The following is a 53,822-nucleotide window of genomic DNA, read 5'->3' on the forward strand; positions in this document are numbered from 1 at the left end:
AAGAGACAGCCCCGGACCTGCGGTCCGACCCTCCCCCTCAAGGGGAGGGTGGCCGCTCCGCTCTGGAAAAAAGAACCGACCTCGTCCTCGTCGGCGAGTTCGGCCGCTCGCATGGCCTCAAAGGCGAAGTGCGGCTGAAATCCCATACGGGCGATCCGCAGGCGATTGCCGGTTACAAGCCGCTGATTGCGGCAAACAGCAAAACCTACATTCTCAAAAATGTCCGCCAGGCTCCCGGCGGCGAGGCCGATATTCTGATCGCACTCGTCGACGGCGTGACCACGCGCGAGGCTTCCGAGGCGCTCAATCGTGTGCAGCTCTATGTGGAGCGCGACAGGCTTCCGCCGCCTGACGACGAAGACGAATTCCTGCTCGCCGATCTCATCGGTCTGACCGTTCAGAACGAAGCGGGCGAGCCCATCGGCACCATCGTTAATGTCCCCAATTACGGCGGCGGCGATCTTCTCGAAATCACACCTGCGCAAAAAGGCCCAACCGCGCTTCTACCGTTCACGAAGGCTTTCGTCCCAACGGTCGACATCGCAGGAAAGCGCGTGATTGCCGCTGTGCCGGGCGACTTTTTCGATGTCGGCAAACCCGAGCCCGGCGAGGATCGCGCGTGAGCTTTTCCGCCACCATCCTCACGCTCTATCCCGAAATGTTTCCGGGCCCACTCGGCATTTCGCTCGCGGGCGATGCGCTGTCGCGTGGCGTGTGGTCATTAGAGGCGAGAAATATCCGCGATCATGGCCTTGGCCGCCATCGCACCGTGGACGATACGCCCGCAGGCGGCGGCCCCGGCATGGTGCTGCGCTGCGACGTGCTGGGCGCTGCCATCGACGCTGCCGCGCCCACCGACGATCCGCGTCCGAAACTCTTAATGAGCCCGCGCGGTAGGCCCCTCACTCAAAGCTACGCCCGCGAACTCGCGGCAGGCCCCGGCGTCATCATCGTCTGCGGCCGCTTCGAGGGCGTAGACGAGCGCGTGATCGAGGCGCGCGGCTTAACCGAGGTATCCATCGGCGATTATGTGCTCTCCGGCGGCGAGATGGCGGCGATGATCGTGCTCGACGCCTGCGTGCGCCTGCTCCCCGGCGTCATGGGCAAGGAGGCTTCCGGCACCGAGGAGAGCTTCGAGACGAGCCGCCTCGAATACCCGCACTACACGAGGCCGAGAGAGTGGGAGGGGAGAACGATCCCCGACGTGCTGCTCAACGGTAACCATGCCCATATCGAGCGTTGGCGGCGCGAGGAATCCGAGCGGATTACACGGGAGAGAAGGCCGGATTTATTGGAACGGTGACCTCAGGCGTCATCCCGGACGGTGAAGCCGATCCGGGATCGCTCTCAGGATAAGGTGCCATTCTCATCATGCGATCCCGGGTTCTACTCCGCAGCCCCGGGATGACGATTCGGCCTGGGACCGGCTCGACAACCCCCAAAATCTCCTGTATAGGCGCGGCCTTAACTTAAAACAGGACGCCGAAATCCAGCTGGCTCGGGCAACCGAGACCATGCAACGGCAGGAGTAGAACTCATGAACATCATTCAGCAGCTCGAGAAAGAGCAGATCGAGAAGCTCGGCAAGACCATTCCCGACTTCCAGCCCGGCGACACCGTCATCGTCAACGTGAAGGTCAAGGAAGGCGAGCGTAGCCGCGTGCAGGCTTATGAAGGCGTCTGCATTGCCCGTTCCGGCGGCGGCATCCAGGAGAGCTTCACGGTCCGCAAGATTTCCTACGGTGAGGGCGTGGAGCGCGTGTTCCCGGTCTACTCGCCGAACGTCGAGTCCATCAAGGTCGTGCGCCGCGGTGCCGTCCGCCGCGCCAAGCTGTACTACCTGCGCGACCGTCGCGGTAAGTCGGCCCGTATCGCTGAGCGCGCCGAGCGCCGCGACGCCCCGGCCGCTGCCGAGTAAGGCTTGCAGCCATCCCAGTTTCGAAAAGCGCGGCTTCGGCCGCGCTTTTTGTTTATGGCGATAAGCCTTGCTTGATACTCGAGGCGAAAGAATTTTATTGCGCATTTCGGGCAATCGGCTATGCGATCCTTTCAAAGCCCTGCGCGCTCGGACCACCTTTTCCTCGCGCGCAAGTGCCGTTAGAAAACGATTGAAGACCCTTTACTGTTGGAAGACACCCATGGCCAAAGCCCGTACCCTCTATGACAAGATCTGGGACGACCACGTCGTCGATCAGCAGGCTGACGGGACGTGCCTTCTCTACATCGACCGCCACCTCGTCCATGAGGTGACCTCGCCTCAGGCCTTCGAGGGCCTGCGCAATGCCGGCCGCAAGGTGCGCCAGCCGCACAAGACCCTGGCCGTGGTCGACCATAACGTGCCGACCACCGACCGCTCGCACGGCATCGAGGATCCTGAATCGGCGACCCAGGTGGCAACCCTTGCCATGAACGCCAAGGAATTCGGCGTCGAGTATTACAACGAGCTCGATACCCGCCAGGGCATCGTCCACGTGGTGGGCCCGGAGCAGGGCTTCACCCTGCCGGGCATGACCATCGTCTGCGGCGACAGCCACACCTCGACCCACGGCGCCTTCGGCTCCCTCGCCCACGGCATCGGCACCTCCGAGGTCGAGCATGTGCTCGCGACCCAGACGCTGATTCAGAAGAAGGCGAAGAACTTCCGCGTCACTGTCGACGGCAAGCTGCCCGCCGGCGTGACCGCCAAGGATATCATCCTGTCGATCATCGGCGAGACCGGTACCGCAGGCGGCACCGGCCACGTGATGGAATATGCGGGCGAGGCCATCCGCGCGCTGTCCATGGAAGGCCGCATGACGGTCTGCAACATGGCCATCGAAGGCGGCGCCCGCGCGGGCATGATCGCCCCCGACGAGAAGACCTATGCCTATCTGAAGGACCGCCCCAAATCGCCGAAGGGCGAGGCCTGGGACGCCGCCGTGCGTTACTGGGATTCGCTGCGCACGGACGAGGGCGCGTTCTTCGACACGGAAATCCGCCTCGATGCCGCCAACCTGCCTCCCATCGTCACCTGGGGCACGAGCCCTGAGGACGTGATCTCGGTGGCAGGCGCCGTTCCGAACCCGGACGATATTTCGGACGAGAACAAGCGCCTCTCCAAGTGGCGCGCACTCGAATATATGGGCCTCAAGCCCGGCCAGAAGATCACCGACATCACGCTCGATCGCGTGTTCATCGGCTCCTGCACCAACGGCCGCATCGAAGACCTGCGCGCCGTGGCGAAGGTGGTCGAGGGCCGGCAGGTGCATCAGGCGGTCAACGCCATGATCGTGCCCGGCTCCGGCATCGTGAAGATGCAGGCGGAGGCCGAAGGTCTCGACAAGATCTTCAAAGCTGCAGGCTTCGACTGGCGTGAGCCCGGCTGCTCCATGTGCTTGGCCATGAATGCGGATCGCCTCGCTCCCCAGGAGCGTTGCGCTTCCACCTCGAACCGCAACTTCGAGGGCCGTCAGGGCTTCAAGGGCCGCACGCACCTCGTCTCGCCCGCCATGGCGGCTGCGGCGGCGATTGCAGGCCGCTTCGTGGACATTCGCACATTCGGCTGATTGCCGTTTAGAACAAACGAAAAGGCGGCGGTTGATGAAAACCGCCGCCTTTTTCATGCCTGAAGACTTATATGCTTAGTCCACATAGACCCGGCGGCCGCCTGTCACCTGACGGCAGACTTCGACGGGACGGCGCACCACGACGCCGCTGGGACGCACGCGCTCGCGATATTCCGTGCGGCACACGGTGCGAGCCCGGGCGGGACGCACATAGCGGCGCTCGACAACACGCTCGCGGTAGACCGGACGGCTCTGTCCAACGCTCACGCCACCGGGGCCGATTCGAACATCGACACCTTGAGCCGAGGCTGTACCGGCGCCGAGGGCCGTCAGCCCAGCTACAGCCAGGATACCAAGAATCTTACGCATTGTTGCCTCATCAAAGGTTGGCTACTCGGGGCAGTTAACGGTTGGGCGGCGAAGGCGTTCCGTTGGCTCAAATCCAAATGGCGCTTATGGTTGAGCGAACGTTAGAACCCTTGAGGAGCCTTTCATGAACGAGCAGGAGCGTGAACGCGAGGCCCGCGAGGCCCTGGAGCGGGTCAGCCGCGACTCGGAGTCCCTCGGCTCTTCCGCGCTCGCGCGCATGAGCCGCCATGCCCAGGACCACTTTTCCGCGCGCGATGCTGTCGGGGCCGATGCGGACGGCGGCACGGATTCCATCGAGCTCTGGGGTCGGCGTATCGGGCGCGTGCTGTCGCTGATCGGCGTCCTCGTCCTCGGCCTGTGGCTTCTGGTCCAGCTTGGCATTATCTAAGAGCGCATGACCGATTGGGCTAAGTTACACGCTCCCACGCTCGCCGATTTCGAGGCTCTCGCCGAGGAGGCCTACGCGCGCCTGCCGGAGGAATTCCGTGCGCTCTGCGAGGGCGTTGTCATCCGTGTCGAGGATTTCCCGGATGACGAGACCCTGGAGGCGATGGAATGCGAGACGCCTTTCGATCTCCTGGGCCTCTTTCGCGGCATCGGCCTCGCCCAAGGCGGCGCGATGATGCAGACGGGCCAGTTCCCCAACATGGTCTGGCTCTATCGCCGCCCGATCCTGGATTACTGGGCTGAGCACGAGGAGAGCCTTGGGGCTCTCATCACCCACGTGCTGGTGCATGAGATCGGTCACCATTTCGGCCTGTCCGACGAGGACATGGAAGCTATCGAGGCGTCGTCGTCCTGATTCACATATTGCGCGAAGAGCTCAAATCTCGACAAATTCTTTGCCGGGCGCGACCATCCTGAGGCTAGTCGTTTCGCCAAGCCTTTGATATGAGCACCGTAACGACTGAAGGAAGTTTTGGACCATGGACAAGTTCACCGTGCTGGAAAGCGTCGCGGCGCCGCTGCGGATCATCAATATCGACACCGATATGATCATCCCCAAGCAGTACCTGAAGACCATCAAGCGCACCGGCTTGGGCAAGGGTCTGTTCTCCGAGATGCGCTATCGCGAGGACGGTTCGGAGAACCCGGATTTCGTGCTGAACCAGCCGGCCTACCGCAACGCCAAGATCCTGATCGCAGGCGACAATTTCGGCTGCGGCTCATCGCGTGAGCATGCGCCCTGGGCGCTGCTCGATTTCGGCATCCGCTGCGTGATCGCCACGAGCTTCGCGGACATCTTCTACAACAACTGCTTCCAGAACGGCATTCTGCCGATCAAGGTGAGCCCGGAAGACCTGGACAAGCTCTTCGACGATGCGAGCCGCGGCGCCAACGCCACGCTCACCATCGACCTGGAGAACCAGGAGATCCGCGGTCCCGACGGCGGCAAGATCACGTTCGACATCGACGCCTTCAAGAAGCACTGCATGCTCAACGGCCTCGACGGCATCGGCCTGACCATGGAAAAGGCCCCCGCCATCGACAGCTTCGAGAAGAAGCTCTCCGAGCGCGCCTGGGCTTAAAGGCATTCGGATCGACTTCGTCATGGCCGGGCTCGTCCCGGCCATTGTCGTTTCAAGGGCCGCATTGTTCCTGCTGAGGTGAATCATGACAGAGAAAAAGCCCCGCGTTCTCAACCGCGCCGATTGGTCGACAAATCCCGATCTCTTTTGGAAAGGCCATGTGGAAGGCCACACGCTGGGCACCGGCGCAACTGTTCTTTTCTATTCAACCGAACAAGTCGGCGGCGGGCCGAAATGGCATGTGCATCCCTATGACGAGATATTCATCGTCCGTCAGGGCAGGGCGCTTTTCACCGTTGGCGACGAGACATTCGAATGCGAGGCGGGCCAGGTCGTCTTCGGGCCGGCCAATGTGCCGCACAAATTCAAGAATCTCGGCCCGGGCATTCTTGAGACCACCGATATTCACGTCAGCGACCGCTGGATTCAAACGGATTTGCCCGACCCAGAACTCGGCTGAGGCGAAAGAGGTAGCCACAGGGCTTTAAACCTAACGAATCCGTGAGCACCGGCTCCGTTTCCATAAGATTAACCAAATTGCCTGCAAGGTCGCGGGCATGAAACGCATCCTTGTTCCCGCGCTCCTCAGCCTCTTTGCCCTTGCGGCGGCCCATCCTGCCTCCGCTCAGGGAGATTTCCGCTCCTGCCTGACGAGCCTTCGCTCCCAGGCGGCCGCCAAGGGCATTTCCGGCCAGGCTTTCGATGCTGCCACGCGCGGTATCGAGCCGGATCTGACGATCCTCGACCTCATGAGCAACCAGCCGGAGTTCAAGACGCCGATCTGGGACTACCTCGCGGCTCTGGTGGACGATGAGCGCGTGCAGGACGGCAAGACAGCCATGCGCCAATGGGGCCAGGCGCTGGCGGCGGCGGAAGCACGCTTCGGCGTCGACCGTCACGCGATTGCGGGCGTGTGGGGCGTGGAATCGAATTTCGGCAAGGATATCGGCGGACGGCCCCTGGTGCAGTCGCTCACGACCCTCGTCTGCTACGCGCCGCGCCGCAACGACTACTTCAAGGGCGAGCTGATGGCGACGCTCAAGATCGTGCAGGACGGGGACATCAATCCCGCGAACCTGCGCGGCTCCTGGGCCGGTGCCTTCGGCCACACGCAGTTCATGCCCTCCACCTTCCAGCGCCTCGCCGTTGATGGCGACGGCGATGGTCGCCGCGACATCATGAATTCCGTGCCCGACGCAGTTCACTCGACGGCGAACTTTTTGAAGAAAGCAGGCTGGGTGAACGGCCTGCCCTGGGGCTACGAGGTGCGCCTGCCCGCAGGCTTCAACGCGAACCTCGCGGGCCGCAAGAACAAGAAGCCATTGTCTACCTGGGCCGCCATGGGAGTGACGCGTCTCGACGGGCGGCCGTTGCAGGGCAATTACCCCGCCGGAATTCTCATCCCAGCCGGCCTCAACGGCCCGGCCTTCGTGGTGACCAAGAATTTCGATGCGGTCTATTCGTACAATGCCGCGGAATCCTACGGCCTCGCGATCGCGCTGCTCGGCGACCGTCTGAAGGGCCTGCCCGGCATCCGCACCGCATGGCCGACGGACGATCCGCCGCTGTCGCGCGCCCAGCGCCGCGAGCTGCAGCAGCTCCTCACGGCTCGCGGCTACGACGTGGGCGAGCCGGATGGCAAGGTCGGCGCGAAAACGCGCGAAGCGATCAAGGACGTGGAGCGCCGTATCGGCCTTGAGCCGCGCGGACGCCCCGGCGGCAAGGTGCTGGAAGCCTTACGCGGATAACTTGCGCGGATAATTCGTCATGACCTTGAGTGCGTTCCTGCTGTTCATCCCGGCGTGCTTTGCGCTCAACATGGCGTTCGGGCCCAACAACCTGCTCTCCCTGACTTACGGATTGCAGGAGGGAATCCGCACAGCCGTCATGGCCTCATCCGGCCGTCTCTTGGCCTTTGCCATCATGATCACGCTCACCGCGCTCGGCGTCGGCGCGGTGCTGGCGGCCTCTGAGATGGCCTTCACCATCCTCAAATGGCTGGGCGCGGCCTACTTGATCTGGCTCGGCATCAAGATCCTGCGCGGAGCCGCCGCCATCGACGCGCCTCAAGCTGCCAGCACGCATCGTCCCCTGAAGGCTCTCGCCCTGCAAGAATTCTGGACCGCCATCGGCAACCCGAAGGCGATCCTCATCTTCACAGCCTTCCTTCCGCAATTCGTCGAGCCGAACGCCTATTGGCTGAGTTTCGCCATCGTCGGCACGGCCTTCATCGCGCTCGAAGTCGTTGCGGTGTTTCTCTATGCGCTGCTCGGACAGCGCCTCAATCGCCTGAGCCGCAACAGAAATACGTTCGGGTGGCTGAACAAGCTATCCGGCATGACGATGATCGGTTTCGGCATCGCGCTGCTGTTGGCGCGGCGACCGACTTGAACAATAATCGCCGGCATCTGCGCATTCGCCAGTTGCGAGAGAGCCTCGTTAGGCGTTTATTGCGCGCATGCTCATCGCGCTCATGACCGACATTCACGGCAACCGCGAGGCCTTCTCGGCCTGTCTTGCGCATGCACGCTCGCTCAATGTCGAACGGCTTATCCTTCTGGGGGATTACGTTGGCTACGGAGCTGATCCGGCCTGGGTCGTCGATACGGTGAGAACCCTCGTGAGCGAAGGCGCCGTTGCCCTTCTCGGCAATCACGATGCAGCCATCGACGGTTCCGACGAGGACATGAACCCCATTGCGCAGGAGGCGATCCGCTGGACGCGCGGTCAGCTCGGCATGGAGCAGCGCGCCTTTCTGGCAGACCTTCCTCTCGTCCATGAGGAGGGGAACGTTCTCTATGTCCACGCCAACGGCTTCGCACCGAGAAGCTGGCACTACATCACCGATACGCTGGAAGCCGCGCGGCATTTCAGCCGGGTCGAAGCGCACATCACCTTCTGCGGGCACGTGCATGTGCCGATGCTCTATCACATGAGCAACACCGCGAAGGTGGGCTCCTTCTCGCCTGTGTCGGACAATGAGATTCCGTTGCTTCCCACGCGCTCCTGGCTTGCGGTGATCGGCGCGGTGGGGCAGCCCCGCGACGGCGTTGCCGCCGCGAATTACGCGATTTTCGACACCGCACGCCAGAGCCTGCGCTATTTCCGCGTGCCTTACGACATCGTCACGGCGGCGCGGAAGGTGCGCGAGGCGGGCTTGCCGGAGCGGCTCGCCCAGCGTCTCGAGGAGGGACGCTGAATGCGGCTTCGCCTTCAGCCCGGCATGGTGATCGACGGGTTCACGCTTCGGGAGCATTTGGGCACCGGCGGCATGGCGCAGATCTGGTCCGTGGAGCGGGAGGATGATCCCACACCTCTGGTGATGAAATTCCCCATGCTCATCGACAGCGACGATCCGCTTCCCATCGTCTGCTTCGAGACGGAGCAGATGATCATGCCGCGCCTGTCAGGTCCGCATGTTCCGCGCTTCGTGGCGACAGGTCCACTCGATCCGCAGCCCTATATCGCGATGGAACGCATTCAGGGCGAGTCGCTCAAAGCCCGCCTGTCCGATGTGCCGTTGCCTTGGACTGAAGTGGTGGAGATCGGCGCGAAGGTGGCCCGTGCATTGCACGATCTCCATCTGCAGAAGGTCATCCATCTCGACGTGAAGCCGAGCAATGTCATGTTCCGCGAGACGGGCGAGGCGGTGCTCGTCGATTATGGCTTCGCGCGCCACGAGCAATTGCCCGATCTCCTGGCGGAGGAATTCCGCGAGCCCTTCGGCACCACGCCCTATATCGCGCCCGAACAGGTGCTGGAGGACCGCGCCGATCCCCGCAGCGATCTCTTTGCGCTTGGCGTGATGCTGTATTTCTTCGTCACCGGCGAGCGCCCCTTCGGCACGCCGAAAGGCGGGCAGATCCGCCGACGCCTGTGGCGCGATCCGGTGCCGCCGCGCGCGAAAAATCCCGATTGCCCGCTCTGGCTGCAGGAGATCATCCTGCGTTGCCTGGAGGTGGACCCGAACGACCGTTATGCGACGGCGGCACAGCTCGCCCTCGATCTCGAAAATCCGACCCAAGTGAAGCTCACCGAGCGCGCCGAGCGGATCGAGCGCGACAGCGGCATGAAGACGTTTCGCCGTTGGCTGAAAGCCCGCAAGAAGCAGCCGCTGGAGGCGCCCAACATCGTGGGCCAGCTCGCACGCGCCCCGATCATCCTCGCGGCCATCGATCTGACGCCGGGAACCGAGGATCTCGCCGAGGCGCAGCGCGCGCTCATCGCGCGCATTCTCTCCATGGAAGGAGAGGCACGCGTGGCCTGCGTGAACGTTCTCAAGCTCTCGCGCATCGCCGTGGACGTCCTGGAGGACGAGGAGGGGCGCAGCCTCCACGTGCAGCGCCTCATCCAGCTCAAGCACTGGGGCGCTTCCCTCGACATCCCGAAGGAGCGGATCACCTACAGCGTGCTGGAAGCGACCGATCCGGCGAACGCCCTCATCGATTACGCGCGCCACAACAACGTGGACCACATCGTCATCGGCGCTCGGGCTTCCTCGGCATTTCGGCGCTATCTCGGCAGCGTCTCGTCGCAGGTTGTGGCGGAGGCGCCCTGCTCGGTGACGGTGGTGCGCACGCCGAAAGACCGCCGGCAAGGGGAGGGGTAATCGAAAACGGAGAGGAACAGGATAATATTGCTGCCTCTGTCGGCTTCTGGGAGAATACCCTCAGCCCTTTTCTTAGATCAGCGAGTAGGAATGCCGTGAAGTCCTTGTTCTTTACCGTTCTAACTTTGACGTCCTTGCTGAGCCAAGCTCACGCTGCGGAATCCAGGTATCAATGGTCAACCCATGAGAATGCCGAGCAAACCTGGGGGCTGAGTTATGCCCATCGTGACAGTGATGTCGGTCTTCTCTGGATCTGGTGTAAGGCAACAACCGGCGAGATTACGGTTGCTCCAGGACTTGCAACTTCCGGGATAAAGGATGGAGAGCGGGGCGTAATCGTCCTAACAGCATCAGCCAAGGAAATCAGGATTGAGGGTGAGGCCAGCTTCAGTGAAGCGAGCGAAGAGATAGAAATCAGCGCATCCCTTCCGCATCCTCAGAGACTTACGGCCGCTTTTGAGAGGCGCGGCCCTCTCAGGATTAAGGTTCCAGGCAATCAAACGACGATCCCGCTTGATAGTAAGGCTCAAAGCGCCTTTAGGGCTTTTGCTAGGCGCTGCCCGTCCTTGAAGCCCTCCACCTAACGGCGAACGCATCACACCCTTGCCAAGCGGCCCGTTCGGCTTTTTAAGAGCCGGACAACATTTCCGCACAACAAGGGACCGCTCCCATGGCAACGCACAAGCTTCTCCTTCTCCCCGGCGACGGTATCGGCCCGGAGGTCATGCGCGAGGTCGAGAAGATCGTGGGCTGGTTCCGCAAGCACGGAATCGGCTTCGAGACCGAGACGGACCTCGTCGGCGGCTCGGCCTATGACGCCCACGGCAAGGCCATCTCGGAAGAGGCCATGGGCCGGGCCCAGGAAGCCGACGCGGTGCTGTTCGGCGCGGTCGGCGGCCCGAAATGGGACGGCGTTCCTTACGACGTGCGCCCCGAGGCCGGCCTCTTGCGCCTGCGCAAGGATCTCGGCCTCTTCGCCAATCTTCGCCCCGCCATTTGCTATCCGGCGCTCGCCGATGCCTCGTCGCTCAAGCGTGAGATCGTGGAAGGCCTCGACATCGTGATCGTGCGCGAGCTCACCGGCGGCGTCTATTTCGGTGAGCCGAAGGAACTGGTGACGCTGGAGAACGGCCAGCAGCGCGCCGTCGACACGCAGGTCTACACGACGGGTGAGATCGAGCGCATCGCCCGCGTCGCCTTCGATCTGGCCAAGAAGCGCCGCAACAAGGTGTCCTCGTCCGAGAAGATGAACGTGATGAAGACCGGCGTGTTGTGGCGCCAGGTAGTCTCACGCATCGGCAAGTCGGAATTCGCGGATGTGGAGCTGGAGCATGTGCTCGCCGACAACTGCGCCATGCAGCTCGTGAAGAACCCGAAGCAGTTCGACGTGATCGTCACCGACAACCTCTTCGGCGACATCCTCTCCGACATCGCCGCCATGCTCACCGGCTCGCTTGGCATGCTGCCGTCCGCATCGCTTGGCGCGGAAGATGCCAAGACCGGCAAGCGTAAGGCACTCTACGAGCCCGTGCATGGCTCGGCACCCGACATCGCGGGCAAGGGGCTCGCGAACCCCATCGCCATGATCGGCTCCTTCGGCATGGCGCTTCGCTATTCCTTCGGCCTGATCGAGGAAGCGGATCGTCTGGAGAAGGCGATTGCCAATGTGCTCGCCTCCGGCACACGCACCAAGGACATCGCGGCTCCGGGAGCGAATGCGGTCGGCACGCAGGATGTGGGCGATGCCATCGTGAAGGAGCTGGAGGCTCTGGCTTAACGCCTAGGCACACCGCCAAACATGCAAAAGCCCCGGGCCAGTCCGGGGCTTTTGTCTACGCGGGACTATCGAATCAAGCCGGTTGCCTCGACATCCGGAACGCCGAAGGTCGGGAAGGGGTTGCGCGCACCAACGAAGGGTCCGTTGGTGATCGGATCGGGCAGGTTGCCGCCGCCGTTGAAGCGCTCATTGTTCTGCATGTAGGGCGGGCTGCTCAGATAAGATTGCGCCTGCCCATAACCCGTATAGCCGGGATTGATCGATCCTGGCTCCACGACGTTGCCGGGGTCGAGAAAGCTTCGGGGTTGCACACGGAAGGTAAGAGGGCGATCCTGAGCCTGCGCTTCGGCTGCCACGGAGAAAGCGCCGAGAGCTGCAAGCACACCCAGACCGATCATGGTGAAGCGGCGCATTGTGCAAATCTCCAGAATGGGCGCTAGCGGGCTTGCTGCGCCGTCATGAAAAAATTCAACACTGTCAGAACAAGCCGGGCTGACTAAAATTGGTTCCTTCACATTGAAGGCTTCGCCTTAAGAGTAAGCAGGGCATGCAGGATCGAATGAACGAGCTTGGACTGTTCGGAAAAGACCGTCTCACAATGCTGGGCGAAACGCCCCTCGTGGCCGAGACGCCGGAAGCCATGCTCGACGATGAGACGACGCCGATCGCGCGCTTCTTCATTCGCAACAACGGCCTTCTTCCCGAGCGGATCGACGATCCGGAAGCATGGCGCTTCATCATCGACGGAGAGGTGGACCGCCCGCTCGATCTGTCGCTGGCCGATCTGAAGAGCCGCTTTTCCGCAAAGACTTACCGCATGGTGCTCGAGTGCGGCGGCAACGGGCGCGCGTTCTTCGAGCCGAAGGCCGAGGGCAATCCCTGGACGCATGGCGGCGCGGGCTGCGCGGAATGGACAGGCGTGTCGTTGGGCGACGTCCTGCGCGAGGCAGGCCTGAAACCGACCGCACGTTTTACCGGCCATTTCGGAGCCGATCCCGACAAGACAGGCAGCTTCGAGAAACAGGCCATGTCGCGTGGAGTACCCATCGCGAAAGCGTTGGAAGAGCATACGCTGCTCGTCTGGGCCATGAACGGAGAACCCCTGCCGTTCATCCATGGCGGCCCCTTGCGCCTGATCGTGCCGGGCTGGCCGGGATCGCTCAGTCAGAAATGGCTGAAACGGATCTGGATCCGCGACCGGGAACATGACGGCCCCGGCATGACCGACCTGTCCTACCGCGTGCCAATTTATCCGATCAGGCCCGGCTCCGATGGACGGAACGTGGAAACGCGCATTCTGGAATCGATGCCGGTGCGCAGCATCGTCACGGCACCGGCCGATGGTTCACGTTGCCCGGCCGGCACGCGAACTATCACGGTGCGCGGCGCGGCCTGGGCGGGGGACGACGTGATCACGAAGGTCGATTGCTCCATCGACGGCGGCTCGACCTGGGTCTCGGCGCAGATGACGCCACCGCGCAACCGCTACGATTGGGTGCGCTGGAGCGCGACCCTCACGCTGCCGGGAGACGGCTATTACGAGATCATTTCCCGCGCGACCGACTCGCAGGGGCGCGCGCAGCCGTTCCATGCGGCGAACTGGAATCCGAACGGCTACGGGTGCAACGTCATGCACCGGGTCGCGGTTACGGTCGGTGATTAGCCTTACCGCCAATCGACGCCGTACGAGCGCTCGGTCCGCAGGCTTCCGTACGGCTTCTCTCGGCCCGCGCGAACAGGGCTTTCAGGGATGGGCTGCCCACATGACTAAGCGCGATGCCGTCGATGAAGCAGGCCAGCTGCGCATCGTCCATCGCGGCGTCCGTGCCGCACAACCAGCCCTGGAAGCCGAAGCCGGAATCCCGGTCCGCGAAGCGGAAGGTCTGGCAATCCTGCTCAGCCTTGCCGACGAGGGTCATGGCGGCGGCCTCGATGGGGCCGAACTTGGTGACGATCATCCGGCTCTGCGCATTGCGCGAGACCGCAAGTCCCGCTTCGGCAGCACGGCGCACGATGTCGACGAAGAAGCTGCGGGGGGGCTCGGTAGAGCCCTGAATCAGGGTCAGCCGCGCATGGCGCACCTCTCCGAATTGGCCGAGGGTGAGAGTGTCCTCCCGTGCGCCGCTGGTATGCTGTCGCGCTTCGACGTTCGGGGTGCCGGCGGCCTTCTCGATGGCATAGACGGCAGGCGTCGCGGCAACCGGGCGCCAGATGGGAGCCGGTGCGATCAGGACGGAGGAGGGGACGCTCATGGAGGCGGAAATCACCTGCGCCTCGTCCTGCTTGTGCCGGGCGAAATAGACCAATCCTCCGATGAACAGGGAGGACATGAGGATCATGCGGAACCAGCGCACGGGCTTCTTGCGCGCGCGACGGGCCGGGCGCTCGTCGAAGAACGCCTCGTCCTCATCCCATGCAGGATAGCCAGCCCGTGCCATGTCGCTTCACCACATCCTTCGGTCAGGTTGTCATGGGCATGTTCTAGCGTAGCAGCGGCGGAGCCTCGAAAGGTTTTGCTAAGCGCGGTAAACGAAAGGTTATTGCTCAGCTTCTCCGTTAATCGTCGCATTCTTGCAGAGAGTGCTTGACGAGGACGTGGCTTTGGTGTGTTGCTCAAACCATCGAAGCCCGATCCGGGCTTGCGAATGGACGAAGGCAAATGGCGCTGCTCCCTTACACGACGAGCAAAACGAAAACCGCCACGACGGCCGTGAAAACGACGGCCGAATAAGCCTCGTCGTCCCCGGTTCTCTCTCCCCACGGGGCGAGAGGCGACACCCGAACAGGGTCTTTTTTATCTCCCGGGGAGAACGACAACAGGAGAAGTCCAATGGGTTACAAGATCGCCGTCGTGGGTGCGACCGGCAATGTGGGCCGCGAGATGCTGAGCATCCTGGCCGAGCGCGCTTTCCCGGCCGATGAGGTGGTGGCGCTGGCCTCCCGCCGCAGCCAGGGCACGGAAGTCTCCTACGGCGACAAGACCCTGAAGACGAAGACTCTCGATACGTATGATTTCTCCGATGTCGATCTCTGCCTCATGTCGGCGGGCGGCGAGGTGTCGAAGGAATGGTCGCCCAAGATCGCGGCGCAAGGCGCGGTGGTGATCGATAATTCCTCCGCCTGGCGCTATGATCCGGAGGTGCCGCTGGTGGTGCCGGAGGTGAATGCCGAGGCCCTGCGCGACATCAAGAAGGGCATCATCGCGAACCCTAACTGCTCCACGGCGCAGCTCGTGGTGGCTTTGAAGCCGCTCCATGACGCCGCCACCATCAAGCGCGTGGTCGTCGCCACCTACCAGTCGGTGTCCGGCGCGGGCAAGGACGGCATGGACGAGCTCGACCGCCAGACCAAGGCGCTCTACTCGCTGCAGGACGTGCAGGAGAAGAAGTTCCCCAAGCGCATCGCCTTCAACCTGATCCCGCACATCGATGTGTTCATGGAGGACGGGTACACGAAGGAAGAGTGGAAGATGATGGCCGAGACGAAGAAGATTCTCGACCCGAAGATCAAGCTCACCGCAACTTGCGTGCGCGTGCCAGTCTTCATCAGCCATTCGGAAGCGGTGAACGTGGAATTCGAGAAGCCGATCACGGCGGACGAAGCCCGCGACATCCTGCGCTCGTCGCCCGGCATCATGGTGATCGATAAGCGCGAGCCCGGCGGCTACATCACACCTCACGAGGCAGCCGGCGAGGACGCCACCTACATCTCCCGCATCCGCGAGGACATCACGGTCGAGAACGGCCTGTCCTTCTGGTGCGTCTCCGACAACCTGCGCAAGGGCGCTGCGCTGAACGCGATCCAGATCGCGGAAGCCATGGCCAATCGCGGCCTGCTGAAGGCGAAGAAGCAGGCGGCTTAAACGCCATTGCTTTCGAGAACGGAAAAGGCCGCCTTCGGGCGGCCTTTTTGTTTCGCGAACCTCTGTGAGCCAGATTTTGAAAGGTGGAGCTAAGCCTGCTCCTCAGGGATGGCGAGCGGCGCGTCGATGGTGCACACGACGCCGTTTGTCGCGAACTCGATCCTTGCCTCTCCGGCAAGCTGGCCTTGCGCGAGGCTGCGCTCGACGAGCCTCGTGCCGAAACCGCGACGGGAGGGCGGCACAACGGACGGCCCGTCCTTCTCCTCCCATTTCAGCAGAAGATGCGGCACCTCCCGCGTGTGGTCCACATGCCAGGTGATCTGGACGGTGCCCGATTCGTTCGACAGGGAGCCGTACTTGACCGCGTTGGTGGCGAGTTCCTGAAGTGCCATGGCGAGGGCAAGCGTGATGTTGGGCGGCAGCCTGACTTCGTCGCCATGACAATGGATGCGGTTATGGGCGATGTTCTGGAAAGGCTGCATCGCTTGGCCGACAACCTCCCTGATCCACGCTCCGTCCCAGTTCTCACGGGTAAGCACGTCATGGGCGCGCGAGAGCGCAAACAGGCGCGACTCGATGGCCTCCTGAGCGGCCTGCATGGAGCCTGCCGTGCGCAGGGTCTGGGACGTAATGGATTGCACCGTCGCGAGGGTGTTCTTGACGCGATGATTGAGTTCGTTGAGCAGAAGCAGCTGATGCTCCTCCGAACGGACGCGCTCGGTGACGTCGCTGCCCTCCGCGAAGATGCCCGTGACCCGCCCTTCGCCATCGCGGATCGGTTGAAAGACGAAATCGAGGAAGCGCTGCTCCGGCTCCTGAGAGGAGTTTCGGTTCAGATAGACCGAGATGGCGCGGCCGACATAGGTTTCCTGCGTCTCGTAGACATGAGTCAGCAGCTTGTCGAAGCCCTGGGAGCCAATCTCGGGCAAAGCCTCCAGGAGCGGCTTGCCGATGATGTCGCGCCGGCCGACCAGCTGGTAATAGGCTTCGTTGACAAGCTCGAACACGTGGTCGGGCCCATTCCAGATCACCATGAACCCCGGCGCTTGATGGAAGAGTTCGCGCAGGCGATCCTTCTCGGCCTTGATACGCCGCTCGGCCTGCACCCGCTCCGTCGTTTCCACGACGATGGCGAGAACGCCGCCGGGCTTGCCGGTCTCGTCGATGACAGGGCTGTAATCCAGGTTCATCCAGACCTGTTCGGGAACGTTGTTGCGGTGAAGCGTGAGTTCCTGGTCCTGGTAGGAGAGCGTGCCGCCCGCCATGCCGACGCGCATCACATGGGCGTTGAAATCGGCCACTTCCGCCCAGCCTTCCAGAACCTTGGAGCCGAGCAGGCGCGGATGCCGCCCGCCGGCGAAAACCGTATAGGCGTCGTTGTAGATCATAATGCCGTCCGGCCCCCAGAGGAGGACCATGGGGATCGGCGAGCGCAGCATGATGCTGATGGTGGTTCTCAGGCTCTGGGGCCACATCTCCATGGATCCGATGGAGGTCGCCGCCCAATCGAACTTTTCCATGAGGGCCGACATCTCCCCGCCGCCTGCGAGGAAATCGGCGGGTGCCGTTCTCAGGTTACCGTGCACGGGTGCCGTTCCGGATGAAGATGAGGCGCCCTTGGCAATGGAGGCCGGGACGTCCCAGCTTGGTATCCGGAATGATCATGAATGTCGTTTCATCGTGCGCGGTGGTGGCAGCGGCTCGAGGGGCATCCTGAAGTCGGCAGCCTTGCTGAACATAAATAGACAACGCGCAGAACGCGACAATTGCCCCCGAGGCTTTACGACAGGCGGCCGCAAGGGTCTCAGGGTTGGGGAATTCCTTCGAGAATGCGCGCGAGGTCTTCCGGGTAGACGATGTCCGAAGTCGTCTTCAAATCCTCCAGGGACCACCATGCGTGTTCGGCCATAACCTCGATTTCGTCTTCGGTCCGGCCGGCGCTGGAAATCAAGGCATCGCTTACGCGGACCACAAAGAACTGCTCCTGCGCCTCCACATGCTCGCCATCGGGCAATTGAAGGGTGAAGCTCTTCTCAGCAATCTGCGGTCCCACCGCATCGACAACGATGCCAGTTTCTTCAAGAAGCTCCCGGCGCGCGGCATCGCGAAAAGTCTCGCCGTCCTCCACGCCGCCTCCGGGCGTCGCCCAATAGGCACGGCCCGCCAGGGCGCCTTTCGTGTGCCGGAAGCGGAACAGTAAAATCCGTTTCTGCCGGTCAAGAACGATGAGGCGGGCCGAAGGACGCTTGCGCATCGCTCAGAGCGGTCCGGCATCCCGCGCGGAAAACATCGAGACCCGCTCCGGCACGTTCTCCACCGCCGGCTTGAACTCTCCGGTTTCCGGATCGCGCACCAGCAGCACGCCGGTCGCGACGCCGAAATAGGCGCCGTGGAGCTGCAGCTTGCCGCGCTCCACGAGAATACGCACGCATGGGAAGGTCATCAGGTTCTTGAGGCTGTTCTCGATGGCGGCGAGTTCGAGACGGGGCAGGTACTCTTCGAGATTGCCGTTATGCGGGCCGAGGCGCTCGCCCGCGGGCTTGATCAGGTTCATCCAGCGGCCGATGAAATCGCCCGGCGAGAGCGGCGCGGTGTCGTCGGCAAAGGCACGCACGCCGCCGCAGCGGGCATGGCCCAGCACCACGATATGTTTCACGCGCAGCGCCTGCACGGCGAATTCGAGCGCCGCCGACGTGCCGTGATAATCGCCGCCGGTCTCGAAGGGCGGCACGAGATTTGCCACGTTGCGCACCACGAACAACTCGCCCGGGCTCGCATCGAAGATCACCTCCGGCGACACGCGGCTGTCGCAGCATCCGATCACCATCGTCTCCGGCGATTGGCCTTTCGCGGCCAAGGCCTCGAAGCGGTCCTTCTCGCGCGGAAGGCGCTCGTCGAGGAAGGCGCGATAACCATCGGTCAGGCGCTGGGGAAACATGGGCGGCTCCTTCGCTGTCAGTGCGTCAGTTCGGCAAGTTTGGCGAGTTCGACATTGGCTCCGCACAGGAGCACGCCGACCCGCTCGGTTGCTTGAGGCTTATAGGCCCCTGAGATCAAAGCCGCCAGAGCCGCCGCACCGCCGGGCTCGGAGGCAATGCGGTAGTCGCGCCAAAGGATCCTTTGCGCCTCGCGGATGGCTTCGTCCTTCACGAGGGCGACATGATCGACGGTTCTGGAGCAGATGGCGTGGACGAGATCGCCCGTGTTGCGGGCGCCGAGCGAATCGGCCGCCACCGAATCCACTTCCACATCGACCGGCTTTCCGACCTGGAGCGCGGCATGAAGGGCGCGGGAGCCTTCCGGCTCCACGCCTACCACCTTCACGCGGCCAGCCCACCAGCTTGAAATCCCGCTGATCAGGCCGCCGCCGCCGACAGCGACGAGAACCGTATCGAGGGAGGGCGCGTCATGCTCCCATTCCAGCCCCACCGTACTCTGGCCTGTGATGGTGCTTTCAGCTGCGAAGGGATGGATGCGAAGCGCGCCGCTTTCGGCTATGTGCCGATCGCAAGCCTCCTGCGCATCCGCATAGCGCGCACCGCCGATCACCACCTCCGCCCCGTGGGAGCGGATGACGGCCACCTTCGCGGGGCTCGAGATCTCCGGCACGAAGATGCGGGCCTTCACGCCGAGCTTGCTTGCCGCATAGGCCACCGCCGCGCCGTGATTGCCGCCGGAGGCCGCAGCCACGCCTGCTTCCGGAACCGGCTTCGACAGGAGCGTGTTGAAGGCGCCGCGCGTCTTGAAGGAGCCCGCATGCTGCAGGAATTCGAGCTTGAGGCTTAAAAAGCCCGGATGGCCGAAGGCGCCGTTCAGGTTCATCACCGGCGTGCGGCGGATATGCGGGGCGATGCGGGCGTGGGCTGCTTCGATATCGGCACGGGTGACGGTCATGATGGCTTTCGGAGCGTCCAGATGGCGACCGGTAGGCCGTGGGCGTCGCGGCCGGGCGGGTCGGGAAAGGATTGGCCTCCACCTGTCGCGAGATCGAGCGCCACGGTCAACCCCGCGAGCGCATCGAGCAGATCGTCGGCCGCCGCACCCTTCGGGGGAGAGGAGGCGATGATGGTCTCGGGTAAAAGCCCCGATGCGCTGAGAAGCGCGCGGCGCAGGCGCATGCCGGGCTCGTATGGCGCGCCCTTCACCTTCTTCGGCTGGTCGAGGGCCTGCCCTCCATTGAGCGCCCAGAAGGCGAGTTCGGGATGGACCTCGAATACCCTATCGATCAACGCAGGCCGTGACCGCAGCAGCGCGTCGATCTCGCGGATTTTCGGGAAGATGTTGAAGCCCTGTCGCGAAACCTTGCGCGGCGGATCGGAGGTTGCGAGCGCGATCCAACAGGCCTCGCCATACTCAGCCGCATAAACCGCCTGACGCGAGGGAATCGCGAAGACGGAGGATTGCCGCTGTCCGAGAAGCGGGCGGATGAGCTGTTCGGGAATGCGTCCGGAGCCGTTCGTCCGCTCGGGCAGGCCGATGGGCATATCGATCGCGATCACGGCGGGCTGTTCCGGCGCATCGGCAATTGCTGCCAAGGTCGGCGCGACAACGATTCGTGCAGAGGCAGGATTGCCGACCTCCATCAATGCCGCGATCCACCCGGCCCGGCAGCCATCGACGCCAGCAACCCACATCGTTCGCTTCTCCTTTGCGTGATCCCTTGAGCCCCATTAAAACCGAATGCGTATTCGAGGAACCATCATGATTGCGATCTGCCCCCGCCGCAGCGCCCTCTACATGCCGGGCTCCAACGCCCGCGCCATTGAGAAGGCCAAGGCGCTTCCCGTGGACACGGTGATCTTCGATCTTGAGGACGCGGTTGCTCCCGAGATGAAAGCGGAAGCACGCGATGCCGTCTGCGCGGCGGTAAAGGCGGGCGGTTACGGTACGCGGGAACTCGTGATCCGCATCAACAGCCTCAACACGCCTTGGAGCGAGGCGGATCTGGTATCCGCAGCGAAGGCCTCGCCCGATGCAATCCTCATTCCGAAGGTTTCGTCGCCGGACGATCTGCTGGAGGCGGGCCGGCGCCTGCGCACTCTTGGAGCGCCGGAAACAACGCGTGTCTGGGCAATGATCGAGACGCCGCTCGCGATTTTGCAGGCGAAGGAGATCGCTGCCGTGGCGCAGGATGAAGCCTCGCGCCTTTCCTGCTTCGTCATGGGCACGAACGATCTCGCGAAAGACACGCGCGCACGTCTCACTGCAGGACGCGCGACGATGATGCCCTGGCTCATGACGGCGCTCGCGGCGGCACGTGCCTACGGGATCGATATTCTCGATGGCGTCTATAACGACCTGTCGGATGAAGATGGATTTCGGAACGAGTGCGCCGAGGGCCGCGATTGCGGCTTCGACGGCAAAACGCTGATTCATCCGAATCAAATCGCGGTCGCGAATGAGGTCTTCGCGCCCTCGCCGCATGAGGTGGAGAGCGCCCGCGCCATCGCGTCTCTCTTCGACCAGCCGGAGAATGCGGGCAAAGGCGCGATCAGCCACAACGGCCGCATGGTCGAGCGGCTTCACGCAGAGATGGCGAAGCGCACATTGGCGCTGGCGGAGGCGATTGAAAAGCGCGCCTAATTCCAGTCGTCATCCCGGACGAAGCGCAGCGAAGATCCGGGATCGTTTTCAGGAAAAGGCGCCATTCTCGTCATAAGATCCCGGGTTCTGCTGCGCAGCCCCGGGATGACGAAATCCTTTGCGCTCAATCCGTCAGTTGGCGCGCCTCTTCCGGCAGCATGATCGGGATACCGTCGCGGATGGGATAGGCGAGCTTTGCGCGGCGGCTGACAAGTTCCTGGCGCGCGGAATCGTATTCCAGCGTTTCCTTGGTGAGAGGGCAGACGAGAAGCTCCAGAAGCTTCGGGTCGATGCGCGTGGCTTCCACGGGCTGCGGCGCGTCGGGTTGGGCTGGAATGTTCGACTCTACAGACATGGTGTTCATCCTATTGCAGCGTCGAATCGGAGCTGATGCCGCCGCGGGCGAGTTCGATCTCGGTGAGCGCGATGAGAACTTCCGCGCGGGTTTTCAGGTTGGGCGCTTCGAGGAGCGCCTGCTTCTCGCGCACGCCGAAAGGGCTCATCATGCACAGCGCGTTCACCAGTGCCTCGTTGGGTGCTTCCTCGATGCCTCGCCAATCCACCTTCACATGCGCCGCATCGACGAAATCGCGCAGTGCTTTCAGCACGCCGTTGCGGTCCACTTCGGTCTCGCCCGCGCGGGCGGTGAAGTCGCTCGCGAAGGGCTCGAAATTCACGCGGCCCCGGCGGAAAAGGTCGATGGGCGGCAGCTCCTCCTCCACGCGGAAACGCGAGATGCCGATGAGCGTGACGAGATAGCGCCCGTCGCCGGTCTCCGCGAACTGCGTGATACGGCCCGCGCAGCCGACGGAATAGAGCTTGGGAACGGTGGAGTTGGCGTCGCTGTCCGCATCCGGCTGGATCATGCCGATCACGCGGTCGGTTTTCAGCGCATGGTCCACCATGGCGAGGTAGCGCGGCTCGAAGATGTTGAGCGGCATCTGTCCGCGCGGCAAAAGCAGCGCGCCGGGCAGGGGAAAAACGGGAATGACCGACGGGCAATCCTCGGGCCCCCGGTATACCGCGTTCATTCCCATTCCGATCTCCCCGTTGGTCTTGAAAAGCATCAGGCGAACAGAAGCGAGGAAAGTCTCCGCCGCCCTGCAATCGTCATCTCGTCCATCGGGCCCCAGGCCTCAAAGAACTGCACGAGCTGCTTGCGCGCGCCATCGTCGTTCCAATTGCGGTCGCGCCGAACGATTTCAAGGAGGGAATTGACCGCTTCCTCGCGCTTTCCGAGTGCATTGAGCGCAATCGCGAGGTCAAATCGGGCTTGATGATCGAGCGGATCGGTTTCGATCTTGCGGTGAAGCTCGGCCGTGTCGCCGAGCGAACCTGCCTGTTCCGCGAGTTCCACAGCTGCGCGTGCGCCGGCAATCGCCGGGTCGTTGGCTTTATTGGCAGGCGCCATGTCGAGGAAGCGCTTCGCGCCCTCGATGTCGCCTACCTCCACATGAAGCTTCACGAGGGCGCCGAGCGCCACACTGTTCTCCGGCTCCTGCGCGAGGACGGCGGCGTAGAGCTCGGCCGCGCCCGCCATGTCGCCGGCGGTTACGAGCTGGTCCGCCTCGGCCAGAATTTCCTCCGTCGCGCCAGGGCCCAGGGGGCCGACGAGCCGCTCGATGAAGGCCTTCAGCTGGCTTTCCGGCAGGGCTCCCATGAAGCCGTCCACCGGCTGGCCGCGCTGGAAGGCGAAAACGGCGGGAATCGACTGCACCCCGAGCTGACCCGCGATCTGCGGATGCTCGTCGATGTTCATCTTCACGAGCTTCACCTTGCCGCCGGCGGCCTTCACCACCTTTTCGAGAACGGGGGTAAGCTGCTTGCAGGGACCGCACCAGGGGGCCCAGAAATCGACCAGCACCGGCTGGTTCATCGATTCAGCCATCACGTCCTGGCGGAAATCGGCGGTGGTGGTGTCCTTCACGAGGTCGTTAGCAGGGTTCTTGGACGGCATTCCGGGGGAGGGGGTATCGGTCAACATGCGATCCTCGAAGGGGTGATCGTGAAAAGAGGCTTTTCGCCTAGATGGGGGCTTAGCCGTTGTCCGGCAATTCCGCGGGCGGTTCCGGCAGGCGAAGAATCAACGGGTCGTGGCCGGTGGCGCGCAGGAACTTCACCAGATCCTCCCGCGACACGCCGGTAGTCATGGAATTGACGAGCGGATGAAAGTTCACCCGCTCGTGCTCCATGAGGTTGGCGTCGAGCACCATGGTCACCTTGCCCTCCGTGTCGTTCACCACCGCGAAGGCCGTGACGGAGCCGGGCTCGACGCCGAGCATCGCTTTCAGCTGTTCGGCGGAGCCGAAGGAAAGGCGGCCCGACGCGCCGAGGGCCTCATGCGTGCGCTTGAGGTCGATGGCCGTGTCGTGCTTGGCGGAAATCAGGAAGTAGCGGCCCTTCTTGTCCTTCACGAAGAGGTTCTTGGAATGGGCGCCAGGAACGCTTTCCTTCACGGACTTCGATTCGGCCACCGTGAAAACGGGTTCGTGCTCGACCGTCTCGGAGGGAATGCCGAGCGCGTCCAGGCGGTCCAGCAGTTCTTTGGGGGAAAGATGAGCCAAGTTTTGGGACTCCCGCGTATTCTTCGGCTTCTACCGGCCCGGTGGAGCAGGCTCAAGCCCGCGTCAAAAAGATTGGCGAAACCCCTTGCCAAAGGAATCGTTTTGGGGCAAATCAGCGGCCTCGAAACGATGCCTAGCGCATCGCGGAGCGGTGCGGGTGTAGCTCAGGGGTAGAGCACAACCTTGCCAAGGTTGGGGTCGAGGGTTCGAATCCCTTCGCCCGCTCCAATTTCCAAAAAGGCCGCCTTCGGGCGGCTTTTTTGCTTTCAGCTCCAGCTCGTCTCCTCATTCCAAAAGCCTAGGTCTTCCCAAAGCTTTGACCTCGCTTCGTGGGCGCTTCGAGCTACAATCCGCCCAAACTGGAGGACCCTATGGCTGATGCACGGCACCTGAGCATTTTGCAGGAACTCGAGCGCAAGGTGCTCTGGCTTGCGACCTGGACGATCCACAATGCCAATCACCTGCGTCCCAACGAGGACGGGTTGAAGATCGGCGGCCATCAGGCGTCCTCGGCCTCGCTCTCCACGATTCTCACGGCGCTCTACTTCTCGGCCTTGCGGCCTGAGGATCGCGTTGCGGTGAAACCCCATGCGAGCCCGATCTTCCATGCGATTCAGTATCTGTTCGGCAACCAGACCCGCGAGAAGCTCGAAAACTTCCGCGGCTACAAGGGTGCGCAATCCTATCCCTCCCGCACCAAGGACGTGGACGACGTGGATTTCTCCACGGGCTCGGTGGGCCTCGGCGTCGCGCAGACGCTGTTTTCAAGCCTCGTGCAGGATTACGTGAAGGCCCATGGCTGGGCGAAGGATCTGCCGGAAGGCCGCATGATCTCGCTCGTGGGCGATGCGGAGATGGACGAGGGCAACATCTTCGAGGCACTGCTCGAGGGCTGGAAGCACGGCGTGCGCAATACGTGGTGGATCGTCGATTACAACCGCCAGAGCCTCGACGCCGTCATTCGCGAAGGCTTGTGGGAGCGCTTCGAAGCTCTGTTCCGCAATTTCGGCTGGGAGGTGGTGATCCTGAAATACGGATCGCTCATGCAGGAGGCCTTCGCCGAGCCCGGCGGCGAGAAGCTGCGCGCTTGGATCGATACCTGCCCGAACCAGCTCTATTCCGTGTTGACCTTCCAGGGCGGTGCGGCGTGGCGCAAGCGCCTGCTCGACGATCTCGGCGATCAGGGCCCCGTCACGCGCCTCATCGAGAAGCGCACCGATGAAGAGCTGGCGCGGCTCATGTCGAATCTCGGCGGGCATGACATGCCCAGCCTGCTCGACGCCTTCGAGAAGGCGCGCCAGCACGACAGGTCAGTCTGCTTCATCGCCTATACCATCAAGGGCTTCGGTCTGCCGTTGGCTGGACACAAGGACAACCATTCAGGCCTTCTGACGCCGACGCAGATGGAGGCGTGGCGCGCCACTCAAGGCGTGCGCACGGGTCATGAATGGGACAAGTTCGAGGGCGTGAAAATTGCGCAGAACGAACTTGAGACTTTCCTGAAGAAGGTGCCCTTCGTGCAGAAGGGCCGTCGTCGCTACTCGGCACCAACCGTGCCGGTTCCGGAGAAGCTGTCGTTCCCGGCCAATCCGGCGATGTCCACGCAGCAGGGCTTCGGCTTCATCCTCAATGAACTCGCGCGTTCCGATCAACAGCTCGCGGATCGAATCGTGACGACCGCGCCGGACGTGACGGTCTCGACCAATCTCGGTGCCTGGGTGAACCGGCGCGGATTGTTCGCGCGCAACAGCATGGTCGATACCTTCAAAAAGGAGCGGATTCCTTCGACCTTCAATTGGGAATTCTCACCGACGGGCCAGCATCTCGAACTCGGCATCGCGGAGATGAACCTCTTCATCGTGCTCTCTGCTTTAGGCCTTTCACATTCGATCTTCGGCGAGCGGTTGCTGCCTATCGGCACGCTCTACGATCCTTTCATCTATCGCGGCGCGGATGCGCTCAATTACGCCTGCTATCAGGACGCGCGCTTCATGATCGTCGCAACGCCGTCTGGCGTGACGCTGGCGCCGGAAGGCGGTGCGCATCAATCCATCGGCACGCCGCTTGTCGGCCTAGCGCAGGATGGATTAGCGTCGTTCGAGCCTGCCTTCGTCGATGAGCTTGCCGTCATCATGCGCTGGGCTTTCGACTACATGCAGCGCAACGGCGAGGGCGAGCCGAACGAGAAAACATGGCTGCGCGACGAGACCGGCGGCTCGGTTTACCTGCGTCTTTCAACCCGCAGCCTGGAACAGCCGCAACGCGAGATGGGTTCGGAGCTGGCCGACGAGATCATGGCGGGTGCCTATTGGCTGCGAAAGCCTGGGCCCAATGCTCAGGTGGTCGTTGCCTATACGGGCGCGGTCGCACCGGAAGCCATCGAGGCCGTGGGTCTCATGGCTGAGGATCGCCGTGATATCGGCCTTCTCGCCATCACCTCGGCGGATCGCCTCAATGCCGGCTGGACGGCGGCGCAGCGCGCCCGCGAGCGTGGGCTCGTTCACGCGAGAAGCCATGTGGAACGCCTGCTCGGCGAGGTGCCGCCCCATTGCGGGCTGGTGACGGTGATCGACGGCCATCCGGCGACCCTTGCCTGGATGGGCTCCGTCATGGGCCACCGCACCCGTTCGCTGGGTGTGGAGCATTTCGGCCAGACCGGCACGATCAAGGACCTCTACCGCCATTTCGGCATCGACGCGCAAGGCATCATCGCCGCTGCCGAGATGATCGCTCCCGGCAAACCCATGCGGTATCTGAAGGCGGTGTGAGGGTGAGCTTTAAGCCTGCCCTGCCTTCAGCGCCACGGTGGCGACGCCTGCGCCGATCAGCAGGCTGCCGCCGGCCTTGTTGATGAGGCCGATGGTGCGCGGGTTACGGATGGTATCCCGTGCCCGCGAGGCGATCAGCGCATAGGTGAGAACATTCGCGAAGGCCAGCACCAGGAAAGTCGCGGCGCACACGCTCACCTGCGGCAGGAAGGGAAGCTTCGGGTCGATGAATTGCGGCAGGAAGGCCACGAAGAAGACGAGGCCTTTCGGATTGAGCGCCGTCACGAGCCAGGCATGGCCGAGCATTTTTAGAGCCGATGCGGCATCCTTGCGGGGTGTGACGTCGAGCGAGCCGCCCGCGCGCCAGAGCTTGATGCCGAGCCAGACGATATAGGCGGCCCCGACCCATTTGAGGATCGTGAAGACCGTCGCCGATGCCGCAAGAAGCGCGCCAAGGCCTACCAGCGACAGGATCATGGCCGTGAAATCGCCGAGAGCGACGCCAATCGCCATAGGCAGGGCCGTGCGCCAGCCCTGGCCGAGCGCATAGGACACGACCAGCAGGATGGTCGGCCCCGGAATCACGAGCAGCACGGCGGCAGCGGCGGTAAAGGCGAGCCAGGTTTCGAGCGACATGGTTGTTTTCTCTCTATTGGAGCGAACTCAGCCATAGAATCCTGAACCTGTCGAGAGAGGGCTTAAGTCTCTCGAGAAGCGACAGAACGGGGCCGATCACAGCCCGATCGGGTGGAAAAGTTTGCCGCTGGCGGGCCTTGCGTGGTAACTCGCGGCCCAACATTAAAAGAGTTTCAGGCACGTCATGGCCCGCAAAAGCCTTTTCACAGGCGACACCATTCCCCTGATCGAGCGCCTCTGGCGCGACTGGATGCGTCCGCATGCCAGGACGCTGCTGGCCGTGCTCGTGCTCGTGGTCCTGGTGGCGGGCGCGACGGGACTTTATCCAGTGCTCATCAAGGCGGCGTTCGACGCCTTCGATACGAAGGACGTGACGGCGATCTACCTCGCACCGCTCTTCGTGATCGCGGTCACTTCCGTGAAGGGTTTTTCGCTGCTGGCACTCACCGTTCTCACCAACAAGGTGGTGACGCGCATCGAGGCCGACATGCAGACCAGGCTCTACGGCCATCTGATCGAGGCCGATCTCGCCCAGATCGGGCGCGAGAGCCCGGCAGCTTTGACGCAGCGCTTCACCACCGACTTTACCTTTATCAAGGAGGCGCTGACCCGCCTCTCCACCGTGTTCCTGCGTGAGATCACCACCGTGATCGCGTTGGTGGCGGCGATGATCTGGATCGATCCGATGATGGCGCTGGTGGCGGGTATCACCGTGCCGTTCTTCGCCTATCCGGTCGAAAAGATCGGCCGCAAGCTGCGCCGCGTCGCCTCCTCCATGCAGGAGCAGACCGGACAGATGGCGGGCCTCATCACCGAAAGTCTCGCCGGCACGCGCATCGCCAAGACCTACCGGCTGGAGGGCTACCTCAAGGCCAAGGCCGCGAGCACCTTCGACGAGATCCGCAGGCTTCGCATGAAGGGCGCGAATGCGCGCGGGCGGCTCGATCCGCTGCTCGAAGTGGGCGGCGGCATCGCGGTCGCCGCCGTGCTGGTGCTGATCGGCCAGCGCATTCTCTCGCAGAACAGCACGGTGGGCGATTTCACGGGCTTCGTCAGCGCGTTGCTGCTCGCAGCCCAGCCTATCCGCGCGCTCGGCAATCTCCATGCCATCGTGCAGGAAGCGGCGGCTGCCTTGCAGCGCACCTTCGCCATCATGGATGAAAAGCCGCGCATCCAGGACAAGCCCGATGCCAAGCCGCTTGTGCTCAAAGGCGGCGAGGTGCGTTTTGCCGATCTCACCTTCTCCTATAACGGCGACGGCGCGGCGGTGAGCCACATTGATCTCGTGGCCGAAGCAGGCCGCACGACGGCATTGGTAGGACGCTCCGGTTCGGGCAAGTCGACGCTGCTCTCCCTCGTGCCACGCCTCTACGACGTGACCGGCGGCGCGATCCTGATCGACGGGCAGGACATCCGCGACGTGACGCTGGCAAGCCTGCGCCAGGCCATCGCGGTGGTGAGCCAGGACGTGGTGCTCTTCGACGACACGATCCGCGCCAACATCGCCTTCGGCCGTCCAGGCGCGACGGACGAGGAGATCGTGGAGGCCGCGAAAGCCGCTGCCGCACACGATTTCATCATGAAGCAGCCGGAAGGCTACGACACGGTTGTCGGTCCCGCTGGCGGACGCTTGTCGGGCGGCGAGCGCCAGCGTGTGTCGCTGGCCCGTGCTTTCCTGAAAAACGCGCCGATCCTGCTGCTGGATGAGGCGACGAGCGCCCTCGATTCGGAATCCGAGCGCTTGGTGCAGGATGCAATCCGCAAGTTGATGAAAGGCCGTACGACGCTGGTGATCGCCCATCGTCTCTCGACGGTGCGCGACGCGGACACGATCGTGGTGATGGAAGCAGGCCGTATCGTGGAAATGGGATCGCACGATGCGTTGATCGCGAAGGCGGGAGCCTATGCGCGTCTGCACCGGCTGCAGCTGTCGGACGATAGTCAGGTTGATCTGGCTGCTTCATCTTGATCGATGATGGCGGAGCTTCAATCCTCGCGAGTGAGGCTTCAGGCTAGTCGATCATATCGGCGAGCTTGTTCAGCTCTGCCCCTTCGAGTTCAAAGGCGATCTTCTCGGAGCCCTTTGCACCCAAGCCTTCATAGAAGGTGCGGGCCGCTGTGTTGTGGATACCTGTGTTCCACTCCATCCAAGTGCACCCTTTGTCGCGGCAGTCACGGGCGACAAAAGCCATGAGTTGCTTTGCAAGGCCAAGGCGTCGGAACGACGATCCGACATAGATCTGCTGAAGATAGGCGAAGGATCTTAGCCCCGCCACCGGATAGAGAAAGCCATAAGTCGCAAAGGCAGCCACTTGATCGTTAGCTAGCGCGACGAGAATATGGACGTTCTTGGCTTGCTTGACGATGTCGTCCCTCACAGAGCCTTGGACGGCAAGTGGTCTGCTGTAGAACTCCACCATTTCCATCATGAGCGCGGCAAGATTGTCCGCATCGCTTTCCTCAAAGCGCCTCACGATGATCATGGATTAGCCCCTGCTTCAATGTTGCAGAGGCAACAAACTCCTTCCCTCACAAGATCACAAGGCGAAAGAATCGTTTGAGTGAAAAAACCACTACTCCCGCCGCATAACCCGGTCGACCAGAAGATTCGACCAGAAGCCGGGACGGAATTCCTGCTCCAGCCTCTTGGAATCGTAGGTGGTCTCGAGCCAGGTCAGGAAGGGCATGCCCTTGGCCTCGCCCTCGCGGCGGTACATGTCGAAGAAGGCATCCAGGATGCCGGTCTTCGAGAAGCGGAAATGGCCATAGCGCATGTGGAGCTGCTTTTGGGCTTCGTCCACGCTCTCGCCCTCATGGACGATGAGGTAGAGCGCGGCCATGAAGCCCGCCCGGTCCGCGCCCGATTTGCAGTGCATCACCGCCGGGTATTCCACGCCCTCGAAGAACTCCTTGGCCTTCAGCAGGGTCTTGCGGTCCGGGGCGCCACGGGAGCGCACCACGAATTCGGTCAGGTGGATGCCGAGCCGCTCGCAGGTTTCCTTCTGGAGCTGCCAGGAGCCGTGCTCTCGCCCGCCGCGCAGGTTGACGATGGTGCGTACGCCCTGTTTGGCGAGCGTCTCGATTTGGTGCGGGGCAGGCTGGGCTGTGCGCCAGAGCCGCTCGGACACCCGGTGCTTGTTCAGGTAGATGAGCCGGAAGACCCCGTGATCGACCAGCAGCATGTTGGCCCAGGCGCGCAGGCGGCCGAGCGTTCCCTCGATGGGCTTGTTCCATCGGGCGATGCGGGCCATGCGGCGGGCACGGCGGATGGCAGGCTTGCGGAACCTGTTGAGCACGTGGGTCCAGTCTGAAAACTTAAATCCGGGGCAGTAGCCTTAAGCCCTCAACGACTTAAGGCGGGCTCTTATTCACCATGGAGGCCGAAGAATCAATCGCCTGCCTCTTAACCTTTGCCGTAGGTTCAGGTGAGTTACGGGGCGCTCAAGTCACGGAAATGTAACCAATCGGTTGCCGCTGAGGTCCCTGTCGTGTAAGGGGAGCGTTCCAATTCAACCCTCCTTGACGAGAAGAGCGGCTGGATCTGGGCCCGATACGGTCCGGCGGCAGCGGAATCGTCAAGACTCAAGCCATTCAGGAGAGCGGCGCATGTCGTCCACCTTCGAGACCGTCGCCGGCATCATTTCCGAGACCGCCGACATCCCGCGCGACCAGATCACCCCCGAGAGCCATGCCATCGAGGATCTGGGCATCGACTCGCTCGCTTTCCTCGATATCGCGTTTGCCATCGACAAGGCCTTCGGGATCAAGCTGCCCCTCGAGCAGTGGACCCAGGAAGTGAACGAGGGCAAGGCTCCGGCCGAGGAATACTTCGTTCTCAAGAACCTTGTGGCGCGCATCGATGCGCTCGTGGCCGCCAAGCAGGCCTAAAAACAACAACTTACCCGGCGGGCAGGCTCGATAAGCCTGTCCGGAGAGGCGATCCATTCAAGAGCCCCGCCTCATGGATTCCTTTTCCTGTCCCACCCGCCGGAAGCGATACGGACCAGGACCGGGATGCGCCTCGAATACTTTGAAATGATCGACCGGGTGGTGCTGCTCGACCGCGATGCGAAGCGGATCGAGGTGACCTCCACCGTGCCCCAGGAAAGCCCCGTCTTCGAGGGCCATTTCCCCGGCCATCCCCTCGTCCCCGGCGTCCTTCTCACCGAGACCATGGCCCAGGCTTCCGGCTATCTCGTGCTGGGCCTCATGGGCTTCACCCACATGCCGTTCCTCATGGCCGTCGACAAGGCGCGCTTCCGCACCTTCGTGGGCCCCGGCACGGTGCTGACCGTCCAGGCGCAGCTGGAGCACGAAGGCTCGGGCTATGCGGTGACGAAGGCCAAGATCCTGGCCGAGGGCAAGCCGATCTGCGATGCTGAGCTCAGGTTCAGGATCATGCCCTTCCCGGAAGGCATGGACGGTCAGATGCGCGCGCAAGCCAAGCGCATCGGCCTGGAGGAGGCGCTCAATGCGTGACGTCGTCATCACCGGTATCGGCATCGTCTCCTGTGCGGGAGAGGGGCTGGACGTGCATCTCTCCGCGCTCTCGGGCACCCCGAACACGGATTCCGAGACTTTCGCGCCGTTCCCGGTCCATCCGGTCGCAGCCCTCGAATGGGACCGTCAAATCCCGAAGAAATCCGATCAGCGGCAGATGGAAGCCTGGCAGAAGCTCGGCTGCTATGCGGCGGGCCTTGCCCTTGATTCAGCTGGCGCGAAGGAAGATGCGGACCTGAAGGGCCGCATGCAGCTCATCGTCTCGGCGGGCGGCGGCGAGCGCGATTACGCGGTCGACGGGCAGATCCTCACGGGCCTGCGCGGCGCCGAAAATCCGGGCGTGTTCCTCAACGAGCGGCTGATGGGCGATCTGCGCCCCACGCTCTTCCTCGCGCAGCTCTCCAACCTGCTCGCGGGCAACATCTCCATCGTGCACGGCGTTACGGGCGGCTCGCGCACTTTCATGGGCGAGGAATCGAGCGGCGTCGACGCGATCCGCATCGCGAAAGAGCGCATCGCTTCCGGCCAGGACGACATCTTCCTCGTGGGCGGCGCTTACAACGCAGAACGCCCCGACGTTCTCTTGATCTACGAAATGGGCAGCTTCCTCTGGAAGAAGCCGTATGCACCGGTGTGGTCGCGCGGACCTGAAGGCGGCATGATCCTCGGCTCGGCCGCCTGCTTCCTCGTGCTCGAATCCCGCGAGCATGCGGAGAAGCGCGGCGCGAAGCCGCTGGCTGCGCTTGCAGGCATTGCCTCCGATCGTTCGCGCCGCGAGCCCGGCAGCGTCGAGCAGTCGCTCCACAATCTGTCCAAGCAGCTCGGTGCCAAGCCCGACGTCGTGATTTCCGGCGCCACCGGCGTGAAGGGCATCACGGAAGAAGAACAGGCCGCGCTGAAGGACATAGCTCCCGGTGCTGCGGTGCATGCGACCGGCGACGTGATCGGCCATGCCATGGAAGCGCAGGCGCCTGCAGGCGTTGCGCTGGCAGCGGGTCTGATCGCGACCGGCAAGGCGTCGGATGCACTCGTGACGTCCGTCGGACACTGGCGCGGCGAAGGCGCATTGCGCGTCACCAAGGCTTGAAGGAGAACGGCATGGCGCTTCGCGACAAACAGGGCCGTCCGCTCGTGGCCGTCACCGGCATGGGCGTGGTCACCTCCCTCGGGCAGGGCAAGGATGCTACCTGGGCCGCGCTGACGGCAGGCAAGTCCGGCATTCACCGCATCAACCGCTTCCCGACGGAAGGCCTGCGCACCACGATTGCAGGCACCATCGACTTCATCGACGTGGAGCCCTTCTGCGCGCCGATGCTCTCCGAGCGTCTGGCGATGATGGCCGCTGAAGAAGCCGTCGGCCAGTCGGGTCTTGCGCAAACTGAATTTCCCGGCGCACTCTTCATCGCCGTTCCGCCCGTCGAGATGGAATGGCCGCAGCGCGAAGCGCTCGCCAAGGCCTCTGGTCAAGATGGAGATGTCACTTACAAAGATTTGCTGAAGGCCGCGGCCACCGGCGAGTTCAAGAAGTGGCACGATCTTTTCATCTTCGGCACGGTTGCTGATCGCGTTGCCGACAAGTTCGGCACGAAGGGCTCGCCGATTTCTCTCTCCACCGCCTGCTCGTCGGGCGCCACCGCCATCCAGCTCGGCGTCGAGGCGATCCGCCGCGGCGAGACGGATGCCGCGCTCTGCATCGGCACCGACGGTTCGGTAAATCCGGAATCGCTCATCCGCTTCTCGCTGCTCTCCGCGCTCTCGACGCAGAATGAGAATCCGGAAGGCGCATCGAAGCCGTTCTCGAAGAACCGCGACGGTTTCGTGATGGGCGAGGGCGGTGCTGCCCTCGTGCTCGAAAATGCCGAGAGCGCGAAGGCGCGCGGCGCAAAGATCCTCGGTTACGTTCTCGGTTGCGGCGAGAAGGGCGACAACTTCCATCGTACGCGCTCCTCGCCGGATGGTTCACCCGCGATTGCGGCGCTCAAGCAGGCGCTCGACGATGCAGGCGTAACGCCCGACGACATCGACTACATCAACGCGCACGGCACTTCGACGCCTGAGAACGACAAGATGGAAGCCATGAGCTGCACCGCCGTGCTCGGCGAGCGCATGGCACGTCTTCCGATCTCGTCGAACAAGTCGATGATCGGCCACACGCTCACCGCCGCAGGCGCGGTGGAGGCCGTGATGTCGCTGCTCACACTCTCGACGGGCCGCATTCCGCCGACGATCAACTACCAGGTGCCTGATCCCGCGATCCCGCTCGATGTGGTGCCGAACGTCGCGCGCGATGCGAATGTGAAATACGTGCTTTCGAATTCCTTCGGTTTCGGCGGCCAGAACACCTGCCTCGTCTTCGGGGCCGAGCCCAAGGGGGCTTAAAACATGACACGCGTTTTGGTGACGGGCGGCGGCAAGGGCGTCGGCGCGGCAATCGTCCGGGCTCTCGTGGCCGCAGGCCATGACGTGGATTTCACCTATCGCTCGTCCGGTGACGCTGCAAAAGCCCTCGCCGATGAGTTGATGCAGGCCAATCCCGGCCGCATCATCAAGGCGCATGAGGTGGATCTCGCCGACAAGGCGGCGCTCGAATCCTTCTGCGAGATGCTGGAGGGAGAGAGCTTCTTCGGGCTCATTCACAATGCGGGTCAGCCCTACGATGCGCTCGCCGCGATGATGCAGCAGGACAAGGCTGAAGCCGCCATGCAGGTGAATTTCTGGTCGCTGACGCGCATCGCCAAGTCGCTCATGCGCGGCATGATCCGCGCCAAGGCGGGCCGCATCGTCGCCATCGGCTCGGTCGCCGCGCTTCAGGGCAATCCCGGTAACGCAGCCTATGCGGCCTCCAAGGGCGCGCTCATCTCCTATTGCCGCACGCTCGCCGTCGAGACCGGAAAGCGCAACGTCACCGTCAACGTGATCGCGCCGGGCTTCATCGACACGGACATGATGGCCCCTTACGCGGCCTATCGCGAGAACATGGAAAAGCAGATTCCCTCAGGGCGCTTCGCGAAGCCGGAAGAGATCGCAGGCCTCGCGGCGTTTCTTCTGTCCGAGCCCGCCGCCTACATCACCGGCGCGGTGCTTCCCATCGACGGCGGCCTGACCTCGATGCTGGGCGTGCATCGGTAAAACCCCAAGCGTCATCCCGGGGCTGCGAAGCAGAACCCGGGATCGCAGGACAAGAATGGCGCTTCGTCCTGAAAACGATCCCGGATCGGCAGCGCCGTCCGGGATGACCCTTGGAAATAGCGCTGGACCTTGCCATTCCCCCGCTCGCCCTTTAAGCCGCCGGAAACAGATTTCTCCGTTGCCGCCGCGTCTTATGCTGGCCGCAACGCCGACCAGGATTGTTGTCCATGCGCTCCCTTCAGCTTTTCGGCGACCGTGACACTCGCATCACCGAGATGGAGGCCCCGCCGCCGCCCGCCGCCGGCGAGGTGCAGGTACGGGTCAAGGCGCTGGGGCTGAACTACCTCGATGTCTGGGGCTTTCGCGGCATGGCGTTCGCCAAGCGCAAGATGCCTCAAGCTGTGGGCGTGGAGGCGGCTGGCGAGATCGCGGCGGTGGGCGAGGGCGTGTCCCGGTTCAAGGTGGGCGATCCGGTGACCATGTACGGCGCCGAGACCTGCGGCCATTGCAGCGCCTGCCGGAAGGGCTGGGACAATCTCTGCGAGAACGTCAAGGGCATCATGGGCTTCCATATCGACGGCTTCGCCCGAGAGCTGATCAACCGCCCCGAGCGCCTCGTGATCCCGGTGCCGAAGGGTGTCTCATTCGAGCAGGCCGCATGCGCACCCATCGGCTTCGGCACGGTGCAGCACATGCTGTTCGACAACGCCAAGTTGGAGCCCGGCGAGTCGATCCTCGTCCATGCGGGCGGCTCCGGCATCGGCACGGCGGCGATCAAGATGGCCAAGGCCATCGGCTGCACGGTCTATACGACCGTGGGCGACGACGAGAAGGGCGAGAAGGCGAAGGCCCTCGGCGCGGATTACGTAATCAACTACCGCAAGGAGCGCTTCGAGGGCGAGGTGCGCATGCTCACCAAGCGCAAGGGCGTCGACGTGGTGTTCGAGCATGTGGGCGCGGAGACCTGGAACGGCAGCTTGCTGTGCCTCAAGCGCGGTGGGCGGCTCGTGACCTGCGGTTCCACCTCGGGCGTCTCCACCACCATGAACCTGATGCAGCTCTTCCAGCAGCAATACCGGATCTTCGGCTCCTTCGGCTGCCGGATCGAGAATATCGCGCAGTCCCTGGAGAAGATGGCTCAGGGCATGATCCCGGTGATCGACTCGGTGTTCCCGCTCGACGACTTCCAGAAGGGTCTAGAGCGTCTGGAAGGCCGCAAGGTCTTCGGCAAGGTCATCGTGACCTTCTGATCCTCTGCCGCCCCCTGGTACAGGCCGCCCTGCAACCATAGATCTTGACGAAACGGGCTCCTCGCGGAAAACACGCGGGCAGCCTTTTTCCTTTTCTCCATTCGGAACTCCTCAACGTGCAGCCCTCCAACCGCCCCCGCAGCCTTCTTTCACGTCTCACCGAGACGGTGATGGTCGGCGTCGTGCGCGGCGTGTTCGCCTTCTCGCGGGCCCTCGGCCCGGAGCGCTCGGGAGCCTTCGGTGCAGGCCTCGCCCGCACTTTTGGGCCCTTGCTCAAGGCGCATAAGACGGCGCTCGCCAATATCCGCGCCGCCTATCCTGAGAAGTCCGAGGCCGAGGTGAAGGCGCTCGCGATGGCAGCCTGGGACAATCTCGGCCGCACGGGCGGGGAATATCCTCACTTAAGCAATCTGTTCGATTTCGACCCCGACAGCACCGTGCCCGGCCGCACGGAAGTCGACGGCATCGAGCATTTCCTCGCGCTTCGCGACGATGGCAAGCCGGGCCTCGTCTTTTCCGCCCATCTGGCGAATTGGGAGCTGCCTGCCATCTGCGCGGCGCGCTTCGGCCTCGATACCACGGCAGTGTTTCGCGCGCCCAACGATCCGGCCATCGCGCGGGTGATTCACGAGATCCGCAGCGAAACCATGGGCAACCTGGAAGCAGCCCGCCAGGGCGCGGCCTTCGCCATGCAAGGGGCGCTGGAAAAGGGCGGGCATCTCGGCATGCTTATCGACCAGCACTTCACCCGCGGCGTGCTGGTGGATTTTATGGGACGCAAGGCGCTCGTGAACCCAATCCTCGGCAAATTCGCCCGCAATTTCGACTGTCCGGTCCATGGCGTGCGCGTGATCCGGTTGCCGAACCATCGCTTCCGCCTGCAGCTGACGCCGCCCCTCGACCTGCCGCGCGACCCCGACGGGCAGATCAACGTGCAGGGCGCCATGCAGGCCATGACCTCGGTGGTGGAGGAATGGGTGCGAGAGAACCCCGAGCAGTGGCTATGGATGCACCGCCGCTGGCGGGTTCCAGCCAAAGTCGAAGGCGAAGTTCAAGGTAAAGTGAGTTCCCCTTGAGCCGGGCTTGGTGTTTCATGCCGGGCATCATGGTGTCACGACTGAAAATTGCACTGGTGGCCGCCGGTCTGGCCGCTCTCCTCCAGCCTGCTCTCGCGGAGCCTCCCCGGGCGGTCGTGGAGCTGTTCACCAGCCAAGGCTGCTCCAACTGCCCGCCTGCGGACGCGCTGCTGGTCGAGTATGCCCAGAAGCACGATATCGTGGCGCTCTCCTTTCCGGTGAACTACTGGGATTATCTCGGCTGGAAGGACACCCTGGCCCATACCGAATTCACGGCCCGGCAGAAGGATTACGCCCACGCCCGCAGTGACCGCCAGGTCTTCACGCCTCAGATGATCGTGAACGGCAAGAAATCCTGCATCGGCTCCGACCGCGCTCAGATCGAGAATGCGATCCAGATGACCCTGAAGGGCCGCTCGACCCTTCCTGTTGATGTCAATGTGAGCGAAGAGAACGGCACGGTTACCGTTTCCGTGAAGGAGATCGCCGAGCCCGCTCGGCGGGAGGCCCTCGTGTGGGTGCTCCCCGTTCTGCGCTCGCAGACCGTGCCCATCGAGCGCGGCGAGAACAAGGGTCGGACCGTCACCTATGCCAATGTGGTGCGCGGCTTGAAGCGCATCGGCGAATGGAATGGCGGCTCCGCCCGCTTCGAGGTGCCCGCCGAGACGGCCCGCGGCGGCGCGGACGGCTATGTGGTGCTGCTCCAGACCGCGCAGGACGACAAACCCAGCGTGATCCTGGGCGCCGCGAAGGGTCCGGGGCTCTAAACCCTAGAGAATCACCACCTTGTTCGGCAGCTCGTTCGTGTCGTGCGCCTGCGGCGGTGCGTGCTCGGCGAGGATGGCGCCTGCGCGCTGCACGGCCTGAAGGAGCCCGTCGCCTGGCCTGTCCTGGCGGATCGCCGCGATCAGCTCGCCGATAATGGCTTCCCACACACCTGGGCCTGCACGGTCCGCGATGCCGATATCGGCGATGATCTCGGCATAATGTTCAGCGGCTGCCACATAGATCAGAACGCCGGTCCGCCCTTGCGTGCGAGACAGCCCGTGGCTCGCGAATTCCCGTAAGGCCGCCTCATGCGCCCGCGCCCGTTTGATGCTGGGCGGGATGAGAGCGAGATGAACGGCAGGCCAGGCGAGAACGACGTTGAGCGCCACGGCCACGATGAGCTGGATCAGGAAAATCCGCGAGGGGCCGAGATCCGTGAACCAGATCAGCGGCCATGCCGTGATGAGTGCCACGAACAGGGCGAACAGCGCGGGAATCGCGCGGTATTCGTTCGCCTGGCGCGCCACTACTACGACGATCTCGCCGGAGGTGCCTTTCTCCGCCTCATGAATGGCCTGCGAGAGCCGGTGCTTTTCCTGTTCTGAAATCATCTACCAGCTCCCCGAAGCCCCGCCGCCGCCCGACGAGCCGCCGCCGCCCGAAAAGCCTCCGCCGCCCGAGCCGCCCGACCAGCCTCCACCCCCGCCGGACCAGCCGCTGCCGGTCGTGATGATCCAGGGACTTGAGCCGCGCCGGCCCCGAACGCCCGGCTGCTTCCCGCGCATGGCGCGAAACAGCTGGAACAGGATGAAGCCGATGATCAGGAGCGTGATGATCGTATCCATGGTGGAGGAGGGATCCTCCCGCACCTCAGCGCGTCGCTGCCATTGTTCCGCGTCGCCCGTGAGGATCGAGAGGATGGCGTCCACGCCCGCATCAATGCCGCCCGCGAAATTTCCCTTCTGGAATTGCGGGGCGATCGCCGTGGTGATGATAACCTTCGAGAGCGCATCGGTGAGCGCGCCCTCCAACCCATAGCCGACCTCGATGCGCACCTTGCGGTCATTGGGGGCGACCAGCAGCAGCGCGCCGTTGTTGTTCTTCTTCTGCCCGAGCTGCCAGGTGCGGAAGAGCCGGTTGGCATAATCCTCGATGCTCGTGCCCTCCAACGATGAAACGGTCGCGACCACGACCTGATCGGAGGTCTTGTCCTCGTAGGCTTTGAGCTTGGTCTCAATCGCGGCGCGGTCCTCAGCCTTCAGAATGTTCGCCTGATCGACCACGCGGCCGGTGAGGGGAGGGAAAGTTTGGGCGAGAGCTGCGAACGGTGAAACGATGAGGAAGAGCGAAAGCAGAAGTGCAGCAACGTGGTTCAGCCGCATCCGTTCTCCATGAATGGAGGCAAAGAAGCCTGCCCTCGTCATTCCCTTAGAACTTCACTTCCGGCGGCCTGTCGGAGCCGGCGGTGGCCGTGAAGGTCTCCATGGGCTTGGCGTCCGGATAGACGATGGCGGCGATCCAGCGGCCCGGAATGGTGCGCAGCTCCGTGTTGTAGGCCTGCACGGAAGAAATGTAGTCGCGCCGCGCCACCGCGATGCGATTCTCGGTGCCCTCGAGCTGCGATTGCAGCGCCAGGAAGTTGGCGTTGGACTTCAGCTCGGGATAGCGCTCGACGGTGGCGAGCAGGCGGCCCAGCGCGCCGGAGAGCTGGCCTTGCGCTTCCTGGAACTGTCGGAACTTTTCCGGGTCGGTGACGGTGGAGGCGTCCACCTGGATCTGCGTGGCCTTGGCGCGGGCTTCGACAACCTGGGTCAGAACCTCGCGCTCCTGCTGGGCAAAGCCCTTCACGGTCTCGACGAGGTTGGGAATGAGGTCGGTGCGGCGCTGGTACTGGTTCTGCACCTCGCTCCACGCAGCTTTGGCTTGCTCTTCGAGGGTCGGCACATTGTTGATCCCGCAGGCGGACAGGCCGAGGGCCAGCGCCATTCCGGTCAGGGCGATGCGGATGCGTGTGCGCAGGGGCGAAGCCTTCATGTCTGTCTTTCTCGCGAAGCTTTGTTTCAAGACCGTGGTCGGGTTCAACAAATGGGGCAATACGCGCGCTTCAACAAGACGTTTTCGGCTGGCCGCGAACAGGGGATTGGGGCATGATCCGGCTGCCGATTCCGAGGTAAAACCCATGGATTTCCTGCCTAGCTCAAGCATTCTGCTGACTTATTCGCTCGCCTGCTTCGTGCTTTTTATCACGCCTGGACCGGATATGAGCCTGTTTCTGGCCAAAACCATGTCGGGCGGACGAAAGGCGGGCATGGCTTCCATGACGGGTGCCATGGCGGGAAGCGTCGTCCATACGCTGCTCGCGGCCTTGGGCCTTTCCGCCCTGCTGGCCGCCTCCGTCACGGCCTTCACGATCCTCAAGGTTGTCGGTGCGCTCTATCTTCTGTGGATGGCTTTTGACGCCGTGCGCCATGGCTCTGCGCTTTCCCTGAAGGACGAAGGCCGCGTCGAGGTCTCGTTCTGGAAGACCTTTTTCATGGGCGTCGGCATCAATCTCACGAACCCGAAGATCGTCCTGTTCTTCGTGACCTTTCTGCCGCAATTCGTCGATGCGAGCGATCCGCATGCCGCCGACAAGCTGCTGTTCCTGGGCCTCTACTTCATCGCGTTCACGGGACCCATGGGCGCCATCATGATCCTGGGTGCGGAAAAGATGATCGCGCTCCTCCGTAACCATCCGAAGGTGATGCGGGGAATCGATTATTCCTTCGCTGGTCTGTTCGGCGCCTTCGCGCTCAAGATCCTGACGGCGTCTGCGAGATAGAGTGCGAACGTCCGCCCGCATCTCTGCCCGCGATGGCCCAATAGACGAAGCCCGACACCGTACCGGTGAGGCCGAGGATCGCGCTTACATGCAGCTCAGCGGGGTTGGCCACACGCGTCGCGCCGCGCAAGATCCACGGCACTGAGGCGGTGAGCACGCCGGTGGCGAGCGCATACCAGATGAGACTGCGCATCTTCAAAACCTCGCTGATCACAGCGATCACCAGAGGCGGCAGCACGAGCAGCGTGAACATGATGCGCCCCACGCTCAGCATGGCCTCCGCGACGATGGGGCCGGGATCGTCGGACGAGAACACCGCATCCACGAGGTTCCAGAATCCCACGAACAGCGTCTCGCCCGTCAGCGTCGCCATGAGCGGATCGATCAGGGAGGCGAGAAAGAAGAACAGGCTGCTCATGCCGATGGCGATGAGAAGCGCGAAGGGGATCAGGAGAAGCCAGCGGATCATGGAGGTATTATAGGGTAGGAGTTTGCGGACGTCCTCCTGTTGCTATCAACCAATAAACCCAACCACAAACAGCCCCGCACAAGCCCCCTAATGGTGGAAGTTCCCATCCCTGCTCGATACCGGCGAGGACAAGCCCGCTTACAAGAGAAAATCCGAAGAGGCCTCCTCCAAAGAAGCTGCAGTGCATTGAATGGCATCTCAGGAAAGCCAGGAAGAGGACCAGCAGCACAGACAGCAGAAGAAGTGGGATGAAGAAGTGAAGGTAAATGACCGTGCCTAATACCAAGATTTCGATAAGAGTCTTGAAGACATTGATTTGGAAGCCTCCCGAAGCGGCGATGTCAAAGAGCTGGATGATGTAGGCGCATGCAAGACTCGTTGCGAAGATAGCCAAAAGCTGACGCGCCATCCCTTACATCGCCTTCTGATGAAGAAGATCGGCATCATCTGCTTGTTTGCGCAAGGCGATGCGCCAATAGATCCAGCCGCAGATAGCGCCTGAAACAAAGCAGCCCAAGAAAAGCGGCCATTCATCCTGCATATCGGACGCCGCGAAAAAGGCCCCGAAGCACAAACCTATGAGCGAACCCAGGCAGACGGGGAGGGCAGACCTTTCGGCCTTGATGGCATGCAGGATCAAGGCGGCGATGGAGAACGCGAGGATAAGAGGCAGACCATAAATAAGCAGGCCGAGAGAGCCGAACGTCAGCACCAGGATGAAACCCTCGATAATGTCCGGCGCGTACAATGAATGTGAGGAATGCGAAGATCCGAACACGCCTTGAATCAGGAGAGAGAGCGTCCCTAAGTAAGGCGCTGCCGCGGAGGCCGCGAGTATGCCGGTGATGGGGCGTTTCATGTGTGTCCTTCACCTTGGGTCGCGTGCCTGACGCAGCACGATCGTGCTGCGGGCCGCATCCGCGGAAGCTCTCTCGTCAGTTGGCCAGGTTGTTGGCGGTGCCGACCAACGCGTTATAGGCGTTGACGACCGATTGAAGCTTCTGGCCTCCGCCCCGGCGGACATCGCCCTTTACGGGCTTGATCGCGTCGCGAAACTCGCGTGACGCGGCCAGGAAGGATTGCACCGGACCCTCGAGGCTCTTGAGAGCTTCCGGATCGGACTTCCTGTAATCGTCGAAATCCTTGGAGGCGGTGGCAAACAGGCTCACATTGGCCTCGAAGGCGGCGACATCGACGACGGGGGCCTCGTTGCTCGGCATGCGGTCGATGATGCGCTGGGCTGCCAGCATCAGGTTGGTGCGATGCCAATTGGCCTTCCTGCCCTCGCTCTGCTCGATGGCGGCAAGCTCTTTCTGAGCGAGTTTCGTCTGCTCGACCTGGAAGGCCTGCTCCACCTTCTCGCGGGCCGCCAGAAAGGCCGCGGCAGCCGGCACGAGCCGCGTGTGGATCTGCTTTCCGCGCGCCAGATTGTCGTCGAGATAATCCTTGCGCTCGTAATAGGTGTTGGCCTCGTCGACGATGGGCGCAAGCTGCGAATAGGCCTCGATATAGGCCTTCATGCTGGCATCGAGATCCGCAAGCTTCGGCTCCGTATTGAGAGCCTTCGATGCGTCCGCGACGAGCTTTGTCACATCGTAGAGTTGGTAGAGGCCGAAAGCCCGGTTCGTGTTCACGGGGCCCTTGTCCATGTCGACCCAGCTCTTGTAGCGCGCAATGGATTCACTCGCCCGCATCGTCCGGTTCATCAGCGCCACATAGGCGTTCATTTTGCCGGTGACGGCTTGAAGCGCGGCTGCGTCCGCCTGCTGCTGTGCTGCATTGGGGGCTTGGGCGTGGGCCACGGCTGACACGCTCAGGAAAGCGGCAACGAGAAGAGAGCGGATCATGACATGGGGTCCTTCAGGCCGAAGAGTTCGTTCGCCGTAACTGAGTTACATGACGCGATTTGCCATGACAATTGCCCGCGTAGAGATCAGAACATAACCTTAAACAAGCAGCTCGCCCGATGAGGCTTTGCATTGCAAGGCAATCCGCCAATAAATCCAGCCGCAGATAAAGCCGGAGATGAAACAGCCTGGAATGAGTGGCCAATCGTCAAAATTCGGAGCCGTCAGCAGGATTCCAAAGCATGCGCCGATGATCGATGCGGGAATGGCGGCTGCCATGATCGAACGCGCGTCGAGGGCGTAGAGGATCAATGCTGCGATGATGGCGACGCCTAGAACCGGCAGCCCGTAAAGAACGAGGCCGAATGTGCCAATAAATGCAATGCCGATGAAGAATTTGGCGATCCCATCAAGCGACGGCATCGCTGGGGCGCTCAAGGCGATGGAAATGCCCAGGCTGACCGCGCCAAGATAAGGTGCAGCAACGGACGCTGCGAGGATCCCGAGAATCTGACGCGTCATCGCTCTTCGACCATGGTTGAGCGGGCTGTTCGATACAAAGCGATGCGCCAGTAGATCCATCCGCATATGGCGCCCGGCAAAATCGCGAGAAGGGAAATCCACTCAATCCCGAGAATGTGGGGGGACATGAGCAACGTCAGGGTGGGGCCTAAGGCTGCCCCGCAGAAGATAGGAGGCCAGGGTGAACGGATGCCGAAGCGGTAGAGGCCATAGGCGATGACCGCTGATGCTGGGAAAAGCACGAAGCCATATTCGATCAGAGCCCCAAGGCTGACAAAGAGCACGCCATACAGGAGTTCTAGCTCGAACGGGAAATCATGGACGAATGTGACGACAAGAAGCAGGATGAAAAGGGCGAATACAAACGGTGCCAAAAGGCTGGCTGTAATCACCCCCGCCACAATCCGTTCCATTACCGATTTCCTATAGTGTATCGGCAGACACACTATAGGCATTGCAACAATGGAACAATACTGGTGCTGAATAGAGCGGCCTTCTAAGGCTCACTCCCCGTTCCCCACCGCATAGACGCCTTCGGCCCCGATGCCTTGCTCGGCCATCATGCGGGCGCGGGCGCGCAGCTTTTCCGTCTCGCTCTTGAGCTGGCCGCAGGCTGCGAGGATGTCGCGGCCGCGCGGGGTGCGCACGGGCGAGGCGTAGCCTGCGCGATAGACGATCTCGGAGAAGCGCTCGATGCGCTCCCAGTCCGAGCACTCGTATTTCGAGCCGGGCCAGGGGTTGAACGGGATCAGGTTGATCTTCGCCGGGATACCCTTGAGCAGACGCACGAGCTCGCGCGCATCGGCATCCGAGTCGTTCACGCCTTTCAGCATCACGTATTCGAACGTGATGCGGCGCGCGTTCGACAGGCCGGGATAGGCGCGGCAGGCATCGAGCAACTGCTTGATGTCATATTTGCGGTTGATCGGCACCAGCACGTCGCGCAGGTCATCGCGCACGGCGTGAAGCGAGATCGCCAGCATGGTGTTCGCTTCAGCACCAAGGCGCTCCATCTGCGGCACGACGCCGGACGTGGAGACGGTGATGCGGCGGCGCGAGAGGGTCAGACCCTCGCCGTCCGACATGACGTCGATGGCGGCGATCACGTCATCCGGATTGTAGAGCGGCTCGCCCATGCCCATGAACACGATGTTGGACACGAAACGTCCGCCGTCGTTGGGAACGAAAGCGCCTTCCGGCGGCGTGGCGTCGGGCCAGTCGCCGATCATGTCGCGCGCCACGATGAGCTGCGCCACGATTTCCGCCGAGGTCAGGTTGCGCACGAGGCGCTGGGTGCCCGTGTGGCAGAAGGAACAGGTGAGCGTGCAGCCGACCTGGCTCGACACGCAGAGCGTGCCGCGATCCGTCTCGGGGATGTAGACGCACTCGATCTCCGCGCCCTTGTCGAGGGGGCCGGTGGAGGCCATGCGGATCAACCACTTGCGGGTACCGTCCTTGGAGACCTGCTCGGAGATCACCTGCGGGCGGGCGAGCGTATAGGCGTCAGCCAGCTTGGCGCGCAGCTCCTTGCCCACATTGGTCATCTCGGAAAAGTCTTTGGCGCCGCGGAAATAGATCCAGTGCCAAAGCTGCGCCACGCGCATCTTGTGCTCGCGCTCGGGCACGCCGATGGCGGCGAGCGAATCCTTCAGCTGGTCGCGGGTAAGGCCGACAAGCGATGCGCCACCGGGGGCAGCGCCTGCGACCACGTTTAGCTCCGCGGTCTTTTCGATGGACAAAGCGTTGGCACCGGCCGCGCGCGCGGCATCGCTGACGGCAACGGGTGCCGCATTGGGGTTACGCTTGGCGATGTCGAGCACCGTCGCCATGGGAAATCTCGAGCCTCGTTGTTGGGATTTGGCGTGCCTTATAACACGATTGCGCCGAAACCGTGAGCCTTGAAAAGCAAAATTCCGGGCGCGAGACCCGGAAAGTGCTTATTCGTGGCGCGGTTTGCAAGGGGAGGGCGCTTAGACTCCGCATTCCTTGCGGGCCTGCTCCAGGGCCTTGCTGAAACCGTTCAGGGAATAGCGGTCTGTCAGGTTCGACCCTCGCGCGGACTGGGTCTTTACCAGCACGGCTTGGCCTTTCGCCATGGTGGCGATGGCCTGCCCTTCCTCGGCCGGATTCTTCAGCCAGGCATTGGAGGCCTTGGTAATAAGGGCATAAGAGGTGCTGCCGATGGCGGCGCTGGCGGGGCCATTCTCCTTGGCTGTGAAGCCGAGCACGAGGGCAACCTCGTTCCGCACGTTCTCCGCCGGGCGGAAGGACACGAAGAGATAGGCCGGATCGCGGTTCAGATCCTTGGGCAGACGGTCCTGAGGCTGGCTCAGGGCATAGCAGATCTTCGAGCGGCCGGTCTGGGCCGTATAGACGCCCCAATCGCCGAACGAGCTGACGAGGGATGCGCCGCCTGGGCCGGTGGCGGCCTGGGCCGGTCTTGCAGCCGTTGCCGCTCCCGCCGCAGCTGCGGCTGGCTTTGCGGCCGGTGCGGCCCTGCCGGTCGCGGCAGGCGCAGGCTTGGCAGGCGCGGGTTTCGCGGGCTTGGCCGCGGCAGGCTTCTGCGCCGTTGAGCGCTGACTCTGGGCCAGGGCTGCAGGCCCGGTTCCGATAACGAGAAGGGCGGAAAGGATGCCCGCGGCAAAGCCGCGCTGGAAAGATGCTGTCGTCATGAGGGCGGACAATACGAGGGGATGGTTAATAAGTCTTCACCACCCCCGTAGACCCGGTGGCGGTTCCTGGCGATGCGTCGAAACGCGGCAGTAGGTAAGCCGTGATCCTCATGCCCAAGAAAAAGGGCCGCAGAGCGGCCCTTTGATATTCGATGAATGACACGTCAGACGATGAAGAAATCCGCATAGGTCATCTTCAAGCCTTTGCCGATCTTGGCGAACTCGACCGCCTTGCCTTTGCCCGATCCGTCGGCGTCGTAGTAAAGCACGCCCTTCTTGTTGTCGTAGACAAGATAGTCGTTCTTGTCCTTGGCCTTCGAACCGATGGTGAAGAACCCCTTGTTGAGCTGGCCGGTCTTGGTGAGCTTGGTGAAGACCGCATTCTCCAGACGGATCGTGTCGTCCTTCACCGAGAAGTCCTTGATCGTGTCGACATTCTTGCCCTTGCTCAGAGGCTGGCTGAAAAAGAACGAGTCCTTGCCCGTCCCGCCATGGAGCACGTCGTTGCCGCTTCCTCCGTCGAGCGTATCGTTGCCGGCCCCGCCATAGAGCTTGTCCACGAGAAAGCCGCCCCTGATGGCATTGTTGAGCTTGTTGCCGGTCAGGGTTTGCTGGCCTGCTCCGCCGGCTTCGAGATTCTCCACGTTGTCGGCGAGAGTGTAATTGATGAAGGCACGAACAGTGTCGGCTTTGCCTCCAGAGGAAGCTTCGATCACTTTGTCATTCACGTGATCGACGTAATAAACGTCGTTGCCGGTGCCGCCCTCCATGCGGTCGGCTCCGAAGCTGCCGTTGAGGGTATCGTTACCTGCTCCGCCGACCAGCGTGTTGGTATTGGTATTACCCGTGATGATGTTGTTGTGCGCGTTGCCGATGAGAGTCAGGGCGCCTTCGCCCAGGGTGCTCATCCATTCCACATGCTCGGAGACCTTCGACAGATCGATGTCGATGGACGTGACGACCTGATCCCTCGTGCCGCCGTCGGCGGTCTCGATCACGATGTCCCCAAGGCTGTCGATGAAATAGAAATCGTTCCCGAGGCCGCCGATCAATAGGTCGTTGCCCGTGCCACCCCTGAAGTAATCGTCGCCGAGGCCGCCCTCCAAGGTGTCGTTACCGCCTCCGCCCCAGAGGGCGTCGTGGCCATCAAGGCCTTCGAGATAGTTATTGGCGTCGTTGCCGTGCAGATCGTCGTCCTTCGCTGAGCCCCTGATATTCTCGATGCCCGAGAAGGTATCACCCAAGGCCCCGTCCCAACCGCGGCCTGTCTCAAGAGACAGCACGATCCTGACGGTTGCGGAGCTGTAATCGACCCAGTCGTTACCTTCCCCGCCCCTGATGTCGTCGTTGCCACCAGAGCCCACGTAGATGATGTCATCCCCACCGCCGCCATCGATCAGGTTATTCGTGGCATCGCCCGTAAGCTTGTTGGCGAGCGCGTTTCCATAAATTGCAGCATTCGGCGGCAAAGGCGTCGTCGTGCTTGGTATGAACGCGGGAAGCGCGAAGTTTTCTTCGCTCGCTTCAAGAGTGAAAGCGTTAGTGAGTGCGTTATACGTCGCCATAGAGAGCGCCCCTTATATTTCTGCTGTGCTTCGCTTCATAACGGCGAAGGTTCGAGGCTTGACCATAAGTGCACGGAATATTGACGTAAATATATAACGTATAGTCTAGGCTGTTCGGTCGAAGCAGAAGATCGAACTTAAAAAGAACACCAGATTATATTCCTGGTGTTTCATTCAGAAAGAACCCGCCAGGACAAAATAAAAGGGCCGCAGAAGCGGCCCGTCGAGTTTACTATTCTCAAAAGTGTTCGTTGTTCAAATGGGAGGAATTGAAATGACTTCTGATGAACAAGCCTTATGTAAATGAAAAACTATAATGTTGCAATAAGTCTATATTCTTTGTTCTGAATATAATCTTATAACTTCGAAGCCGCTTAAGCCTGCCTTGCTGAAAATTCCCCTAGGGTTTCCCGGGCCTTAGACCTGTGTTCTTCCGTAATGGAACCTGCGACCTGGGTGATGGCAGCAGCCAGCACAGCGGCATCGTCCGCGAATCCGAGCAGGGGCAGGAAGTCGCTCACGGCATCCATCGGGAACACGAAATAGGCGATGGCGCCGAGCAGGATCAACTTTACGCGGCTCGGCGTCTTGGAGTCGGTCGCGCAATAGAAGGCGGCCACGAGATCCTCGGCGAAGGGAATCTTTCCCGCGACCCGCTTCAGCTTGTCCCAGAAGCGCTGCTTCAAGCCTTCCTCGTCACGGGTGGCCGCGCGCATGGCGTCCATCTCGGCCTTGGTGAAAGGCTTGATGAAAGGCTCGCTCATGCTCTGTTGCTCCTTCGACAATGTCTGTATCCACTCATGTAAGGATCGCTTGCACGCACCCTCAAGAGGAGAGAAGACATGAAGCTCGACAAAATGATGGCAGCCATCGTCACGGGAGGCGCCTCGGGCCTCGGCGAGGCCACCGCGCGCATGCTCGCCGCACAGGGTTCGAAGGTCGCCATCTTCGACATGAACGCCGAGCGCGGCGAGACGGTTGCCCGCGACATCGGCGGCCTGTTCGCAAAAGTCGACGTGACGGATGAGGCTTCCATCGATGGGGGCCTGGTGAAGGCGCGCGAGGCGAACGGCGTCGAGCGCATCCTCGTCAACTGCGCGGGCGTCGCGCCCGGCCGCCGCACCGTGACGAAGAAGCGTGAAACGGGCGAGCTGATCGCGCACGATCTCGCGAGCTTCCGCAAGACGGTGGAGATCAATCTCATCGGCACCTATGCGATGATCTCGAAATGCGCCGCCGCCATGGCTGCGCTCGAGCCGGTAACGCCGGACGGCGGGCGCGGCGTCATCGTCAACACCTCGTCGGTGGCGGCGCAGGATGGACAGATCGGACAGGCCGCCTATTCCGCCTCCAAGGGCGGCGTGCTGGCATTGACGCTGCCGGTGGCGCGCGATCTCGCGGGCTTCGGCATCCGCGTGATGACGATCATGCCGGGCCTCTTCTATACGCCGCTTTTTGAGGGCATCGCGGAGGATTACCGCAAGTCGCTGGAAGCCAGCGTACCGTTCCCATCGCGTCTCGGGCGGCCCGAGGAATATGCGCAGCTCGTCAAAAGCATTCTCGAAAGCGACATGCTCAACGGCGAAGGCATCCGCCTCGACGGCGCTTTGCGCATGCAGCCGAAATAATTTTTAAGAGGTTCTCTCACCCCGGTTCTCAGGATAACTGATGAGGTCCGGGGTGCAGAGCCAGGATTCGCGGCGCTTGGTCCAGGCTTCGTAGGTCGGCTTGAAGAGATCTGTCTGATCGAAGCTGCCGAGCATGATCTCGATCTCGTCGCTGCTGTCCGAATAGAACACCAGCGAACCGCAGGTGGGGCAGAAGCGGCGCTGGCTTCCGGGAGTGGTCTCCCAGACCTTGCTTTCACCTGAGACGGTCACCTGATCCGCAGGAAAGATCGCAAAGGCGTTGAAAACGCTGCCGGTCTCTTTGCGGCAGGTCATGCAATGGCACAGGCCCACGCGATTGGGCTGGCCTTGCACTGTATATGTCAGCCGACCGCAGGCGCATCCGCCCGTAAGACGATCCACCATGGCATCAGCCTTTTTTCGTCACGCCGGCGGCCAACTGGTCCATGCGCTGCGCCAGTTCCACGTCACGACGCGTAAGGCCCTTGGCATCATGGGTGGAGAGCGTCACGTCCACCTTGTTGTAGACGTTGAACCATTCCGGGTGATGGTTCATGGGCTCGGCCACCAGCGCGACGCGGGTCATCCAGCCGAAGGCGGCGTTGAAATCGTCGAACACGTAGCGCTTGTGAATGGCGTCCCGGCCTTCGACAAGCGTCCAGCCGTCAAGGGCGGAGAGAAGTTCCTGGCGTTCGGTGTCGGTCAAGCGGGGCATGGGCGGGTTCTTTTCCTCAAAAAGGGCTTGCTTAGTGATGAAGCGCCCGCGCCATGTTTCAAGTCCTGGAGCTCTCGAAGGAGGCCTCCTCGATGGCGCGCCAATCCTGGCGGATCGCGAGATTCTCCCGGTCCATGACGAAGAAACAGCCGCCGCCCGAGTGCTGCGGCCTGCTTTCTTTACCGATCTCCACCTGCTGCAGATGCGCCATGAGCAGGCAGCCGACGCCGCCATGGGCGACGATGAGGGTGTTGCCGGTTTCCTCCGAAGCGATCCGCTTCACGGCCGTGACGATGCGGGCCTGCGCATCGATGGCGCGCTCCCAGCCGCGAATGCTCTCGTGGGGCTTGGCGAAGAATTCCTGCACCACCTCCCAGAATTCCGGCGGCGCGATATAGCCCGTGGATGAACGGTCGTTCTCGCCAAGGTCCTCGTGAGTGCGATAGGACATCCCGAACCGGTCCGCGACAATGGCGGCGCCGTCCATGGCCTTCTGCTCGGTGCTGGCATGGATCGAGGACAGGCGGATGCCGGAGAACACTTTTGCGAAATCCTGCATTCGCCTGCGGCCTGTCTCGTTCAAGGGCCAGTGGGGAACGGGAACGAGCGGATCGATCACGACCTCTGGGTGGGTGAGAAAAATCAGGTCTGACATGATCTTGTGATGTAGCGGCTCGTCGCTTGGCCGTCGAGCTAGCTAAGAGGATAGGCCGCCTCGATCACATAGGGCCCGCCACCGGTGGAGGCCTTCGACGAATAGAGCACGAAGCGATGCGCGGTGAAGGTGAGCTTCGGGAAATGGCCCCGGGTTGCCATGTAATCCGCGACATCGATGGGCGAGACGTTCTTCAACCGTGCCAGCGTCACATGCGGCGTGAACTTACGCCCTTCGGGTGGCAGCCCGATCTGGCGCATCATGCGCTCCTGTTCGGCTTGAAGATCGTTGAGTTCGCCGTTGCCGGAGGTGCGGGCGAAGACCGCGCGGGGTTTCGATCCGCCGAAGGTGTCGAGCCCCTCGATGGTGACGTCGATGGGCTCGCGCCAGCGGGAATCGCCGAGGATCGAGGCCACGTCGTCGGCCGTGCGCGCATCGATGTCGCCAATAAAGCGCAAGGTGATGTGATAATTCTCAGGGTCGATCCAGCGCGCGCCCGGCAATCCGCCACGATAGGCGGAAAGGGCTAGGCCGATCTCGGCTGGGATCTCGATGCCGGTGAACAGACGTGGCATGCGGCACCTCCCGAGCTTCGCTTACGCTTGTTAATTCAGACGATGGACAGCCGGCTTTGGTTCCGGCTGATCCTTGGTGGTCATCCCGGGGCTGCGGAGCAGAACCCGGGATCGCATGACGAGTATGGCGCTGTTTCACCTCTCCCTGAGGGAGAGGTCGGACCAGAGGTCCGGGTGAGGGGTTATAGGTCTTTCCGGAAAAGGTCTCACCCCCTCACCCTCGCTCCTCTCGACCTCTCCCCACCGGGGAGAGGTGTTCCAGCGCTTCGTCCGGGATGACGCTGTCGATTAAGGGCAGGGGTTGCAGTGTTCGACATGGATCGCGTCGATGCGCTTTTCCAGCTCCGGCGTGATCGTGACATTGATGGAGGCGATGTCCGTCTTCAGCTGCTCCATCGAGGTCGCGCCGATGATGTTCGACGTCGTGAAGGGGCGCGAATTCACGTAAGCCAGCGCCATCTGGGCCGGATCGAGGCCGAACTCCTTGGCGAGCGCGATGTATTTCTTGATCGCCGCTTCCGCCGTCGGGTTCTCATAACGCTGGCCGCGGCCGAAGAGCGTCGTGCGGGTGCCCGCAGGACGGGCGCCGTCGAGATACTTGCCCGTCAGATAGCCTTGAGCCAGCGGCGAATAGGCGAGCAGGCTCACATTCTCGCGCATGCTGACTTCGGCGAGCGCCACCTCGTAGGTGCGGTTCAGAAGGTTATAGGCGTTCTGCACCGACTGCGCTCGCGCCAAGCCCTTGGCCTCCGCGTGCTTGAGGAATGTCATCGTGCCCCAGGCGCTCTCGTTGGAGAGGCCGAAATGGCGGATCTTTCCGGCCTTCACGAGGTCCGTCATGATCTCGACCGTCTCGGAGATCGGGTGCGAATCGGCTTCCTGGTGCTTGTAGATCGTGGGGTTCGAGCCCCATTGCATCGGGCGGTCGGGCCAGTGGATCTGGTAGAGGTCGATATAATCGGTCTGGAGCCTCTTCAGGCTCTTATTCACCGCCTCCTCGATCTGCTTGCGCGAGAGCTCCGCCTTGGAGCCGTCGTCGCGGAACCAGGTGTTCTCGGAACGGCCCACCACCTTGGTGGCCAGAATCACCTTGTCGCGGTTGGCCCGGGACTTGAACCAGGAGCCGATGATCTTTTCCGTGGAGCCTTGCGTCTCGGCCTTGGGCGGAATCGAATAAAGCTCGGCGGTGTCGAAGAAATTGATGCCCTGGTCGAGGGCATAATCCATCTGCTCATGGCCCTCGGCCTCGGTGTTCTGCTGGCCCCAGGTCATGGTGCCGAGGCAGATGAGGCTGACATTGAGATCGGTGCGGCCAAGGCGGCGATATTGCATCTTAAGGCTCCTCGCAGCGGTTCAAGGCCGCCGCGTTTAAGGAAGATTCGAATGGCGCCGAAAAAGGCTTCAGCGCTGGGTCAGACGGGCGAGAAAGCTCTCGACTGAGGGTAGAATGCGTTCGACGATGGTCTCCACGCCCTTTGCCGTCGGGTGCAGGCCGTCGGGCAGGTTGAGAGAACGCTCGCCGGCAATCCCGTCGAGGAAGAAGGGATAGAGCACAAGGTCGTGCTTCTTCGCAATGTCGGAATAGATGGTGTCGAATTTCTGGATATAGGCCTCGCCCAGGTTGCGGGAGGCATACATGCCGGCGAGCATCACGGGGATATTGCGGGCCTTCAGGCGCTCCACGATGGTCTCGATGTTCTTGCGGGTGCCGGCGGGGTCGAGGCCGCGCAGCATGTCGTTGGCCCCAAGCTCCACGATGACGCCATCCGTGCCGTCGGGAATCGACCAGTCGAGGCGGTCTAGGCCTCCGGATGAGGTGTCGCCAGAGACGCCCGCATTGGCGATCTCCACCTTGTATCCCTTGGCCTTGAGCGCCTTCTCCAGCACCACCGGGAAGGCCGCCGCCTCGGGCAGGTTGTAGCCTGCCGTCAGGCTGTCGCCGAGGGCCACCAGCTTCAGGGTCTTGTCTTGAGCGAGGGCTGCGGAGGAGGGGGCGAAGGCAGCGGTCAAGGCGAGTGCACACGCAAAAATGATCGTCATGAATGGGCCGGATTGGCGCTTCATCGATAGGCTTCCCATCTATGCCGGACTAAACAACGTTCAGCTTTTCAGTCTCCAACAGATCGGATGTATGGGCATGAAGGACAAGGCCATTGCGCTTCACGATGTCGATTTGAGTCTCGGACGTGGGGCCGCGCGGGTGCATATTCTCAAAGGGATATCGCTCGGCGTCGACAAGGGCGAGGCGGTGGGACTGGTCGGTCCTTCAGGCTCGGGCAAGTCCACCCTGCTCATGACCATGGCAGGGCTGGAGCGCCCCGATTCGGGCAAGGTGGTTGTCGACGGCACCGATCTTTCGGGGCTCGATGAGGATGCGCTCGCCCGGTT

At 62.5% G+C, this 53,822-nt stretch carries 63 protein-coding genes and 1 tRNA gene (1 of these 64 running past the window's edge); 30 read left to right on the top strand and 34 right to left on the bottom strand.

What is annotated here, in order from left to right; translation table 11 throughout:
• Window positions 1-62: 62 nt before the first annotated feature.
• The 4 genes from rimM (at window position 63) to leuC (ending at window position 3,545) form a co-directional block, all read left to right on the top strand.
• Window positions 63-623 (top strand): ribosome maturation factor RimM, encoded by a 561-nt coding sequence (gene rimM / locus MHY87_RS16935; protein WP_239353818.1) that lies wholly within the window; start codon window positions 63-65, stop codon window positions 621-623.
• Entirely contained in the window at window positions 620-1,303 is a 684-nt protein-coding gene (gene trmD, locus MHY87_RS16940) for a tRNA (guanosine(37)-N1)-methyltransferase TrmD (protein WP_370644976.1), read from the top strand. The genes rimM and trmD overlap by 4 nt, the downstream gene beginning before the upstream one ends.
• Before the next feature lie 234 nt (window positions 1,304-1,537).
• Window positions 1,538-1,918, top strand: a complete 381-nt coding sequence (gene rplS, locus MHY87_RS16945; protein ID WP_239353752.1) for a 50S ribosomal protein L19 — start codon at window positions 1,538-1,540, stop codon at window positions 1,916-1,918.
• 220 nt (window positions 1,919-2,138) lie between these two features.
• Complete coding sequence (leuC, locus tag MHY87_RS16950) at window positions 2,139-3,545, top strand: 3-isopropylmalate dehydratase large subunit (RefSeq protein WP_239353753.1); 1,407 nt, start codon at window positions 2,139-2,141, stop codon at window positions 3,543-3,545.
• 75 nt (window positions 3,546-3,620) lie between these two features.
• Here the strand turns inward: leuC and MHY87_RS16955 are convergent, their stop codons facing one another.
• Window positions 3,621-3,914, bottom strand: coding sequence for a hypothetical protein (locus MHY87_RS16955; protein WP_239353754.1), 294 nt, complete (start codon window positions 3,912-3,914; stop codon window positions 3,621-3,623).
• Window positions 3,915-4,038: 124 nt separating this feature from the next.
• Between MHY87_RS16955 and MHY87_RS16960 the strand changes: the two genes are divergently transcribed.
• From MHY87_RS16960 to leuB, 9 genes are all read left to right on the top strand, one after another.
• A complete protein-coding gene (locus MHY87_RS16960) occupies window positions 4,039-4,302 on the top strand; it encodes a hypothetical protein (RefSeq protein WP_239353755.1) in 264 nt (87 codons plus the stop codon).
• A 6-nt stretch (window positions 4,303-4,308) separates the two neighbouring features.
• The gene (locus MHY87_RS16965) at window positions 4,309-4,716 is read left to right on the top strand and encodes a metallopeptidase family protein (protein WP_239353756.1); all 408 of its coding nucleotides are present in this window, start codon (window positions 4,309-4,311) and stop codon (window positions 4,714-4,716) included.
• Window positions 4,717-4,840: 124 nt separating this feature from the next.
• Window positions 4,841-5,443, top strand: a complete 603-nt coding sequence (gene leuD / locus MHY87_RS16970; RefSeq protein WP_239353757.1) for a 3-isopropylmalate dehydratase small subunit — start codon at window positions 4,841-4,843, stop codon at window positions 5,441-5,443.
• Between the two features lie 85 nt (window positions 5,444-5,528).
• Window positions 5,529-5,903 carry a cupin domain-containing protein gene (locus tag MHY87_RS16975; protein ID WP_239353758.1) on the top strand — a complete coding sequence of 125 codons (375 nt, stop codon included), beginning with the start codon at window positions 5,529-5,531 and terminating at the stop codon, window positions 5,901-5,903.
• Window positions 5,904-6,000: 97 nt separating this feature from the next.
• Window positions 6,001-7,191: a lytic murein transglycosylase gene (locus MHY87_RS16980; protein WP_239353759.1), complete on the top strand. Its 1,191-nt coding sequence runs from the start codon at window positions 6,001-6,003 to the stop codon at window positions 7,189-7,191.
• 19 nt (window positions 7,192-7,210) lie between these two features.
• Window positions 7,211-7,834 (top strand): LysE family translocator, encoded by a 624-nt coding sequence (locus MHY87_RS16985; RefSeq protein WP_239353760.1) that lies wholly within the window; start codon window positions 7,211-7,213, stop codon window positions 7,832-7,834.
• A 67-nt stretch (window positions 7,835-7,901) separates the two neighbouring features.
• Complete coding sequence (locus tag MHY87_RS16990) at window positions 7,902-8,642, top strand: metallophosphoesterase (protein ID WP_239353761.1); 741 nt, start codon at window positions 7,902-7,904, stop codon at window positions 8,640-8,642.
• The gene (locus MHY87_RS16995) at window positions 8,643-10,052 is read left to right on the top strand and encodes a bifunctional serine/threonine-protein kinase/universal stress protein (RefSeq protein WP_239353762.1); all 1,410 of its coding nucleotides are present in this window, start codon (window positions 8,643-8,645) and stop codon (window positions 10,050-10,052) included.
• A 670-nt stretch (window positions 10,053-10,722) separates the two neighbouring features.
• Window positions 10,723-11,829 (top strand): 3-isopropylmalate dehydrogenase, encoded by a 1,107-nt coding sequence (gene leuB, locus MHY87_RS17000; RefSeq protein WP_239353763.1) that lies wholly within the window; start codon window positions 10,723-10,725, stop codon window positions 11,827-11,829.
• Window positions 11,830-11,894: 65 nt separating this feature from the next.
• Here leuB and MHY87_RS17005 read toward each other — a convergent pair whose 3' ends face one another.
• Entirely contained in the window at window positions 11,895-12,242 is a 348-nt protein-coding gene (locus MHY87_RS17005) for a hypothetical protein (RefSeq protein WP_239353764.1), read from the bottom strand.
• Window positions 12,243-12,388: 146 nt separating this feature from the next.
• On the opposite strand from MHY87_RS17005, the gene MHY87_RS17010 reads away from it, so the two are divergent.
• Window positions 12,389-13,492: a sulfite oxidase gene (locus MHY87_RS17010; protein WP_239353765.1), complete on the top strand. Its 1,104-nt coding sequence runs from the start codon at window positions 12,389-12,391 to the stop codon at window positions 13,490-13,492.
• On the opposite strand, the gene MHY87_RS17015 is transcribed toward MHY87_RS17010, so the two are convergent.
• On the bottom strand, window positions 13,476-14,267 hold the full coding sequence (locus MHY87_RS17015) for a hypothetical protein (RefSeq protein WP_239353766.1): 792 nt from the start codon (window positions 14,265-14,267) through the stop codon (window positions 13,476-13,478). The genes MHY87_RS17010 and MHY87_RS17015 overlap by 17 nt on opposite strands.
• Window positions 14,268-14,659: 392 nt before the next feature.
• Here MHY87_RS17015 and MHY87_RS17020 point away from each other — a divergent pair, with 392 nt between their 5' ends.
• On the top strand, window positions 14,660-15,691 hold the full coding sequence (locus tag MHY87_RS17020; protein WP_239353767.1) for an aspartate-semialdehyde dehydrogenase: 1,032 nt from the start codon (window positions 14,660-14,662) through the stop codon (window positions 15,689-15,691).
• Between the two features lie 89 nt (window positions 15,692-15,780).
• On the opposite strand, the gene MHY87_RS17025 is transcribed toward MHY87_RS17020, so the two are convergent.
• From MHY87_RS17025 to MHY87_RS17045, 5 genes are all read right to left on the bottom strand, one after another.
• Window positions 15,781-17,277 carry an HWE histidine kinase domain-containing protein gene (locus MHY87_RS17025; RefSeq protein ID WP_239353768.1) on the bottom strand — a complete coding sequence of 499 codons (1,497 nt, stop codon included), beginning with the start codon at window positions 17,275-17,277 and terminating at the stop codon, window positions 15,781-15,783.
• 218 nt (window positions 17,278-17,495) lie between these two features.
• Window positions 17,496-17,945 (bottom strand): NUDIX hydrolase, encoded by a 450-nt coding sequence (locus tag MHY87_RS17030; protein WP_239353769.1) that lies wholly within the window; start codon window positions 17,943-17,945, stop codon window positions 17,496-17,498.
• A gap of 3 nt (window positions 17,946-17,948) precedes the next feature.
• Window positions 17,949-18,629 (bottom strand): carbonic anhydrase, encoded by a 681-nt coding sequence (locus MHY87_RS17035; protein WP_239353770.1) that lies wholly within the window; start codon window positions 18,627-18,629, stop codon window positions 17,949-17,951.
• 17 nt (window positions 18,630-18,646) lie between these two features.
• Window positions 18,647-19,585 (bottom strand): threonine/serine dehydratase, encoded by a 939-nt coding sequence (locus tag MHY87_RS17040; RefSeq protein ID WP_239353771.1) that lies wholly within the window; start codon window positions 19,583-19,585, stop codon window positions 18,647-18,649.
• Complete coding sequence (locus MHY87_RS17045; RefSeq protein ID WP_239353772.1) at window positions 19,582-20,325, bottom strand: DUF429 domain-containing protein; 744 nt, start codon at window positions 20,323-20,325, stop codon at window positions 19,582-19,584. The genes MHY87_RS17040 and MHY87_RS17045 overlap by 4 nt, the downstream gene beginning before the upstream one ends.
• Window positions 20,326-20,392: 67 nt before the next feature.
• Here MHY87_RS17045 and MHY87_RS17050 point away from each other — a divergent pair, with 67 nt between their 5' ends.
• Entirely contained in the window at window positions 20,393-21,274 is an 882-nt protein-coding gene (locus MHY87_RS17050) for a CoA ester lyase (protein WP_239353773.1), read from the top strand.
• Between the two features lie 124 nt (window positions 21,275-21,398).
• On the opposite strand, the gene MHY87_RS17055 is transcribed toward MHY87_RS17050, so the two are convergent.
• Genes MHY87_RS17055 through MHY87_RS17070 form a run of 4 tightly spaced genes read right to left on the bottom strand, consistent with a single transcriptional unit; the run spans window position 21,399 to window position 23,838 of the window.
• On the bottom strand, window positions 21,399-21,629 hold the full coding sequence (locus MHY87_RS17055; RefSeq protein WP_239353774.1) for a Trm112 family protein: 231 nt from the start codon (window positions 21,627-21,629) through the stop codon (window positions 21,399-21,401).
• Window positions 21,630-21,639: 10 nt separating this feature from the next.
• Window positions 21,640-22,311 (bottom strand): LON peptidase substrate-binding domain-containing protein, encoded by a 672-nt coding sequence (locus tag MHY87_RS17060; protein WP_239353775.1) that lies wholly within the window; start codon window positions 22,309-22,311, stop codon window positions 21,640-21,642.
• A gap of 29 nt (window positions 22,312-22,340) precedes the next feature.
• The gene (gene trxA, locus MHY87_RS17065) at window positions 22,341-23,258 is read right to left on the bottom strand and encodes a thioredoxin (RefSeq protein WP_239353776.1); all 918 of its coding nucleotides are present in this window, start codon (window positions 23,256-23,258) and stop codon (window positions 22,341-22,343) included.
• A 52-nt stretch (window positions 23,259-23,310) separates the two neighbouring features.
• On the bottom strand, window positions 23,311-23,838 hold the full coding sequence (locus tag MHY87_RS17070; protein WP_239353777.1) for a prolyl-tRNA synthetase associated domain-containing protein: 528 nt from the start codon (window positions 23,836-23,838) through the stop codon (window positions 23,311-23,313).
• A 153-nt stretch (window positions 23,839-23,991) separates the two neighbouring features.
• Here MHY87_RS17070 and MHY87_RS17075 point away from each other — a divergent pair.
• Both MHY87_RS17075 and MHY87_RS17080 read left to right on the top strand, forming a co-directional pair.
• A tRNA-Gly gene (locus MHY87_RS17075) sits at window positions 23,992-24,066 on the top strand.
• Window positions 24,067-24,209: 143 nt separating this feature from the next.
• Complete coding sequence (locus MHY87_RS17080; protein ID WP_239353778.1) at window positions 24,210-26,606, top strand: transketolase; 2,397 nt, start codon at window positions 24,210-24,212, stop codon at window positions 26,604-26,606.
• A gap of 9 nt (window positions 26,607-26,615) precedes the next feature.
• On the opposite strand, the gene MHY87_RS17085 is transcribed toward MHY87_RS17080, so the two are convergent.
• Complete coding sequence (locus MHY87_RS17085; protein ID WP_239353779.1) at window positions 26,616-27,242, bottom strand: LysE family translocator; 627 nt, start codon at window positions 27,240-27,242, stop codon at window positions 26,616-26,618.
• 184 nt (window positions 27,243-27,426) lie between these two features.
• Here MHY87_RS17085 and MHY87_RS17090 point away from each other — a divergent pair, with 184 nt between their 5' ends.
• A complete protein-coding gene (locus MHY87_RS17090; protein ID WP_239353780.1) occupies window positions 27,427-29,211 on the top strand; it encodes an ABC transporter ATP-binding protein in 1,785 nt (594 codons plus the stop codon).
• A gap of 43 nt (window positions 29,212-29,254) precedes the next feature.
• Here MHY87_RS17090 and MHY87_RS17095 read toward each other — a convergent pair whose 3' ends face one another.
• Both MHY87_RS17095 and MHY87_RS17100 read right to left on the bottom strand, forming a co-directional pair.
• Window positions 29,255-29,725, bottom strand: a complete 471-nt coding sequence (locus MHY87_RS17095) for a GNAT family N-acetyltransferase (protein ID WP_239353781.1) — start codon at window positions 29,723-29,725, stop codon at window positions 29,255-29,257.
• A gap of 90 nt (window positions 29,726-29,815) precedes the next feature.
• On the bottom strand, window positions 29,816-30,538 hold the full coding sequence (locus tag MHY87_RS17100) for a tyrosine-protein phosphatase (protein WP_239353782.1): 723 nt from the start codon (window positions 30,536-30,538) through the stop codon (window positions 29,816-29,818).
• A 310-nt stretch (window positions 30,539-30,848) separates the two neighbouring features.
• Between MHY87_RS17100 and MHY87_RS17105 the strand changes: the two genes are divergently transcribed.
• From MHY87_RS17105 to MHY87_RS17140, 8 genes are all read left to right on the top strand, one after another.
• Window positions 30,849-31,130, top strand: coding sequence for an acyl carrier protein (locus MHY87_RS17105; protein WP_047190190.1), 282 nt, complete (start codon window positions 30,849-30,851; stop codon window positions 31,128-31,130).
• 126 nt (window positions 31,131-31,256) lie between these two features.
• Window positions 31,257-31,721: a 3-hydroxyacyl-ACP dehydratase FabZ family protein gene (locus MHY87_RS17110; protein ID WP_239353783.1), complete on the top strand. Its 465-nt coding sequence runs from the start codon at window positions 31,257-31,259 to the stop codon at window positions 31,719-31,721.
• Entirely contained in the window at window positions 31,714-32,829 is a 1,116-nt protein-coding gene (locus tag MHY87_RS17115) for a beta-ketoacyl-ACP synthase (RefSeq protein WP_239353784.1), read from the top strand. Before MHY87_RS17110 ends, MHY87_RS17115 begins: the two co-directional genes overlap by 8 nt.
• An 11-nt stretch (window positions 32,830-32,840) precedes the next feature.
• Complete coding sequence (locus tag MHY87_RS17120; protein ID WP_239353785.1) at window positions 32,841-34,121, top strand: beta-ketoacyl-ACP synthase; 1,281 nt, start codon at window positions 32,841-32,843, stop codon at window positions 34,119-34,121.
• A 3-nt stretch (window positions 34,122-34,124) separates the two neighbouring features.
• On the top strand, window positions 34,125-34,871 hold the full coding sequence (locus MHY87_RS17125) for an SDR family NAD(P)-dependent oxidoreductase (protein ID WP_239353786.1): 747 nt from the start codon (window positions 34,125-34,127) through the stop codon (window positions 34,869-34,871).
• Between the two features lie 227 nt (window positions 34,872-35,098).
• Window positions 35,099-36,121, top strand: a complete 1,023-nt coding sequence (locus MHY87_RS17130; RefSeq protein ID WP_239353787.1) for a zinc-binding dehydrogenase — start codon at window positions 35,099-35,101, stop codon at window positions 36,119-36,121.
• A gap of 116 nt (window positions 36,122-36,237) precedes the next feature.
• The gene (locus MHY87_RS17135) at window positions 36,238-37,197 is read left to right on the top strand and encodes a lipid A biosynthesis lauroyl acyltransferase (RefSeq protein ID WP_370644977.1); all 960 of its coding nucleotides are present in this window, start codon (window positions 36,238-36,240) and stop codon (window positions 37,195-37,197) included.
• Window positions 37,198-37,226: 29 nt separating this feature from the next.
• On the top strand, window positions 37,227-37,964 hold the full coding sequence (locus MHY87_RS17140; RefSeq protein WP_239353788.1) for a thioredoxin family protein: 738 nt from the start codon (window positions 37,227-37,229) through the stop codon (window positions 37,962-37,964).
• Window positions 37,965-37,967: 3 nt separating this feature from the next.
• Here MHY87_RS17140 and MHY87_RS17145 read toward each other — a convergent pair whose 3' ends face one another.
• Genes MHY87_RS17145 through MHY87_RS17155 form a run of 3 tightly spaced genes read right to left on the bottom strand, consistent with a single transcriptional unit; the run spans window position 37,968 to window position 39,999 of the window.
• Window positions 37,968-38,576: a TPM domain-containing protein gene (locus MHY87_RS17145; protein WP_239353789.1), complete on the bottom strand. Its 609-nt coding sequence runs from the start codon at window positions 38,574-38,576 to the stop codon at window positions 37,968-37,970.
• Entirely contained in the window at window positions 38,577-39,347 is a 771-nt protein-coding gene (locus MHY87_RS17150; protein WP_239353790.1) for a YgcG family protein, read from the bottom strand. It abuts the gene before it with no gap.
• A gap of 46 nt (window positions 39,348-39,393) precedes the next feature.
• Complete coding sequence (locus MHY87_RS17155; RefSeq protein WP_370644978.1) at window positions 39,394-39,999, bottom strand: LemA family protein; 606 nt, start codon at window positions 39,997-39,999, stop codon at window positions 39,394-39,396.
• A 145-nt stretch (window positions 40,000-40,144) separates the two neighbouring features.
• On the opposite strand from MHY87_RS17155, the gene MHY87_RS17160 reads away from it, so the two are divergent.
• On the top strand, window positions 40,145-40,786 hold the full coding sequence (locus MHY87_RS17160; protein WP_239353822.1) for a LysE family translocator: 642 nt from the start codon (window positions 40,145-40,147) through the stop codon (window positions 40,784-40,786).
• On the opposite strand, the gene MHY87_RS17165 is transcribed toward MHY87_RS17160, so the two are convergent.
• From MHY87_RS17165 to MHY87_RS17210, 10 genes are all read right to left on the bottom strand, one after another.
• Complete coding sequence (locus MHY87_RS17165) at window positions 40,758-41,255, bottom strand: hypothetical protein (RefSeq protein ID WP_239353791.1); 498 nt, start codon at window positions 41,253-41,255, stop codon at window positions 40,758-40,760. The two genes, MHY87_RS17160 and MHY87_RS17165, sit on opposite strands and share 29 nt — an antisense overlap.
• Before the next feature lie 7 nt (window positions 41,256-41,262).
• Window positions 41,263-41,664, bottom strand: coding sequence for a hypothetical protein (locus MHY87_RS17170; protein ID WP_239353792.1), 402 nt, complete (start codon window positions 41,662-41,664; stop codon window positions 41,263-41,265).
• A 3-nt stretch (window positions 41,665-41,667) separates the two neighbouring features.
• Complete coding sequence (locus MHY87_RS17175; protein WP_239353793.1) at window positions 41,668-42,114, bottom strand: hypothetical protein; 447 nt, start codon at window positions 42,112-42,114, stop codon at window positions 41,668-41,670.
• Window positions 42,115-42,190: 76 nt separating this feature from the next.
• The gene (locus MHY87_RS17180) at window positions 42,191-43,102 is read right to left on the bottom strand and encodes a DUF3829 domain-containing protein (protein WP_239353794.1); all 912 of its coding nucleotides are present in this window, start codon (window positions 43,100-43,102) and stop codon (window positions 42,191-42,193) included.
• 99 nt (window positions 43,103-43,201) lie between these two features.
• Window positions 43,202-43,624 carry a hypothetical protein gene (locus tag MHY87_RS17185; protein WP_239353795.1) on the bottom strand — a complete coding sequence of 141 codons (423 nt, stop codon included), beginning with the start codon at window positions 43,622-43,624 and terminating at the stop codon, window positions 43,202-43,204.
• Window positions 43,621-44,037: a hypothetical protein gene (locus tag MHY87_RS17190; RefSeq protein ID WP_239353796.1), complete on the bottom strand. Its 417-nt coding sequence runs from the start codon at window positions 44,035-44,037 to the stop codon at window positions 43,621-43,623. Before MHY87_RS17190 ends, MHY87_RS17185 begins: the two co-directional genes overlap by 4 nt.
• Window positions 44,038-44,127: 90 nt before the next feature.
• Window positions 44,128-45,453, bottom strand: coding sequence for a 23S rRNA (adenine(2503)-C(2))-methyltransferase RlmN (rlmN, locus tag MHY87_RS17195; protein WP_239353797.1), 1,326 nt, complete (start codon window positions 45,451-45,453; stop codon window positions 44,128-44,130).
• Window positions 45,454-45,594: 141 nt separating this feature from the next.
• Complete coding sequence (locus MHY87_RS17200) at window positions 45,595-46,296, bottom strand: hypothetical protein (protein WP_239353798.1); 702 nt, start codon at window positions 46,294-46,296, stop codon at window positions 45,595-45,597.
• 164 nt (window positions 46,297-46,460) lie between these two features.
• Window positions 46,461-47,861: a calcium-binding protein gene (locus tag MHY87_RS17205; protein WP_239353799.1), complete on the bottom strand. Its 1,401-nt coding sequence runs from the start codon at window positions 47,859-47,861 to the stop codon at window positions 46,461-46,463.
• A 374-nt stretch (window positions 47,862-48,235) separates the two neighbouring features.
• Window positions 48,236-48,586, bottom strand: coding sequence for a YkvA family protein (locus MHY87_RS17210; RefSeq protein WP_239353823.1), 351 nt, complete (start codon window positions 48,584-48,586; stop codon window positions 48,236-48,238).
• 117 nt (window positions 48,587-48,703) lie between these two features.
• Here MHY87_RS17210 and MHY87_RS17215 point away from each other — a divergent pair, with 117 nt between their 5' ends.
• Window positions 48,704-49,489 carry an SDR family NAD(P)-dependent oxidoreductase gene (locus MHY87_RS17215; RefSeq protein WP_239353800.1) on the top strand — a complete coding sequence of 262 codons (786 nt, stop codon included), beginning with the start codon at window positions 48,704-48,706 and terminating at the stop codon, window positions 49,487-49,489.
• A 3-nt stretch (window positions 49,490-49,492) separates the two neighbouring features.
• Here the strand turns inward: MHY87_RS17215 and MHY87_RS17220 are convergent, their stop codons facing one another.
• The 6 genes from MHY87_RS17220 to MHY87_RS17245 all read right to left on the bottom strand — a co-directional run bounded on the left by MHY87_RS17220 (window position 49,493) and on the right by MHY87_RS17245 (window position 53,498).
• The gene (locus MHY87_RS17220; RefSeq protein ID WP_239353801.1) at window positions 49,493-49,894 is read right to left on the bottom strand and encodes a GFA family protein; all 402 of its coding nucleotides are present in this window, start codon (window positions 49,892-49,894) and stop codon (window positions 49,493-49,495) included.
• A gap of 4 nt (window positions 49,895-49,898) precedes the next feature.
• Window positions 49,899-50,327 (bottom strand): 4a-hydroxytetrahydrobiopterin dehydratase, encoded by a 429-nt coding sequence (locus MHY87_RS18770; protein ID WP_370644980.1) that lies wholly within the window; start codon window positions 50,325-50,327, stop codon window positions 49,899-49,901.
• Complete coding sequence (locus MHY87_RS17230) at window positions 50,263-50,859, bottom strand: histidine phosphatase family protein (RefSeq protein ID WP_239353803.1); 597 nt, start codon at window positions 50,857-50,859, stop codon at window positions 50,263-50,265. Before MHY87_RS17230 ends, MHY87_RS18770 begins: the two co-directional genes overlap by 65 nt.
• Window positions 50,860-50,897: 38 nt before the next feature.
• Window positions 50,898-51,434 carry an RNA 2',3'-cyclic phosphodiesterase gene (gene thpR / locus MHY87_RS17235; RefSeq protein ID WP_239353804.1) on the bottom strand — a complete coding sequence of 179 codons (537 nt, stop codon included), beginning with the start codon at window positions 51,432-51,434 and terminating at the stop codon, window positions 50,898-50,900.
• 288 nt (window positions 51,435-51,722) lie between these two features.
• Complete coding sequence (locus MHY87_RS17240) at window positions 51,723-52,766, bottom strand: aldo/keto reductase (protein ID WP_239353805.1); 1,044 nt, start codon at window positions 52,764-52,766, stop codon at window positions 51,723-51,725.
• 69 nt (window positions 52,767-52,835) lie between these two features.
• Window positions 52,836-53,498: an arylesterase gene (locus tag MHY87_RS17245; protein WP_239353806.1), complete on the bottom strand. Its 663-nt coding sequence runs from the start codon at window positions 53,496-53,498 to the stop codon at window positions 52,836-52,838.
• A gap of 67 nt (window positions 53,499-53,565) precedes the next feature.
• Between MHY87_RS17245 and MHY87_RS17250 the strand changes: the two genes are divergently transcribed.
• On the top strand, window positions 53,566-53,822 hold the 5' portion of the coding sequence (locus MHY87_RS17250) for an ABC transporter ATP-binding protein (protein ID WP_370644979.1). 442 nt of this gene lie beyond the right edge of the window; 257 of the gene's 699 nt are visible here — the first part of the coding sequence; it begins with the start codon at window positions 53,566-53,568; the stop codon falls past the right edge of the window.

Source organism: Microvirga sp. ACRRW (genome assembly GCF_022346925.1).
GTDB lineage: Bacteria > Pseudomonadota > Alphaproteobacteria > Rhizobiales > Beijerinckiaceae > Microvirga.

Coding starts and splice junctions, on each gene's coding strand:
- rplS (WP_239353752.1), top strand. CDS start 1,538: ATGAACATCATTCAGCAGCTCGAGAAAGAGCAGATCGAGAAGCTCGGC.
- leuC (WP_239353753.1), top strand. CDS start 2,139: ATGGCCAAAGCCCGTACCCTCTATGACAAGATCTGGGACGACCACGTC.
- MHY87_RS16955 (WP_239353754.1), bottom strand. CDS start 3,914: ATGCGTAAGATTCTTGGTATCCTGGCTGTAGCTGGGCTGACGGCCCTC.
- MHY87_RS16960 (WP_239353755.1), top strand. CDS start 4,039: ATGAACGAGCAGGAGCGTGAACGCGAGGCCCGCGAGGCCCTGGAGCGG.
- MHY87_RS16965 (WP_239353756.1), top strand. CDS start 4,309: ATGACCGATTGGGCTAAGTTACACGCTCCCACGCTCGCCGATTTCGAG.
- leuD (WP_239353757.1), top strand. CDS start 4,841: ATGGACAAGTTCACCGTGCTGGAAAGCGTCGCGGCGCCGCTGCGGATC.
- MHY87_RS16975 (WP_239353758.1), top strand. CDS start 5,529: ATGACAGAGAAAAAGCCCCGCGTTCTCAACCGCGCCGATTGGTCGACA.
- MHY87_RS16980 (WP_239353759.1), top strand. CDS start 6,001: ATGAAACGCATCCTTGTTCCCGCGCTCCTCAGCCTCTTTGCCCTTGCG.
- MHY87_RS16985 (WP_239353760.1), top strand. CDS start 7,211: ATGACCTTGAGTGCGTTCCTGCTGTTCATCCCGGCGTGCTTTGCGCTC.
- MHY87_RS16990 (WP_239353761.1), top strand. CDS start 7,902: ATGCTCATCGCGCTCATGACCGACATTCACGGCAACCGCGAGGCCTTC.
- MHY87_RS16995 (WP_239353762.1), top strand. CDS start 8,643: ATGCGGCTTCGCCTTCAGCCCGGCATGGTGATCGACGGGTTCACGCTT.
- leuB (WP_239353763.1), top strand. CDS start 10,723: ATGGCAACGCACAAGCTTCTCCTTCTCCCCGGCGACGGTATCGGCCCG.
- MHY87_RS17005 (WP_239353764.1), bottom strand. CDS start 12,242: ATGCGCCGCTTCACCATGATCGGTCTGGGTGTGCTTGCAGCTCTCGGC.
- MHY87_RS17010 (WP_239353765.1), top strand. CDS start 12,389: ATGAACGAGCTTGGACTGTTCGGAAAAGACCGTCTCACAATGCTGGGC.
- MHY87_RS17015 (WP_239353766.1), bottom strand. CDS start 14,267: ATGGCACGGGCTGGCTATCCTGCATGGGATGAGGACGAGGCGTTCTTC.
- MHY87_RS17020 (WP_239353767.1), top strand. CDS start 14,660: ATGGGTTACAAGATCGCCGTCGTGGGTGCGACCGGCAATGTGGGCCGC.
- MHY87_RS17030 (WP_239353769.1), bottom strand. CDS start 17,945: ATGCGCAAGCGTCCTTCGGCCCGCCTCATCGTTCTTGACCGGCAGAAA.
- MHY87_RS17035 (WP_239353770.1), bottom strand. CDS start 18,629: ATGTTTCCCCAGCGCCTGACCGATGGTTATCGCGCCTTCCTCGACGAG.
- MHY87_RS17040 (WP_239353771.1), bottom strand. CDS start 19,585: ATGACCGTCACCCGTGCCGATATCGAAGCAGCCCACGCCCGCATCGCC.
- MHY87_RS17045 (WP_239353772.1), bottom strand. CDS start 20,325: ATGTGGGTTGCTGGCGTCGATGGCTGCCGGGCCGGGTGGATCGCGGCA.
- MHY87_RS17050 (WP_239353773.1), top strand. CDS start 20,393: ATGATTGCGATCTGCCCCCGCCGCAGCGCCCTCTACATGCCGGGCTCC.
- MHY87_RS17055 (WP_239353774.1), bottom strand. CDS start 21,629: ATGTCTGTAGAGTCGAACATTCCAGCCCAACCCGACGCGCCGCAGCCC.
- MHY87_RS17060 (WP_239353775.1), bottom strand. CDS start 22,311: ATGGGAATGAACGCGGTATACCGGGGGCCCGAGGATTGCCCGTCGGTC.
- trxA (WP_239353776.1), bottom strand. CDS start 23,258: ATGTTGACCGATACCCCCTCCCCCGGAATGCCGTCCAAGAACCCTGCT.
- MHY87_RS17080 (WP_239353778.1), top strand. CDS start 24,210: ATGGCTGATGCACGGCACCTGAGCATTTTGCAGGAACTCGAGCGCAAG.
- MHY87_RS17085 (WP_239353779.1), bottom strand. CDS start 27,242: ATGTCGCTCGAAACCTGGCTCGCCTTTACCGCCGCTGCCGCCGTGCTG.
- MHY87_RS17090 (WP_239353780.1), top strand. CDS start 27,427: ATGGCCCGCAAAAGCCTTTTCACAGGCGACACCATTCCCCTGATCGAG.
- MHY87_RS17095 (WP_239353781.1), bottom strand. CDS start 29,725: ATGATCATCGTGAGGCGCTTTGAGGAAAGCGATGCGGACAATCTTGCC.
- MHY87_RS17105 (WP_047190190.1), top strand. CDS start 30,849: ATGTCGTCCACCTTCGAGACCGTCGCCGGCATCATTTCCGAGACCGCC.
- MHY87_RS17110 (WP_239353783.1), top strand. CDS start 31,257: ATGCGCCTCGAATACTTTGAAATGATCGACCGGGTGGTGCTGCTCGAC.
- MHY87_RS17115 (WP_239353784.1), top strand. CDS start 31,714: ATGCGTGACGTCGTCATCACCGGTATCGGCATCGTCTCCTGTGCGGGA.
- MHY87_RS17120 (WP_239353785.1), top strand. CDS start 32,841: ATGGCGCTTCGCGACAAACAGGGCCGTCCGCTCGTGGCCGTCACCGGC.
- MHY87_RS17125 (WP_239353786.1), top strand. CDS start 34,125: ATGACACGCGTTTTGGTGACGGGCGGCGGCAAGGGCGTCGGCGCGGCA.
- MHY87_RS17130 (WP_239353787.1), top strand. CDS start 35,099: ATGCGCTCCCTTCAGCTTTTCGGCGACCGTGACACTCGCATCACCGAG.
- MHY87_RS17140 (WP_239353788.1), top strand. CDS start 37,227: ATGGTGTCACGACTGAAAATTGCACTGGTGGCCGCCGGTCTGGCCGCT.
- MHY87_RS17145 (WP_239353789.1), bottom strand. CDS start 38,576: ATGATTTCAGAACAGGAAAAGCACCGGCTCTCGCAGGCCATTCATGAG.
- MHY87_RS17150 (WP_239353790.1), bottom strand. CDS start 39,347: ATGCGGCTGAACCACGTTGCTGCACTTCTGCTTTCGCTCTTCCTCATC.
- MHY87_RS17155 (WP_370644978.1), bottom strand. CDS start 39,999: ATGAAGGCTTCGCCCCTGCGCACACGCATCCGCATCGCCCTGACCGGA.
- MHY87_RS17160 (WP_239353822.1), top strand. CDS start 40,145: ATGGATTTCCTGCCTAGCTCAAGCATTCTGCTGACTTATTCGCTCGCC.
- MHY87_RS17165 (WP_239353791.1), bottom strand. CDS start 41,255: ATGATCCGCTGGCTTCTCCTGATCCCCTTCGCGCTTCTCATCGCCATC.
- MHY87_RS17170 (WP_239353792.1), bottom strand. CDS start 41,664: ATGGCGCGTCAGCTTTTGGCTATCTTCGCAACGAGTCTTGCATGCGCC.
- MHY87_RS17175 (WP_239353793.1), bottom strand. CDS start 42,114: ATGAAACGCCCCATCACCGGCATACTCGCGGCCTCCGCGGCAGCGCCT.
- MHY87_RS17180 (WP_239353794.1), bottom strand. CDS start 43,102: ATGATCCGCTCTCTTCTCGTTGCCGCTTTCCTGAGCGTGTCAGCCGTG.
- MHY87_RS17185 (WP_239353795.1), bottom strand. CDS start 43,624: ATGACGCGTCAGATTCTCGGGATCCTCGCAGCGTCCGTTGCTGCACCT.
- MHY87_RS17190 (WP_239353796.1), bottom strand. CDS start 44,037: ATGGAACGGATTGTGGCGGGGGTGATTACAGCCAGCCTTTTGGCACCG.
- rlmN (WP_239353797.1), bottom strand. CDS start 45,453: ATGGCGACGGTGCTCGACATCGCCAAGCGTAACCCCAATGCGGCACCC.
- MHY87_RS17200 (WP_239353798.1), bottom strand. CDS start 46,296: ATGACGACAGCATCTTTCCAGCGCGGCTTTGCCGCGGGCATCCTTTCC.
- MHY87_RS17205 (WP_239353799.1), bottom strand. CDS start 47,861: ATGGCGACGTATAACGCACTCACTAACGCTTTCACTCTTGAAGCGAGC.
- MHY87_RS17210 (WP_239353823.1), bottom strand. CDS start 48,586: ATGGACGCCATGCGCGCGGCCACCCGTGACGAGGAAGGCTTGAAGCAG.
- MHY87_RS17215 (WP_239353800.1), top strand. CDS start 48,704: ATGAAGCTCGACAAAATGATGGCAGCCATCGTCACGGGAGGCGCCTCG.
- MHY87_RS17220 (WP_239353801.1), bottom strand. CDS start 49,894: ATGGTGGATCGTCTTACGGGCGGATGCGCCTGCGGTCGGCTGACATAT.
- MHY87_RS17230 (WP_239353803.1), bottom strand. CDS start 50,859: ATGTCAGACCTGATTTTTCTCACCCACCCAGAGGTCGTGATCGATCCG.
- thpR (WP_239353804.1), bottom strand. CDS start 51,434: ATGCCACGTCTGTTCACCGGCATCGAGATCCCAGCCGAGATCGGCCTA.
- MHY87_RS17240 (WP_239353805.1), bottom strand. CDS start 52,766: ATGCAATATCGCCGCCTTGGCCGCACCGATCTCAATGTCAGCCTCATC.
- MHY87_RS17245 (WP_239353806.1), bottom strand. CDS start 53,498: ATGAAGCGCCAATCCGGCCCATTCATGACGATCATTTTTGCGTGTGCA.